The sequence below is a fragment of the Stenotrophomonas sp. A3_2 genome (assembly GCF_036624925.1).
GTDB lineage: Bacteria > Pseudomonadota > Gammaproteobacteria > Xanthomonadales > Xanthomonadaceae > Stenotrophomonas > Stenotrophomonas hibiscicola.
The window spans coordinates 395,763-445,492 of record NZ_JAZKVY010000358.1 but is presented as its reverse complement, the minus strand read 5'-3'; the positions used below and the strand labels follow the sequence as shown (position 1 = coordinate 445,492).

The following is a 49,730-nucleotide window of genomic DNA, read 5'->3' as shown; positions in this document are numbered from 1 at the left end:
CGCCAAGTACTCGCCGCACGAGCTGGCTGACTTCGTGCTGGACCGCCTGCGCAAGGTCGCGATGGCGGCGTAAGGCCGCGTCACGGGTCTCCGCCGGGGCCGGGCCCCCGCCACCCCCCCCCCCCCCCCCCCCCGGGGGGGGGCGGGGCCCGCCCCCCGGGCCCCCCGGGGGGCGGGGGGGTGGGGGTCGCCCCGGGCCAGGCCCGGCGGAGACCCGTGACGCGGCCTTACGCCGCCATCGCGACCTTGCGCAGGCGGTCCAGCACGAAGTCAGCCAGCTCGTGCGGCGAGTACTTGGCGACGAAGGCATTGGCGCCGACGCGCTCGACCATCGCGTTGTTGAATACGCCCGACAGCGAGGTATGCAGCAGCACGTACAGGCCGGCAAGGCCAGGGTGGCGCCGGATTTCCGTCGTCAGCGTATAGCCGTCCATGGCCGGCATTTCGATGTCCGAGATGACCATGGCATAGCGCTCGGCCGGGTTCTCGCCCGAGGCGTGGATCTGCAGCAGATGGTCCAGCGCCTGCTTGCCATCGGAAAGCAGGGTGGCGCCAACGCCCAGCTGGTCCAGCACGCTGCGGATCTGCTGGCGGGCCACGCGCGAATCGTCCACCACCAGCACCTGCAGCTGCGGGCCATCGGCAGGCATTGCCATTGCTGGATCGAGTACGGCATCACCGCGTACCTGGGCGATATCGGCCAGCACGCTTTCAACGTCGATCACCTGGATCAGCTCACCCTGGAAGCGGGTCACCGCCGTCAGGTAGCTCGATTCGGCACCCAGTTCCGGCGGCGGGTGGATGTCTTCCACCGCGATGTTGACGATGCGCTCCACGCCGCTGACCAGGAAGCCCTGGATCGAACGGTTGAATTCGGTGACGACCAGGTAGCCAGGCGAGGTGTCCGCGTCAGGCTCACGCTCGGGGTGGCCGATGGCCAGGCCCAGGTCGAGCACCGGCACCGAGCGGCCGCGTACGTCGGCCACGCCGGCAAACTGGCTGGGCAACCCGGGCACCTGGAACAGCTCCGGGCGCCGCAGGACTTCCTGCACCTTGAAGACATTGACGCCAAAAAGCTGACGTCCGCCGAGACGGAACAGCAGCAGCGCCAGGCGGTTGTGGCCGGCCAGTCGGGTTCGCTGGTCGATCCGGTTGAGCAGGTCATGGGACATGGCTGCTGTATCGGCGGGGTGGGCGCCAAACTTGAGGGCGCTCTGCCGCCTGCGCGGTCCGCACCGCGTTTGTAGAGTCGACTGCCAGTCGACCGCTCTTCGATGCAATCACGGGAAACCCCGCGCTTCGCGCGAAAGTCGACTGACAGTCGACTCTACCCATCCGGTCGCGTCCCCATCCCGGATCCGATCAACGGGTCCCGGCGCTCTGGCACACCCCTTGCACGCACCAGGGCCAGATTCCATCGACAGGAGGCGCCATGCGCCGGGTCACACCTCTATTCGCCATCGTGCTCGCCGCAGCCGCGCCATGGGCAGCCGCTGCAGAGTGGCAGCCGGTTGCCAGCATCCGCGCGGCGGCGTTGTCGACGCTGCCTGCCGGGAGCGAGGGGGAGGCGCAGGTGGCCGATGCGCTGCGCCTGCCCAAGTGTGGCGGCGCGCTGCAGGTGCAGCCCACCGCCAACACCACGGTGGAAGTCAGCTGTCCCGACGCCGGTGGCTGGCGCCTGTTCGTGCCAGTGAAAGTGCGGCGCAACCAGACCGTGCTGGTGCTCAACCGCGGAATCGGTACTGGAGAAACCCTTACTGCTGCCGATATCACCACTGCCCAGCGTGATGCCGCCCGGATTGCCGGTGCGGTGCTGGCCGATCCCAACGCAGCGATCGGCCGCATCGCCCGCCGTCCGTTGCAGGCCGGGGCCCTGCTGTCGAGCAACGATCTGGTGGTGCAGCGTCTCATCAAGCGAGGAGACAATGTGGCGCTGGTCTCGCGTCGCGGCTCGGTCGAGGTCCGTATTGCAGGCCGTGCGATGGGTGACGCGGGTGAGAACGAGCGGGTCTCGGTCGAGAACCTGTCCTCGCGGCGGATCGTGCAGGGCACGGTCGACGCCGCCGGTGACGTAATCGTGGCGCGTTGAATTACCGCAGAATATCCCTAAAGATCACGGCCCTGCGGCCGTTATCCCATGTGAACGGCAACTCCAGGACACCCCATGAGCCAGAAAATCGACGGCAACCTGCAGGTCCCCCAGGCCCTGCGCAGCGTGACGACCCCGGCCAACAAGCCCGGTGTAAGCACCGATGCGGCGGCACGCCCGGTCGAGGCGGCCGACAGCCTGCGCCTGACCGGCGAGGCCACCAATCTGCAGGCCATCGAGCGTGAGCTGACCACCGCCCCGGCAATCGACGCCCAGCGCGTGGCCGCCGTGCGCGAGGCGCTGCAGAACGGCACCTACAAGATCAATCCGGACGCGATCGCATCGCGCATGCTCGAGCTGGACCAGCAGCTGCACGGATGACTGCGGCGATGAGTGAGCCGCTGCAGCGTCTTGCCCAGGCCCTGGACGTTGAACGCCAGGCCCTGGTCGAGCACGACGTGCACGCCCTGATCCGGGCCACCGGCGCCAAGCTGGAAGCGCTGCGTGCGCTGGAAGGCGCGCCGCCGGTCGGGGAAGGCGAGCAGCTGCAGGAACTGGCCGAACGCAACCGCGCCAACGGCGTGCTGCTGTCGCGCCGGCGCCGCGAGGTCAACTGGGCCCTGCGCCAGCTCGGGCGCACCGAAGATGCCTCGGCCTACGATGCCAAGGGGCAGGCGCACACCGTCACAGCGCGCCGCCCACTCGCCGTCGCCTGAGGCGGCGGTCGAACAACCCCATCACGCGGGCTGAAGCCCGCTGCACGAGCGCGTATATTGGGCGTCTGTTCGAATGCCCCCGAGTCGCCGTGTCCGCTGCCAACGCCTTGGTTACCGCCCCCCTTCCGCCACAGCCGGTACTGCAGGCCCTGCTTGAGCGCCTGCGCGAAGGGCTGCTGCTGTTCACCGAAGACGGGCAGGTTGCGCTGGCCAATCCAGCCGCGCAGAACCTGTTGGCAAGCGGTGAGGATGGTGCATTGCCGCCCCCGCAGCGGCTTCGCGAGCTGCTGCCCCCCGATGCGCTGGAACACGCGCGCCAGCATGGTCACTGGAACGGCAGCCTGCCGCTGGGCGAGGGCGTGGTCATCGCCCACCTGTATCACCACGGCCCGGTGGGGCAGGGGCACTTCCTGGCCTTGTTCCGCCATATCGAAGGACAGGAAGACTACGAGCGAGAACTGCAGCAGCGCCACGCCGAGCTGCGCCAGGCCTACCTGCGGCTCAACGGTACCCAGGAGAAACTGCTGCAATCGGAGAAGATGGCCTCGATCGGCCAGCTTGCTGCCGGCGTCGCGCACGAGATCAATAATCCGATCGGCTACGTGCACTCAAACCTGGGCAGCCTGCAGGAGTACCTGCGCAGCCTGTTCACCGTGATCGAAGCCTACGAACGCGCGTTGCGTGCGCCGGACCCGAAGGCGCTGATCCCGGAGATCGATGACATCCGTGACCGCCTGGACATCGATTTCATCAGCCGCGACCTGCCGCAGCTGATGGCCGAATCGCGCGAAGGCATCGAACGGGTGACGCGCATCGTGCGTGATCTGAAAGACTTCTCGTATTCCGGGCGTGACGAGTCGTGGAAGCTGGTCGACCTGCACGCGGGCCTGGAATCCACCATCAACATCATCTGGAACGAGCTCAAGTACAAGGTCACCCTGGTACGCGAGTTCGGCCAACTGCCGCTGGTGGAATGCCTGCCATCGGAGTTGAACCAGGTCTACATGAACCTGCTGCTCAACGCGGGCCATGCCATCGCCGAGCGCGGCACGATCACCGTGCGCACCGGCGTCGATGGCGACCAGGTGTGGGTCGAATTCGAGGACACCGGCGGTGGCATCTCGCCGGAACTGCGCCAACGCATCTTCGATCCGTTCTTCACCACCAAGCCGGTGGGCAGTGGCACGGGCCTGGGCCTGTCGATCTCCTACAGCATCATCAACAAGCACCATGGCCGGATCGACCTGGACAGCACCCCGGGCGTGGGCTCGCGCTTCCGCGTGGTGCTGCCGGTGAAGCAGCCGCGCTGACCGCTTCGGGTAATGCCGGCCGCTGGCCGGCAACCTCATTAACCCCGTCACGTAGCAGCCGGCCAGCGGCCGGCTCTACCAGGCTGGATCGTTACCGCAGCGGGCGGTCCTCGCCGCCGTCTCCGCTCTCCACCGGCGCCGGTCCGGCGTTGCTGCGGCGCTGTTCCTCGTACGTGCGGAACGCCTGGTGGATATGCTTGCGCAGCTCGTCGTCGTTCCATGGCTTGGTCAGGAAGCGGTAGATCGCGCCGCGGTTGATCGCATCGGTCACCGTGTTCAGATCGGTATAGCCGGACAGCACCAACCGGATCGTGTCCGGGTACAGCATCTTCACCCGGCCGAGGAACTCGGTGCCGCTCATGTCGCTCATGCGCTGGTCGGACAGGATCACCTGCACGTCGTTGATCGCCAGCAGGTCGAACGCATCACGCACGTTGCCGGCCGCCAGGATGCGGTAGCCGTCGCGACGGAACAGCCGCACCAGCGATCGCAACACGTTCTCTTCGTCGTCCAGCAAGAGCAGCGTGCGGTCGGGACGGGTCTCGGCGAAAGCTTCCGGGCGCAGGTAGCGGCGGCGCAGGGTCATGCCTGCGGCATCGGCCGACATCGGTTCGCCGAACAGGTAGCCCTGGAACACATCACAGTCGTTGCGACGCAGGAAGCCAAGCTGCGCCTGCGATTCAACGCCGTTGGCGATCACCGTCATGCCCAGCTGATGGCCCATGGCGATGATCGCGCGGGCGATGGCCGCCTCGCGGTTGCCGGCCGGCGCGCTCTTGATGAAGCTGCGGTCGATCTTCAGCTTGTCCACCGGGTAGCGCACCAGCGCACTGAGACTGGAGTCACCGGTGCCGAAGTTGTCCAGGCTCAGGCTGATGCCCTCGTTGCGCAGGTTGGCCAGCGTCTCATGCACGAAGTTGACGTTGTTGGTCAGCGCGCTTTCGTTGATTTCCAGCGTCAGCATCTGTGCCGGTATGCCCGCGGCCTGGATCAGGCCCATCACTTCGGCGAAGAAGTTCGGCCGCAGCAGCTGCAGGGTGGAGACGTTCACCGCGATGGTGAAATCGTCGAAGCCTTGGTCGCGCCACAGGCGGGCCTGCTTGAGTGCACCTTCCAGCACCCAGGTGCCGATCTGCACGATGATGCCCAGCCGCTCGGCGGTGCGCATGAAGCGCTCCGGCACCAGCATGCCCAGCGTCGGTGACTGCCAGCGCAGCAGCGCTTCCATGCCGACCACGTGGCCATCGCGGGCGCTGACCAACGGCTGGTAGCGCAGTTTCAGTTCGCCGTTGGGAATGGCATCGACGATCTGCCGCGCGATGATGCTCTCGCTGTGCGCGCTCGGCGGCGTGTCCACGGCGTGGATGCGCACCGCGTTGCCGCCCTCGCGGGCGGCCTGATACAGCGCATCTTCGGCGTGGTCCAGCAGGCGTGAAACGTTGCTGGCATGCTCCGGGCACAGGCTCACGCCCAGCTTGCCGGTCATGAACAGCGTGTACGGCAGGACCGACAGCGGCAGTTCCATCTGCTGCCGGATTTCCTCGGCGAAATCCTCCGGCAGTGGCACCTCGGCTGTGCGTGGCACCGCGATCAGGAACTCGTCGCTGCCGTGGCGCCACAGTTTGCCGCGCCCTCGCAGGTAGGACTGCAACCGCTGCGCAACCAGCACCAGGGCCTGGTCACCTACCTCGGCGCTCATGTTTTCGTTGACAGAGGCGAAGTGGTCGATGTCCACATGCATCAGCATGAGTGCGGTACCGCCCGAGGCCGCCTCGGCGACCATCACCTGCAACTCGGGGTTGCCGGCACCGAGGCGATCAGGCGCATCATCGATGCTGACCGGGGGCTGGTTGGGATTCCACATAGGCTCAGTAGTCCGGTGACTCGGCGGCGGCCATGCTGGCTGCCTGGTAGGGGAGATGAACGTCGATCAGGGTGCCTTCACCGTGCGCGGATTCGATCCGTACATGGCCACCGACGCTCTGCGCACGCTCGCGCATCACGATCAGGCCCAGTCCGCGCGGGCCGTCGGGGTCGAAACCCTCGCCGTCGTCGCGGATCTGCAGGTGCAGGCCGCGCTGGCCGACGTCGCGCAGCTGCAGCTGTACCTGGCTGGCACGGGCGTGGCGCAGCACGTTGGTCAGGCTTTCCTGGGCAATACGGAAGCAGGCCTGCTCGATGCTGTTGTCGGGACGGTGCGGCAGCGGCTCGATCTCGGCCAGCAGCTCCACCGGCGAGGAACGGAACAGTACCCGTGCCTGCCAGCTCAGCGCCGCTTCCAGGCCCAGTGCGTCCAGCTGCGGCGGCCGCAGCAGGGTAGAGATGTCGCGCAGCTTGGCCACCGTGGTATCGGCCAGGCTGACGATCTGTGCCAGGTCCTCACCGCGGCGTTGCGGATCGTCCTCGTCCTGCGCGGCATAGGCAGACAGCTTGATCGCCGTGATCGCCTGGCCGATATCGTCGTGCAGGTCGCGCGAGATCGCGCGGCGCTCATCCTCCTGCAGCGAGAACAGGCGGCCGGCCATGGCCTGCAGTTCGCGGTTGCTGGTTTCCAGTGCGCTGCGGATGCGTTCGGAATCACTGAGATCGCGCACGATCAGCAGCTTGCAGTCGCGGCCGCCATAGCGCACCTCGCCCACTGCCAGGCCGGCATGGAAGCTGCGGCCATCTGCGCGCTGCATCGCCACCACGCTGCTGTGGCCCGGCCCCAGGTGCAGCTGGCCCGCACGCAGCTGGCTGCGCACGCGGGCCAGATCGGCGCTGTCCACCAGCGCCGAAAGCGGTTCGCCCAGCAAGGTGTGGCTGCCATAGCCGAACAGGCTGGCGGCCCAGGCGTTGGCGTACAACACGTGTTCGTCGGCGAGGATCACCACACCATCGGGCAGCACCCGCACCAGCTCGCGGAACTGTTCCTCACGCTCGCGCAGCAGGCGACGCGACTGCTCGCGCTCGGTCACGTCCTGCAGGGTGCCCAGCACGCGGCTGCGGCCAGCTTCATCGATACCGCTGGCGGCGCGCAGGTGCACCATCAACGCGCGCCCGTCCATCGACAGGACGGGCAGCAGCACGTCCACCTGCACCGGCTCGCCGGAGCATAGTTCGGCCAGCAGCTGTTCGGTCTGGGTGGCAGTGGCCGGATCGGCCGGCACCAGCAGTTCGTCGAAGCGGTGCCAGCGGCGGGCCTCGGGCGGGCGGCGGCCAAGCAGCCGGTAGACCTGGTTGGAGTAGCGACCCAGCCCGGTGGACGGGTCCAGCTCCCAGGCGCCGATACGGGCCAGCTCGTGGGCTTCCTCGACCCGGGCCAGCGCCTGGTCGCGGCGCAGCTGGGCCAGGTCTTCGGCGGTGCGGTCGATGGCAATCAGCAAGCGGGCGTTGTGGCCGTCATAGCTGATGGCGTTGGACCGCAGCTCCATCTGCCGTAGCGAGCCATCACGCAGTTGCAGCTGGGCACGCAGGATGCAGAGCTCCTGCGGCGCCTCGCGGATCGCCTCCAGCTTGGTCTGCAGTGCCTGGTCCTGGCCGGGCGGCCACAGCACGTCGATGGTCTTCTCCAGAAGGTCACCGCGCTCCCAGCCGAACGCGCTGCAGGCAGCCGGATTCGCGTCGAGGATCGCCAGCGTGTCCAGGTCGTAGACCAGGATCGGGCCGGGATTGCCCTCGAACATCTGCCGCAGGCGCAGCTCGGAGGCCTGTTGGCGCGCGTGGGTGTGCAGCACGTGCTCGGCCAGCGGGCGCAGCAGCAGATACAGCAGGCCTGCGCTGGCCAGGGCGAAGAACGAGCCCTTCAGGCCCTGCCACAGTGCCGCCTGCTGCGGATCGGGCACCAGCGCCTGCACCACGCTGTCGGTAGAGATCATCCAGGCCAGCGCCATCACCAGGTAGCTCAACACCACCCGGCGGCGGTCACGGCTCAGCGCCTGCGCCATCCGCGGGTCGGGAACAGGGGCGTTGCCGGTCGGTTCTGCAGGCATGGACGAGGCGGGTGACAGGGGCGCTGGTCATCTTACCCCGCAGCGCGCCGTGACCACTCAATTATCCGCCGCAGGCGCCGTTAACCACTGCGTGCCCCGCTGACGGGCGTGTCATCCGGAGCAAGATCGCGTGGACCAAGGGATCATCGCCAGCCTGCTGCAGCACCCGCTTGCGTCGGCGCTGGTCATCGTCGACCGTACCGGGCGTCCGCTGGCGGCCAATCCGGCCGCGCGCGAGCATGGCCTGCCAGCCACCGTGGCGGCCTATGCGCCGATGCTGGAAGATCTGCGCCTGATGGCCGCCGATGGCGGCATCGTGGCCTGCACGCTGCCGGGCGGCCCCCGCGGCCACTACGACGGCCACCTGCGTGCGGTGCACGACGGCGCCGGCAACCTGCTGGCCTTCACCCTCAGCATCCCCGAGCCGGTGCCGGTGGACGGTGGCGGGCGCTGGGAACTGGCGCTGGACAGTGCCGGCCACAGCCTGTGGGACTGGGACATCCCCAGTGACCGCGTGATGCGGACGCCGGCGCTGGGCGACGAGACCGCCACCGAGCTGCTGGCTCGGGTGCACAGCGAGGACATCGCCCTGGTGCGCGCAGCGCTCGACGAGCACCTGCATGGGCGCAGCGAGCAGTACAGTGCACAGTTCCGCTTTCGCCAGGCCGATGGCCAGTGGCGTTGGGTGCTGGATCGCGGCCGCGTGGTCGCGCGCACCGCCGATGGCCAGCCCCTGCGCATGGTCGGCACGCATACCGATATCGAGCAGCAGAAGCAGCTCGAATCGCTGCTGCAGGAACAGCAGCTGCACCTGAGCGAGGCCCAGCGCATCGCCAGCATGGGCAGCTGGTCGTTCGATCCCAACAGCGGGCATTTCTGGTGGTCGCCGGAACTGCGTTCGCTGCTGGCCCTGGAGCAGGGCGCCGTTCCGGGCCAGCGGCGTTGGCTGAAGCAGCTGCATCCACGCTCCCGCGGCGCGCTGCGCGCGGCATGGCGGCGGTTATGGCGCGATGGCCGCGCTGCCAACCTCGAGCTGGAGCTGACCCGCGGCCATGAGCCTTCGCAGCACCTGCGCCTGTGGATGCAGCCGCTGCTCGACATGGACGGGCAACCCAAGCGCCTGCTCGGCCAGGTACAGAACATCACCGAACAGCACCAGACCGATGCGCTGATCCGCTGGCGCACCGAACTGCTGAACCGGGTCTCCGCGCTGGGCCGCATCGGCGGCTGCGAGATCGAGGTGCAGACCCGCAGCATGCAATGGACCGAGGAGTGCTACCGCATCCATGGCCTGCGCAAGGAACCGATCACCCTCGACCAGGCGTTGGCGCTGTACACGGAGGACTCGCGCAACGCGTTCGAGGCGGCACTCGCCCGTATCGCCAACGGCGGCCTGCCCGAGCAGCTGGACCTGTGCTTCTACCGCCAGTCCGGCCTGCGCGTGTGGGTGCAGGTGCTGATTGAACTGGACCGCCGTGACGGCCTGCCGCCGCGGTTCGTTGTCCTGTTCCGTGACATCACCCGCGAGCGCGAAGCCAACGAACGCATCGAACTGCTGGCCCACTACGATCTGCTGACCGGCCTGCCCAATCGTGTGCTGCTCGGCGAGCAGACCGCCGAGGCCATCGAGGAAGCACGCGACCGCGGAACCTCGCTGGCGATGCTGTTCATCGACCTGGATGGCTTCAAGACCATCAACGACAGCTTCGGCCACGCCACCGGCGATGCGCTGCTGAAGGCGGCGGCCACCCGCCTGCACCAGAACCTGCGCAACAACGACCTGTTCGGCCGCTTCAGTGGCGACGAGTTCATTGTGGTGCTGCGCGACCTGGCCGAGCCGGAAGACGCCGGCCACGTGGCGCGCAAGCTGATCGCCTCGCTGGCCGAGCCGCTGCGCCGTGGCGAGACCACGTTGAAGGTCGGCGCCAGCGTCGGCATCGCGATGCTGGGCGATGCGCAGACCGACTTTGATTCCCTGCTGCGTGCTGCCGACGCCGCGATGTACGCGGCCAAGGAAGCCGGGCGCAATACCTACCAGTACTACAGCCAGGACGCATTGGCCCGCATCCAGCGCCGGCTGGACGTCGAGCATGCCCTGCATGGGGCCATCGAGCGCGACGAGTTCAGCCTGGCCTACCAGCCGTTGCTGCACGCTCACCACGGCGAGCCACCGGCGATCGAGGCACTGTTGCGGTGGCACCGGCCCGGCATCGGCTACTGCAGCCCGGCCGAGTTCATTCCCATTGCCGAAAAGTGCGGCGAGATCGTGCGCATCGGCGACTGGGTGCTGAACGAGGCCTGCCGCCAGGCCACCGCCTGGGACCGCGCCGGACTGCAGTTTGATCGCATCGCGGTCAATGTGTCGGCGGTGCAGCTGCGTGATCGTGGCTTCGCCGAACGCGTGATCGAGATCTGCCATGCCCATGGCTGGCCGCCGCAACGGCTGGAACTGGAGCTGACCGAGTCGGCGCTGATCCGTGACACCGACATCCTGCGCCATTGCTTCGACGTGCTCGAACGGCACGGCGTACCGTTGGCGGTGGACGACTTCGGCACCGGCTTCTCCAACCTCAATTATCTCAACCGCTTCCCGGTGGGGCGCCTGAAGATCGACCGCAGTTTCGTGCAGGGCATGCTGCACGACTCCGGTACGGCCGAAGTGACCCAGGCCATCGTGCACCTGGGCCATGCGCTGGGCATGAAGGTGGTGGCGGAGGGCGTGGAAACGCACCAGGAAGAAGACATGCTGCGCCGCCAGGGCTGCGACGAGATCCAGGGCTACCTGTACTCGCGCCCGCTCAGCCCGCGCGACCTGGCACAGTGGCTGCGCCAGCCGCAGCCGGTTTCGCTGCGCACCGATGCCAGCGGGGAAGTGGTGCTGGTGCGCTGACGATCTGCGCTGGCAGATGCCGGCCCGGTGTGGCCTGACTCTGGTGCGCTCAGCTCTGGTGGGTGCCGACCGTTGGTCGGCACGGATGCATGTACCTCGCGATCATCCACGCATGGCGTGGTTCTACTTGCAGCACCTGCAGTGGCGAGTGCCGGAGCCTGCCACGGTGGGTGCCGACCGTTGGTCGGCGCCGATGCCAGAGATCGCGACCAGCAATGAACGGCGCGGGTTTACCTGTCTTCAGCATCAGACCGCAAGGACCGTCTTGCTGCTGTCTGCTTGGCGAGTGACTTCAATTCAGCGAGACGGTCCCGCTTGACCAGGTGCGCTGCCTGCCAGCCACCTTCAACAACCGAGGGTGAGAAGCTGTAGATCTCGTTGGGAGCCAGGTGGCCCAGTAAATCGAGTGCGCGTGCGTACAGGGGCTGCTCGTCATCGTCGGTGGCATCGAGATCGGGCGCATCCAGGACGTGCAGCAGGAACTCCAGTTTCCAGTTGCGTTCAGTCGCGTCGGCAGTGGCTGCTACATCCGAGTCCGCCGAAACCTGTCCGCTGTGCGGGTCGATGCTGATATGCATGGAGGTGTTCTCTCCACACAAGAACATCTGGCCGAAAGGTGTCACCGCATAGGCATGGAACCGATCAGCACCCTCCATCGGAGTGCCCTGCAGGAAGGCTGCGACAACCCCTGAGTACAGGTGCGGATCGACCAAGATGAGCCTGTCGTCGCGATAGCGTGCGAACCCGTCGCGTCGCCACAGCGCCAGCAGCAGGTCGGGCAGCACGCCCTTCCATGCGGCAAGAGTCGCCTCGGAGAGCGCCTCGCCCCGGGAGCTCGCACTGAAGCTCTCCATGAACGCCCTGGTTTCAAAGCTTGATTCCTGCGCTTCGATGCCTGGTTCCACCAACGCATTCCTCCCGGCGTCGAATGGCAGATAATCCAGGAATGTCAGCATTCGCTCGGCCTGTGTGGCTTCCTTGTTCACCTCCTGAGTTGAGATGATGGCCGCTGTGTTTCCAGAGACGAGCAACAATGTTCCCGCCGAAAGGCTTTGCCAGGGCTCGTTCAGCACCAGATAACGCTCGGGTGCCTCGTCTACATCCGCGTCCAGGATGATGACCTGTGGACCATCCTTCACACACCCGGCGGAGATCTCGACAGTTGCATCGGTCACACCTGCATCAGGATCGGTCACATCTACAGGTGCGGAGTAGGGCTGTTGAAACTCGCCGAAGGACTGGAGCGCTTGGTGAAGGGCGCGCAGGGAGTCGGGATCTACGGCAAGCGGTTCTGAAGCAACCGGGAGCTGCAAAGCGAGTGAAAGGCAGAGGGCGGCGCTGGTCATCGGGCTGATCTGAACCGGAATCGGCCCTTTACGATGAAGGGCCGAGCGCTCACGATCCATGCAAACAATCCGAAAATCGTGAGTCGCGGGGCATCATCCACGCATGGCGTGGATCTACCTCGAAAATTCCGCCTTCAACTGCATGCGCAGCGCCTCGACGATGGCGGCATAGCGCCGCTTCTGGACCAGATAGCTGGCCAGGAACAGCGGCAGTACCAGCAGCATCGGCGCCACCATCGGGCGCATCGCCACCAGCGGCAACAGCAACAGCGACAGGATGGCCACGAACCAGCTGCACAGTCCGATCACTCTCACCTCGTGCCGTCGCGCGTTGAGTACGATGCGACCGCGCATCACCGGGAAGTAGCGCAGGCCGAAGCTCGGCGCAAAGCTCTCACGGAACGCCATGCTGCCGTCAGGCAGCGCATGGAAGGCCAGTTGCAGCCACTCGTCCTGCGGCAGGTCACGTTCCAGGCTTCCCAGCGATAGGCGGGCCTGCATGGCCGGTGACGCCGCAATGCGTTCGTTGAACAGGGTGATGCCCCAGCTGAAATAGCCGGCTACCCAGGCCATCAAGAGGACGGTCTCCAACAGCAGGAGTGCGATCAGGGCGATGGCCATCGGTCTTCCATGGACGGGACCGAGCAATCATGCCATGGGCAGCCGTGGCCGCCCCCGCGGGGGGCGAGTCCGTGCAGCAGGTCATGCGTTTCTCGGGATCGACTTGGGTCAATCTTCTTCGGCGAGATCGCTTAGGTCCAGGATCTGCGGATCAACGCTGCTGGCTACGATGCTCCTGATCAGCCCCGGGCGGCGGCGAAGCGAATAGGCGCGAATCGCATGGATGGGACTGAATTCACACAGGGGGTAGCGTGAGTGCCCCATGATGACGGGCCTGTTGAAGTGGATGTCCTTAGGGTCATCAAGTGGCAGGGCCCACTTCCCGCCGTGTAGCAGCCTGACGGTCTCCCCTAGATATCGGGCGAACACGACCCTCAGAGAGTCCCGCTCGTCCTCAGATAGCGTGGCTGCCATCAAGTCATGGAGGCGTTCCAGCCTGTCGAGGCTTTCGGGGCTGCCATCCAGTTCAATGCCATGCGTTTGAGCCTGCGCGACCAGCCATTCTATCTGGCCGTCCATCAGCATAAGGAATTGCTCAAAAGCCTCGCGGGCTTGTTCCAGATTGAACGTCATGCGGAGGCCAGAGAGACAGGGGGAGTGGGCAGTGTGTCCTCGTCCCGTTCCTCAGGCTATGCAACAAATCCTAAAAGGCGACAGGCAAAGCAGAGGTGCAGATATCGCGGCGGCCATCCACGCAGGACTTGGATCTACTTCAGGGCTTCGCCATCCAGCCCGAGATCCCAGGCCAGGCCCAGCAGCGCCTCGTCCACCCGCGACGGGGCCGGGCGCGCGTCCGCCAGCTGCTGCAGCTCGCGGATCTCCTCGCGTGCCACATCCTCCAGCTGTTGCAGCTGCTCACGCACGCTCGCGTTGCGCGGGCGCTCGGTGTCGGTGAGGGCGGGCAGGGCGCGGATCAGGGTCATGGTGCGCGTACAGGATGCATCCAATGGCGGGTTACAGGCAAAGGCCCCGGACGAACCGGGGCCTTGCGGGCTGCCGGCGAGGGCAGCGGACATCAGGATCAGAACAGCTCGACGGTGCCGGCGCCCATGCTCTGCTGGGCAACCGGCTTGTGCGGCGGGCGTTCCCATTCGCTGCGCAGTTCGCGCAGGCGGTTGCCGGTGCGCTGCAGGGCGGTGGCGATCTCTTCGTCGAACACGCCGCCATTGCGGTGCAGCAGCTCCTGCAGGGCCACCGCTTCGCGGTTGATCGCGGTCAGGCGGTCCAGGTGGGTGTGCACGCCGCCCAGGGCCTGGGTGGCGATGTCCTCGAACTGCAGGGCGCGCACGGCTTCAGCCACGCTGCCATCGATCGCACGGGCGCACTCGGACACTTCACGCATGCCGTCGCCCAGCGAAGCGTTGATCTGCGCGACGTTGTCGAGCATCGCCGCCGCTTCCTGGCGTGCTTCGCGGGAGCGGTCCATGTCGCGCGAGGCCATGTGCGAGACCGTCTCGCGCACCTTGGCAATGGCGTCCTTGGAGCTGTGTGCCAGCTTGCGGATCTGCTCGTTGAAGGTGGTCGAGCGCTCGGACAGGTTGCGCACTTCGTCGGCGACCACCGCGAAGCCTCGGCCGGCTTCACCGGCACGCGCGGCTTCGATGGCGGCGTTCAGCGCCAGCAGGTTGGTCTGGTCGGCGATCGACTTGACGTCTTCCAGCAGCGCGAAGATGCCATCCAGGTGCTGCGCCATCTGGTCGATGTGCTGCACGGTGGTGCTGCTCTGGCCGCTGACCTGTTCCAGTGCTTCCACCAGCTGCTCCATGCGGTGGCTGGCGTGCTGGGCGAAACGGGCAACGTCGAGGCCGGCATTGCCTTCATCACCGGCGCGGTCGACGATGCGCGACAGGGCCTGGCTCTGCTGGCGCGACTTGCGGTTCATCGCATCGAAGCTGCCACCGAGGCTGGAGACGGCCTGGCGGATCAGGTCACGGGCGCGTTCCACTTCGCCGCGCGAACCCTCAATCTCGTTGCCGACGAAGTTGCGCAGTTCGGTCAGCAGCTGGTCCTGCTCACGCAGGACACGGGCATGTTCCGGGGAACGGTGCGCCTGGGCGCGGGTGGTCCACCACGCAAAGCCGAGCCAGCTCAGCGTCATCGTGGTCAGGATCGCCCAGCGCAGGGCGGCCGGCCATTCGAAACCGATGGCGAAGGGGAGCAGCAGGGTCAGAGCCAGGGGGGCGGCCAGACGGATGAAAATGCGTGAGTACATGGACGTTCTCGGGAGGTGCACGGAGGATGTATCGGCCGTACCCCCTTTCTCTTTAACGTCGATGTGCCCCGAAGTGCATTCTGAATGCGCCGGTTTTCCGGCGCTGGCGGTGATTCGGTGTCCGATTCCCTTTTCCATGGAAAAGCGCCCGGACCCCATGCGCTTACGCCAGCTGGCGGTCCACCGCCTCGATCATCGCCTTGCGGCCGAACAGGAAGTCCCAGTAGCTGCCGCCCAGCTGCCGCCATAGCACCGCCGAGCGCACCGCTGCCAGCAGCAGGGCGCGGATCTCGGCCACCACGCCAGCCTGGCCCAGGTAGTGCGGGTTGCCCTGCACCATCACCCGCGGCTTGAGGTGGCTGATGGTGTCCGCGTACAGGCTGCCCAGGCTGGCCAGCACATCCGGGTGGCCGCTGTCGCCCAGCTCGGCGGCCTGGCGCTGGGCGCGCTCGATGCCCGAGGCGACCTTGTTCACCGTGGCGCCATCCTGAACGAAGCGGCGCTCCAGCTGCAGCACCGACAGGGCCAGCTTGGGCAGGATCGGATCCTGGCCCTGGTTGCGGAAGTAGTTGTGCAGCAGGCGCAGCCCGGCCTTCAGTGCATGGCGGTCACCGAATACCGCCTGCGGCGAGGACGCATCGACACGGAACACGCTGTCCACGGCGGTGCGCACGGCGGCGGCGTCGGAATGGCCGGTATCGGCGATGCGGCGGACCTGCTGCAGGGCCTGGGCAATGCCGGCCAGGGCCAGGACGCGGTCGTCGACAGTGAAACTCATGCAGCAGATACCTCAAAAGGGGAGGGGGTGGTGCGCAGGCGCTGTTCCAGCGGCGCATCGGTGGCGGCGATCACCGCGCCACCCAGGCACATATCACCGTCATACAGCACCAGTGATTGACCGGGGGTAACGGCACGCTGCGGGCGCGCGAAGGTGACCAGCACGCTGCCATCGTCCAGCACGTTGACCGTACACGGCTCATCGGGCTGTCGGTAGCGGGTCTGGGCGGTGCATTCGAAGCGCCGCGCGGGTGGCGAGCCGGCAATCCAGTGCGCGGTTTCCGAACGCAGGCGGTTGGAAAGCATCCACTTGCTGTCGCGGTCCTGGTCCACGTACAGCACGTTGCTGGCCACATCCTTGCCGACCACGTACCACGGTGCGGCCGGGCGGCCGCGTACGCCGCCGATGTTCAGGCCCTCGCGCTGGCCCAGGGTGAAATAGAACACGCCCGGATGTTCGGCGATCACGCTGCCGTCGGCCGGGTCAAGGATCTGGCCGGGCCTGGCCGGCAGGTAGCGGCCGAGGAATTCGCGGAAATCCCGCTCGCCGATGAAGCAGATGCCGGTGGAATCCTTCTTGGCGTGGGTCGGCAGGCCGACGTCGCGCGCAATCCGGCGCAGGTCGGTCTTTTCCAGGTCGCCGATCGGGAACAGGGTGGCCGCCAGCTGCTCCTGGCCCAGCTGGTGCAGGAAGTAGCTCTGGTCCTTGGAGCGGTCGGCACCGCGCAGCAGCAGCCACTGGTGGCCGTGCTGGGTCACCCGCGCGTAGTGGCCGGTGGCGATGCGCTCGGCGCCCAGCTCGCGGGCGGCATCCAGGAAATGCTTGAACTTCACCTCGCGGTTGCACAGCACGTCCGGGTTCGGCGTGCGGCCAGCGGCGTATTCGGCCAGGAAGTGCTCGAACACGCCCTGCCAGTACTCGCTGGAAAAGTCCCGGAAGTGGAACGGGATGCCGAGCAGGCCGCATACGGCGACCGCATCGCGGCGGTCATCCTCAGCGCGGCAGTCACCGCTGCCGTCGTCGGCCCAGTTCTGCATGAACAGGCCTGCCACGGCCTCGCCCTGCTGTACCAGGCGCCAGGCCGCGACGGAAGAGTCTACGCCACCGGAGACGCCCACCATCACGCGCGGCGTGCTCATGCGACCTCCCGGACCAGCGAAAGCGGATGGCGCTGGCCACCCAGGTAATCAGCCACCACCTGCCAGACCAGCGGGCTGCGCTGGCGCTCGCCGGCGGCCTGCAGCTCGGCCGGGGTCAGCCACAGCGCGCGGTCGATGCCGGTGTCCAGCGGCTGCGCCGGGTCGTGCGAGAGCGGGCGCGCGGCGTAGCAGAAGCGCAGGAACGCGGTGCCGTCGCCGGCAGTCCACTGGTAGCAGCCGATGAAATGGGTCAGCTGCACGGTCCAGCCGGTTTCCTCCCGGGTCTCGCGCAGGGCTGCCTCGGCCAGGCTTTCGCCTGGCTCGAGGTGGCCGGCCGGCTGGTTCAGCACCTGGCGGCCTTCAATGGTCTCTTCGACCAGCAGCACGCGGCCGCCGTCAACCACTACCGTGGCGACGGTGGCGTGCGGTGCCCAGCGCGGGTCCGGCGTGGCGTTCAACTCAGAACTCGTCCTTCTTGGTCAGCTCCAGCTCCATCGCGTCGGCGGTGCGGATGGCCGCGTCGATGGCGTCGCTGAGCTGGTCCGGGGTGGCATCGGCGTCGATCTTCACCACGAACATGGCGGTGGTGTCCTGCTTGACCCAGCCCCCCATCTTGGCGTCCTGCGAATCCTCCAGCAGGCGGTTGGCCACGGCCACCGGGAACTGCTTGGTCTTGGCGTTGTATGCCGGCGACCAGATCTCGCGGATGTTGTGGCTGCCGAAATCTTCCACCGCCGAGCGCACGTAGACCATCTGGGTGCGGTCACCCTCGACGTCGAAGACCATGCGGTAGTCGCCGTCCTCGTCGACTTCATAGGTATAGCCCAGCTTGTCCAGGTGGCGGCCCACGGACTTGTCGGCGGTGGTTGCGGCGGTGGCGGCGCCGGCAGCAGCCAGGGCGATCAACAGGGCGGTAAGAAGGGTCCTTTTCATGAAGATCCTGTGAAACAGTGTTGAGAGAAGATGCAATTGTGACGGCGGCCGTGCGTGCCGTCCAATCTGCGGCGGGCCGACGCAGGCTTCTCCGAGCCTCTATAATGGACGGATGCCCCATGAGTCCTCCCCCGATTCCCAGCACGAGCACGGCGTTGCCGTAGAACCTGCGCGCCCGGAAGTGGCGCCGCCGCCGTTCTACCAGGTGATGCTGCTCAATGACGACTACACCCCGATGGATTTCGTGGTGGACGTGCTCCAGCAGTTCTTCAACATGGACCTGGACAAGGCCACGCAGGTGATGCTCCACGTCCATACCCGCGGCCGCGGCGTGTGCGGGGTGTTCACCCGCGAAGTGGCCGAGACCAAGGTGGCCCAGGTCAACGAGTATTCGCGGATGAACCAGCATCCGCTGCTGTGCACGATGGAGAAGGCCTGACCGGCTGCCGATCCTCGTCCGGGTACATCGACTCCGGACACGGCGTGCCCACCAAGGTGGGCAGCTACCAAGGCAGAAACCTGTAGAGCTGAGCCCATGCTCGGCTGCTGTTCACCCAGGCGTCCAGATCTCTGCCAGCAACAGCCGAGCGCAGGCTCGGCTCTACAGCTGGATCAGGCCTCCGCCAACGCCTCCAGCGCCATACGTGCCACGGCCTCGTCGACCTCGGCGGGGTCGCCATCATCGCGGAACCACACCGCCGACAGCCCTGCGCTGGCAGCGACCCAACGCAGCAGGCGGGTGCGCTCGAGGCCGGCCAGCGCGGTCACCTGTTCTACGCGCGCGGCAAACCGCTCGGGCCGGGTGGCCACATGGATGCCCGGGCCGCAGAGATCCGGGTTGCTGAACAGCGTCGTGTAATCGAACGCGCGATCGCCCAGCAGCCGCTTCGGGTCGATCGCCAGCCAGCCGCGCGCGCCGAAGTCGAGCACGTTGTCGTGGTGGAGGTCGCCGTGCAGCGGCCGGATCTCCTGTTCGTCACGCAGCACCCCCTCCGCCAGTGATCTGCACTGTTCCAGCAGTGGCGGCAGCGCAGCCCTTGGCTGCAGCAGGTCGGCGAACCATCTACGCAGGCAGACCAGTTCCGCTGGGCGCGCGCTCCGTGGCCGGTGCAGCCGCTGCAGGACCTGGCACAGGACCGTGGTGCAGGCGTCATCGTCGCCCGCGATTGAACGTTGCCGCAGCGAATCGCCTTCGGCGCGCTCGATCAGGATTGCCGGCCCCTCGTGGGCCAGCAGGCGGGCGGCGCCATCGCCCTCCCACCAACGCAGCAGGCGATGGCTGTTCTGCTCTTCGGTTTCGCTGCTGATCTTCAGCATCGCCGGCGCGCCGGCAGCGGTCAGCACCGGCCAGAGCCGGGCGTGGGGCGTGCAGATGGCCGGGCCATCACGCCGCAATCGCCAGCGGCTCAGGTAGGGTTCGCTCATGCCGGTTGAGGTCTTCTGGAGTGAATGAAGATCAAGCGTTCTGCAGTGCTAACGCCATCTGAACGCAGCAATCCGCTAGGGTGATGGAAATCGCGTAGTCAGGCCGCATATTGTTCCCATCTGCCGCCGGAGTAATCCATGTTCAGCAAAGACCTCGAACACACCATCGGCCAGTGCTACAAGCGCGCCCGTGAGGCCCGGCATGAGTTCATGACGGTCGAACACCTGCTGTTGGCACTGCTCGACAACCCGTCCGCCCAGGCCGTACTGAAGGCCTGCGGTGCCGACGCCGAACGCCTGCGCCAGGAGCTGGAGCAGGCCATCGAGGCCTCGGTGTCCCGCCTGGCCGAAGATGACGGCCGTGACACCCAGCCGACCCTGGGCTTCCAGCGGGTGCTGCAGCGGGCCGTGTACCACGTGCAGTCCTCGGGCAAGAAGGAGGTCACCGGCGCCAACGTGCTGGTCGCCATCTTCGGCGAAAAGGACTCCCACGCCGTCTACTACCTCAACCAGCAGGATGTCACCCGGCTGGATGTGGTCAATTACCTGTCCCACGGCATCGCCAAGCTGGGCGAGGAGGGCGAGCAGCCGTCCTCTTCCTCCGAGGGTGAGGGCCGCATGGAAGGCGGGGATGGCGAGCCGAAGGGTGATGCCCTGACCGAATTCGCCAGCAACCTCAACGAACAGGCCCGGTCCGGCCGCATCGATCCGCTGGTCGGTCGTGGCGATGAGATCGAGCGCACCATCCAGGTCCTGTGCCGCCGCCGCAAGAACAACCCGCTGTACGTGGGCGAGGCTGGCGTGGGCAAGACCGCCATCGCCGAAGGCCTGGCCCGCCGCATCGTCGAGGGCTCGGTACCCGACGTGCTGGCCGACGCGGTGATCTACTCGCTCGACCTGGGCGCGCTGGTGGCCGGCACCAAGTACCGCGGCGACTTCGAGAAGCGGCTGAAGGGTGTGTTGACCGCGCTGAAGAAGGTGCCCAACGCGGTGCTGTTCATCGACGAGATCCACACCATCATCGGCGCCGGCTCGGCGTCGGGTGGCACCATGGATGCGTCCAACCTGATCAAGCCGGCGCTGGCCTCCGGCGAGCTGCGCTGCATCGGCTCGACCACCTTCCAGGAATATCGCGGCATCTTCGAGAAGGACCGGGCGCTGGCCCGCCGCTTCCAGAAGATTGATATCGTAGAGCCGACCGTGGGCGAGGCCTACGAGATCCTGCAGGGCCTGAAGTCCAAATACGAGCTGCACCACAGCGTGACCTATTCGGACGAAGCGCTGCAGGCGGCGGTGGACCTGTCGGTGAAGCACATCGGCGACCGCCTGCTGCCGGACAAGGCCATCGACGTGATCGACGAGGCCGGTGCCCGCCAGCGCCTGCTGCCGGAAGGCCAGCGCAAGGAGCTGATCGACGTCGAGGAAGTGGAAGCGATCGTGGCCAAGATGGCGCGTATCCCGACCAAGCAGGTCAGCGCCACCGACAAGGACGTGCTGCAGCATCTGGAGCGCAACCTGAAGATGGTGATCTTCGGGCAGGATCCGGCGATCGAGACGCTGTCCTCGGCGATCAAGCTGGCCCGCTCGGGCCTGGGCAACCCGGAGAAGCCGATCGGCAACTTCCTGTTCGCCGGCCCGACCGGCGTCGGCAAGACCGAGGTGACCAAGCAGCTGGCGCTGCAGCTGGGCATCGAGCTGGTCCGCTTCGACATGTCCGAGTACATGGAGCCGCATTCGATCAGCCGCCTGATCGGCGCCCCTCCGGGTTATGTCGGCTTCGACCAGGGCGGCCTGCTGACCGAGAAGATCGTCAAGACACCGCACTGCGTGCTGCTGCTGGACGAGATCGAGAAGGCGCACCCGGACATCTTCAACATCCTGCTGCAGGTGATGGACCGCGGCGTTCTGACCGATACCAACGGTCGTGAAGCCAACTTCAAGAACGTGGTGCTGGTGATGACCACCAATGCCGGCGCGGCACAGGCCTCGCGGCGCTCGATCGGCTTCACCAAGCAGGACCATGCCACCGATGCGATGGAGACCATCCGCCGCAGCTTCACCCCGGAGTTCCGCAACCGCCTCGATGCGGTGGTGCAGTTCCAGGCGCTGGGCTTCGAGCACATCCTGCGCGTGGTCGACAAGTTCCTGATCGAGCTGGAGATGTTGCTGCAGGACAAGCACGTGAGCCTGTCGGCCACCCCGACCGCCCGCGACTGGCTGGCCCACCACGGCTTCGACCCGCTGATGGGTGCGCGCCCGATGGCCCGCGTGATCCAGGACAAGATCAAGCGTCCGCTGGCCGACGAGCTGCTGTTCGGCAAGCTGGTCAACGGCGGCAAGGTCAGCATCGATGTCCGCGACGACGAGCTCGTGGTCGAGACCCAGGCCGAACCGGAGCGGCTGCTGCCGGTTACGGTGGAGTGAGCTGAAGGCTTGGCGTGAAAGACTGGGAATGACAAGGGCGGCTTCGGCCGCCCTTGTCCTGTCTGCTGTCACCGGCTTCGGCGGCGCGCTTCGCGCGTGAACCGCCCGGCATCGATCGGCTCGATGCGCGCGACCTCGCAGCTGCCGCGACCGGTGTCCAGTGCGCTTCGGCCCTCGCTGCACAGCTCGTCAGCCTCCTTGCCGTCGGTCTTGAAGCCGAGGCGGGTGGCCAGCACGGCAGAAGGGCAGCTGTTGCGGAAATGCACCACGTAGTGGTCTTCACCGGAGCGAAGCAGGACGTTCCTGTCAGCGCCGGCGCGAACGATCTGCTGTTCGCCGGTCAGTGGTACGCACTGCGCCGGCGGGGTGCCAGCGGCATGGGCGGGCGGCGCCACCAGGGTGATGGCAGACAAAGCCAGGGGGACCAGCAGGGAAGACAGGTTCATGGCGGGGCAGGGGCGGCGATCCGGACTGGATCGGATCCCAGGATGCCGCCGCCGCTGCAAATGCGAATCTGCCGCAAGCAGGGCTGACCGACGCCACGGTGAGATCGGTCACGATGACCTTTGGCGCATCAGGCCGCGATCGAGCGGAACCCCTGTTGCCGGCCCTGGTCGCCGCCGTCTTCGATGACAAAGGCGACCGCCTCGTGCGGAATGTGCAGGCGCTGCTTGAGCGTACTGCCCATGTGCGATATCTCGCGCTGCACGGCCAGGTACAGGGGATGCGAGGCGTCCATGCTGGTGCAGACCAGGCAGGGCTGACCGAACCAGGTGCCGTCCGGGCCCTTGCTGGCGTAGCAGCGGCTGGTGACGGACTGCGGGTCAAGTACGATCAGGTAAGTCATGCACGCAAGGCCTCGTGTGAAGAACGCGTAGAGCCTAGGGCTCCCGCGCGCTGCTGGATTTCAGACAAGGACGAAAATCGAACGACCCCGGAGACTTTGACTTTATTCCGCGCACGACAAAGGGCCAGCAGCGAGGCCGGCCCTGTCGGAGTGGCGCACTGCGCCGACCGCTTACTTCATGCGGTAGGTGATACGGCCCTTGGTCAGGTCGTACGGGGTCATTTCAACCTTGACCCGGTCACCGGTGAGGATGCGGATGTAGTTCTTGCGCATGCGGCCGGAGATGTGGGCGATGATTTCGTGCCCATTTTCCAGACGAACGCGGAAAGTGGTGTTCGGCAGCGTCTCGCTGACGGTGCCCTCGAACTCGATGGAATCGTCTTTCGACATGTAGTCCTGTGCGGTTCAGAAAACGGCCACGCTGGGCCTAAGGCGCGGTATTTTACGCGTGATGGGCCCGGCTTGCAAAGTTTGTGTTAACCCCCGGCCAAACGCCGTGCTGGCAAGCGTCCGACCGCCTGGGTCCAGGGGCCTTCACGGCCGTCACGGTGTACGGCCTGACGGACGTGCTCCAGAAAGTCCGCGCGCGGCAGATGCTCGGCGCCCATCCGCAGCAGATGCGGATTCTCCACCTGGGCATCGATCAGTTCCCAGCCCCAACCATGCAGGGTGGATGCCAGGGCGGCCAGGGCGATCTTGGAGCCGCCGCTGGCGCCACTGAACATGCTCTCGCCGAAGAACATGGCGCCGATCGCGGCGCCGTAGATGCCGCCGACCAGCGTCTGCCGATCCCAGACCTCGAAGGAATGAGCAAACCCCAGGTCGTGCAGCTGGCTGTAAGCCTCGACCATCGCCGGGCTGATCCACGTACCGTCCTGGCCCGGTCGCGGTGCTGCGGCGCAGGCACGCATCACACGACTGAAAGCGGTGTCGGCGGTGATCTCCCACGTGCTGCTGCGCAACTGGCGGCGGAAGCGGCTGGACAGGTGCACGCCGTCGGTGCGGAACACCATGCGCGGGTCCGGCGACCACCACAGGATTGGCTCGCCCTCGCTGAACCACGGGAAGATGCCGCCGGCATAGGCGTTGAGCAGTCGCACCGGATGCAGGTCGCCGCCCACCGCGAGCAGGCCGTCGGGCTGGTGCAGGGCGGTCTCGGCTGGAGGGAAGGGCGCGTCCGGCGCATCGGCCAGGCGCCAGGGCAGCTGGCGGGTCATGCCGGCATTGTATTCGCCGTGGCGATCGCTGATGTCTGGCACCATCAGCGTCCAACGGCAAGGAGCCCACGCATGAGTGACGCGATCACCGCCATCCTCGATGTGCACGATATCCCGCGCACGCGCAACGACAGCCAGGGCATGCTGCTGGCGCTGGCCACTGAACAGCCCGGCCAGCTCGGTGCGCTGATGCTGCTGGCCCTTGCCCGGCGTTCACCCAGCTCGGCCTTTCTCGACATGGCGCTGGATCTGCTGCCCGATGAAGCGATTGTGCCGGTCTGTGCCGAGGCCTGGCGGCGCTATCGTGACGGCGAGCGCGGTGAGCTGCTGACCAGCGTGCTGGAGTTCGCCAGCTACCAGGCGCCGCACACGCTGCAGGACGATTGGGAGGCGCTGCTGGCGGTCGCCAGCGAGGATGAGCTGCAGCTGGCTTCGCAGGTATGGCAGGGCCTGTCCTCCGTCATTGCCGTGCAGTGGGCGCAGATTCTGGCTGAGGCCGACGAAGATCGCGAGATGGCGCGGGCCAGGGCGCTGCTGCTGGCGGCGCAGCCCGAGCGCTATGCCGTTGCCCGCGGCTACCTCGCTGACTGGGGCGCGCTGGATGCTGAGGTCTGGGCGCACTGGGCCGGCGTCGCGGACGGACCGCAGCCGCGGCGCCTGCATGGGGAGCGGCCGCTGCACATCCGCTTCGGCCGCGAGCAGCATCGCGCGCAGCAGGCGGACGAACCGAGCTGGCGCAAGCGCATCTGGCGCCTGCACCCGACCTGGAATGGCGGGCAGGTACAGTACGCCGGGCAGATGGGAGGGCCGCTGGAATCGTTGTGTGGCAGCTGCCATGCACCGCTGCAGCGCCTGCTGCGAACCGACGCTGCCGCGCTGCAGCCGGGAGCGGCGGGTGAGATCACGCTGGGCCTGTGCCTGGACTGCAGCGGCTGGGAAGATCCGCCCGTGCGTTTCTATCGCCACGATGCCAGCGGCCTGCCCAGCTGCCACCCCAGCCAGCGTCTGGAGGTGCCGGCGACGCCGACCGACAGCGGTGACCTGATGCAGGCCGAGGTCGGCCTGGCCGCCATGGATACCTCGCGCTGGCGGCAGCAGGACTGGGGACAGTCCAATCATCGGCAGAACCTGTCGCGCGTGGGCGGCGCACCGAGCTGGGTGCAGAGTGCCTGGTATCCGGCGTGCATCGATTGCGGCGCGGAGATGCCCTTCGTGATGCAGCTGGATTCGACGCTGCCGACCACGGGTGAGGGCACGCTGCTATGGGGCAGCGGTGGCATGCTCTACACGTTCTGGTGCGCGACGTGCCGGGTAAGCGGGCACTTCTGGCAATGCACCTGAGCGCAGCGTACCCGTCATCGCTCTGGCGGGTGCCAGCCTTGGGTCTATTGCTCTAGTAGGTGCCAACCTTGGTCGGCACGATCGCGGAACGGCCCATGCCCCTGCAGCTCCTGCTGGTACCGCCGCACATCGCGCCGCTCCCGCCGGCACCAGTCCTGCAGTGCTTCTGCGAGATCCGGATCGGCTACCCAGTGCCGGCTGCGCAGCAGCGTCGGCAGGAAGCCGCGCAGGTCCGCTGATAAATCGGCCCCAGCTACGGGTCGCGTTGTGCTGGCTTGGTCATCTGTGTCGCTGAAAGATATGCAAAAAATCCTATTGAAGAGCTGAGATGAACTCGTCAGTGTGGGGATCACATCCAATCCCCAGATTATTTGATGAAGTTCTTTGTAATGTCTCACGTCAAGGAGCCGGGCTGTCCCGGGTACGTGGAAGCCTTCATCGTTGATAAGGGACACCCGCACCTCTGCGATCACTACTATGCCGACCATGCGAACTGCAAACGTCCCTTATGGCACAGGAGAAGGGAGGGGGAATACGCTCCAGTCTTTCAGCCTGAAATGATCGCGGTGAACTGGGGTCCTCGGTGGAGGTTTGACATTTGTAACGCCAGTCAAGGTGCGTACTTTGCGAGTGATCGGTTTATGGAGATCAGTCGCAACGCAGGTGCGGGATTCGTCGATCAGTCACCTCTTACAGTGCGGTCGAAGCGCGGTGTCGACTTGGTGCAGTTCAGCTATAACGCGGTGATCTTCAAGGAACTTGACGTTCTTGACGTCGCGGCGCCTGAGTCACTTCTGGTTCGTGACAGGACGTACGGCAACATCCATCGAGTGAAGAAACTTGTCGTCAGGGAGGGCTTTGTCGAGCCTATCTTTCGATTCAAGGGTATGTCGGGGAGCAGTCATACATTGATTTGCTCTGAGGAGTTCCGGCACGCTGCGGGTGAGAGGCTCAAGGGTGTGGAGTTCATCGACATCGACGGTGCCATCTGGCCGCATATCAAAATCATCTAGTCGCGCGCCACCCTTGAGTTACAAACGGGCATTGTCTTATGAGGTCTCTCCTCGGAACGGCCCATGCCCCTGCAGCTCCTGCTGGTACCGCCGCACATCCCGCCGCTCCTGCCGGCACCAGTCCTGCAGTGCTTCTGCGAAATCCGCGTCGGCCACCCAGTGCCGGCTGCGTACCAGCGTCGGCAGGAAGCCACGCGCCAGCTTGTGCTCGCCCTGAGCGCCGGGCTCGAAACGGCTCAGGCCTTCGCGCAGGCAGTACTCGATGCCCTGGTAGTAACAGGCTTCGAAATGCAGGCCGGGCAGGGTGGCGCCGCCCCAGTAGCGGCCGTACAGCGTATCGCCACCGCGCAGGCACAGCGCGCCGGCAATCGGCTCGCCGTCCTGTTCGGCCAGGAACAGCACCAGCCCGCGTCCCAATGAAATGGCCAGATGGCGCAGGAAGGCCTCGGTCAGTGCCGGGGCGTTGCCGTACTCGAGGAAGGTCTGCAGGTAGAAGCGGTACATCGCCTGCAGGTCGGCGCGGCCGGCTTCATCGCCGTGTACCACGCGGAAGCTGATGCCCTGGCGGGTGACCTTGGCCCGTTCCTGGCGGATGTTCTTCCGATGCTTGTGGTTCATCGCACCGAGGAACTGCTCGAATGTCGCCCAGTCGCCCGGGTTCTGCCACTGGAACTGCACGTCCTCGCGCAGAAGCCAGTCATCGCCGAACAGGGCCTCGTCCACTGCGGTGTGGAAGTTGATATGGGCCGAGGATACCTCCAGCGCGGGCAGGGCCTCGCGCAATGCCGAAAGCAGGGCGGCGCGCCCTGAATCGTGACGTGCCAACAATCGCGGGCCAGTGACCGGCGAGTAAGGTACTGCGCCCAGCCACTTCGGATAGTAGTCGCGGCCATGCCGCGCATACGCGTTGGCCCACGCATGGTCGAACACGAACTCGCCGTGAGAGTTGGTCTTCAGGTAGCCCGGAATGGCGCCGACCAGGGTGTTGCCTTCCCAGAGCGTGAAGTGCCGGGCCTGCCAGCCCCAGTCCTCGCGCAGGCAACCGTGCTGTTCAAGCCCGGATAGGAAGGCGTGGCTGACGAATGGGTTGCGGCCGTCGTGCAGGGCATCCCAGTCGGTCGCGGCAATGGACTGCAGGGAGTGGAGAAAGCGGGGGGAAGGCATGGGAGAAGGATAGGGCAGATGAAACAGAAAGGCCGACGCACTGGCGTCGGCCTATCATCCGGAGTCGGGCGTGGCTCGACCCTGCAGGAGCGGGTCAGCCTCTCAGCTGGCCTTGCCCTGGGCGTCCAGGTAGCGCTCGGCGTCCAAGTCAGCTGGCCTTGCCCTGGGCGTCCAGGTAGCGCTCGGCGTCCAAGGCGGCCATGCAGCCGAAGCCGGCCGAAGTGATCGCCTGGCGGTAGTGCTGGTCGGCCACGTCGCCGGCAGCAAATACGCCTTCCACCGAGGTCTGGGTGACGTTGCCGCCCAGGCCCGAGCGGATCTCCAGGTAGCCGTTGTTCATCGCCAGCTGGCCGTCGAACAGCTGGGTATTCGGATGGTGGCCGATGGCCACGAAGAAGCCGTGGGCGTCGATGTCACGGGTACTGCCGTCCAGCGTCGACTTCACGCGCACGCCGGTCACGCCGGCGTCGTTGCCCAGCACTTCCTCCACCTGGTGGTGCCAGACGGTCTCGATCTTGCCGGCAGCAACCTTGGCAAACAGCTTGTCCTGCATGATCTTTTCCGCCTTCAGGGTGTCGCGGCGGTGGACCAGATAGACCTTGCGGGCGATGTTGGACAGGTAAAGGGCCTCTTCCACGGCGGTGTTGCCACCGCCGACCACGACCACGTCCTGGTCGCGGTAGAAGAAGCCGTCACAGGTGGCGCAGGCGGACACACCGCGGCCCTTGAAGGTCTCTTCGGTCGGGATGCCCAGGTACTTGGCGGTCGCGCCGGTGGCGATGATCAGCGCATCGCAGGTGTACTCGTGGCTGTCGCCGATCAGCTTGAACGGGCGCTGCGACAGGTCGGCGGTGTGGATGTGGTCGAAGATGACCTCGGTCTCGAAGCGCTCGGCGTGCGCCTGCATGCGCGCCATCAGGTCCGGGCCCATCAGGCCGTGGGCGTCACCCGGCCAGTTGTCCACCTCGGTGGTGGTCATCAGCTGGCCACCCTGCTGCAGGCCGGTGATGACGACCGGCTTCAGGTTGGCACGGGCGGCGTAGACGGCGGCGGTCCAACCGGCCGGTCCGGAACCGAGGATGACGAGGCGCTGGTGGCGGGAGGGCAGGCTGGTGCTCATGTAGACTCGCGAAAAGGTAGATGGGACAAGGCGCTGGCGATGTTTGCGCAGCATCCGTGGCTGGTCATAGAGTGGCGGCTGGGGCAGGGCGATTCAAGCCGATGAACGGAACGCCGTCATCCAGCAGTGGTTTCGGCCCTCGGATTGCCCTGTCGGACGTCGCATAACTGAAAACTGACGCCGTCTCATTTATTATCAATCACTAACAGCGCATTCCAAAGGTATGGTCTAAGGTGGCGAAGCAGGTCCCCGAACGCTCCAAGTCCGACGACAGCAAGGCGTCACGTCGCACGGCCGCGGCGGCGACGACCGACAATCCACGCCGCCAGCGCCTCTGGCGCGACCTGGGCCTGATCGCCATCGCGCCGGCCCTGCTGTATCTGGCGGCCAGTCTTTTCACCTATTCAGCGACTGATCCGGGCTGGTCGCACACCGGCAGCGTGGTTGCGCCGGTGCACAACCTGGGCGGCCGCGCCGGCGCCTGGATCGCCGACGTGCTGCTGCAGCTGTTCGGCTACATCGCCTTCCTGCTGCCGGTGGTGCTCGGCGCGCTGGCATGGATCGCCATGTTCGGCCTCAAGCGCGAGAGCAAGGGCGAGAACGACCTGGATCCGGCACTGCGCCTGGTCGGTCTGGTCGGTTTCCTGATCGCCGGCACCGGCTTCCTGCATGTGCGCCTGTTCAGTGGCGATGTCGCCAGTGCCGGCGGCATCCTCGGCAAGCTGGTCGGCAATTCGCTCACGGTGGGCTTCGGCGCGTTGGGGGCGAACCTGTTCGTGCTGGTGCTGCTGCTGGCCTCGATCACCCTGGCCACCGGGCTGTCCTGGTTCACGGTGATGGAGAAGATCGGCCGCGGCGTGATGTCGCTGGCGCCGTTGCTGGAACGCAAGAAGGAAGAAGTCACCGAGTGGAAACAGACCCGGGTGATGCGCGAGGAACGCCAGGAAGTACGCAAGGCCGACGCCGAGGTGCGCGCCAAGCGCGAGCCGGTGAAGATCGAGCCGCGTCCGGAGCCGGTGATCGAGAAGAGTGATCGGGCCAAGCGCGATACCCAGATTCCGATGTTCCGCGGCGTCAACGGTGATGGCTCGGACCTGCCGCCGCTGGCGCTGCTGGATGATCCCAAGCCGCAGCCGAAGGGCTACGACGAAGAAACACTGGAAACCCTGTCGCGGCAGATCGAGTTCAAGCTGAAGGACTTCCGCATCGATGCGCAGGTGGTCGGCGCCAATCCCGGCCCGGTCATCACCCGCTTCGAGATCGAGCCAGCACCGGGTATCAAGGTCAGCCAGATCAGTTCGCTGGACAAGGACATCGCGCGTGGCCTGTCGGTGAAGTCGGTGCGCGTGGTCGATGTCATTCCGGGCAAGTCGGTGATCGGCCTGGAAATCCCCAATGTCACCCGCGAGATGATCTTCCTGTCCGAACTGCTGCGCTCGAAGGAATATGACAAGTCGGCCAGTGTGCTGACCCTGGCGCTGGGCAAGGACATCGCCGGTCGCCCGACCGTGGCCGACCTGGCACGCATGCCGCATCTGCTGGTGGCCGGTACCACCGGTTCGGGCAAGTCGGTGGCGGTCAATGCGATGGTGCTGAGCCTGTTGTTCAAGGCCTCGCCGAAAGACCTGCGGATGCTGATGATCGACCCGAAGATGCTCGAACTGAGCGTCTACCAGGGCATCCCGCACCTGCTGGCGCCGGTGGTCACCGACATGAAGGAGGCCGCCAACGGCCTGCGCTGGTGCGTGGCCGAGATGGAGCGCCGCTACAAGCTGATGAGCGCGGTGGGCGTGCGCAACCTGGCCGGCTTCAACAAGAAGGTGAAGGAAGCCCAGGACGCCGGCCAGCCGCTGATGGACCCGCTGTTCAAGCCGAACCCGGAGCTGGGCGAGGCACCGCGTCCGCTGGAAACGCTGCCGTTCATCGTCATCTTCATCGACGAATTCGCCGACATGATGATGATCGTCGGCAAGAAGGTGGAAGAGCTGATCGCGCGCCTGGCACAGAAGGCGCGTGCGGCCGGCATCCACCTGATCCTGGCCACGCAGCGCCCGTCGGTGGACGTGATCACCGGCCTGATCAAGGCCAACATCCCGACCCGTATCGCCTTCCAGGTCAGCTCCAAGATCGACTCGCGCACCATCCTCGACCAGTCCGGCGCGGAAACCCTTCTCGGCCATGGCGACATGCTGTACCTGCCGCCGGGCACCGCGCTGCCCGAGCGTGTGCACGGTGCGTTCGTGTCCGACGATGAAGTGCATCGCGTGGTCGAGCACCTCAAGGCGATGGGCCCGGCCGACTATGTCGACGGCGTGCTGGATGAGGTGCAGACGATGGGCGACGGCGTGGTCGTCGGTGCCACCGGCCTGCCCGAGACCAGTGCAGCCGGCGACGAGTCCGACCCGTTGTATGACGAAGCACTGCGGGTGGTCACCGAGACCCGCCGCGCCTCGATCTCCGGCGTGCAGCGCCGGCTGAAGATCGGCTACAACCGTGCAGCGCGACTGATCGAGGCCATGGAAGCGGCCGGCGTGGTCAGCCCGCCGGAGCACAACGGCGACCGCACGGTGCTGGCACCGCCGCCGCCGAAGTAAGACCCGACGTATCCCCACGACGTCCAAGGAACCGACGCATGCTTCACCCCGTACCAAGCGCGCTGGCGCTGGCGCTGGCTGCCCTGATGGCTGCCGGCCCGGCACTGGCAGAAACCGCCACCTCAGCGCCCGCCACGGCGCCGCCTTCCACCAGCGGCGATACCGAAGCCAGCAATAATTTCAGCATTGTCCGTTACCGCGCCGACTACCAGGTCCGGCCGGACGCGGGCAATGTGCAGACCGAAACCTACGAAGTCCTTCTCAAGACCAAGGCCTCCGTCGAGCAGTTCAGCCAGGTGCGGCTGAGCTACAGCGAAAAGATGGAGACGCTGGAAGTGCTCGGTGCCTACACCATCACCGCCGATGGCCAGCGCCGCGACGTGCCGGCCGACCGCATCTACACGCAGGAGAGCTACTCCAGCGCCTCGGCGGCGATGTATGCCGACCGCAAGGTGCGGGTGATCGTGTTCCCGAACCTGGCCCCGGGCACGCGCCTGTACTACCAGGTGCGCCGCACCCAGGCTACGCCGTACTTCCCGGGCTATTTCGGCCTGTGGGAGACCTTCAACGTCTTCACCGAGTACGAGGACGCCGAGGTCACCCTGAGTGCGCCGGCCAACCTGCCGATGTTCGTCGACAGCCGCGGCGTGCAGGGCAGTGACCGGCCGACGGTGAAGAACGGCCAGGCGCAATGGCGCTGGCGCTACCAGCGCCGCGAGGCGATGCCGGCGCAGAACTGGTCGGCGGCGGGCTGGGAGTTCGGCCCGAACATCATGGCCAGCACGTATCGTGACTGGTCGCAGATGGGGCGCGCCTACCAGCTCAAGGCGGGCCCGGCGGCCGAGGTGACCCCGGCGCTGCAGGCGCTGGCTGATGAGATCACCGCCGGCATCAGTGACCGCCGCGAGCAGGCTGATGCGCTGTATCGCTGGGTCGCGCAGAACATCCGCTATGTGGCGGTGTACCTGGGCAACGGCGGCCTGGAGCCGAACAGCGCGCAGAGCATCCTCGACAACCACTATGGTGACTGCAAGGACCATGTGACGATCCTGGAAGCGCTGCTGGCGGCCAAGGGCATCGCCAGTTCGCCGGTGCTGATCGGTGCCGGGGGCGGTCCGACGCTGCCGAAGATTCCGGTGCTGGGCCGCTTCAACCACGCCATCACCTACATCCCCGAGTTCGATCTGTACCTGGATTCGACCACGGCATGGGCGCGCTTCGGACAGTTGCCGGAAGGCGATCTGGGGGCGCCGGTGGTGCGCACCCGCGACGCCACGCTGGCGCGCACCCCGGCTAACACGCCCGATCGCAACGCCACGTCGATGGAAGTGCGCTTCACCTTCGACGCCAATGGCGACCTGCGCGGCGAGACGATTCCGAAGCTGGGCGAGAACGCCGAGATCGGCATGCGCGCCCAGTTCTCCCAGCTCAACGCGCAGAACCGTGCGCGCGCCGAGGAGCAAATCATGGCCGCGTCCGGTTTCGACGGGCGAGGGCAGCTGCAGATCCAGGGCGTGCCGGTCGACCTGACCCGGCCGTTTGGCTATCGCATGGCGTTCCAGGCCGAGGACTACGCCGACTTCAGCGTGGCCGGCGGCATGGCGGTGCCGGACCCGCCGGGTGGCGAGTCGGTGCGTGGCCTGTACGCCACCGCCTCGGCGCCGGCCAACGAGACGCCGTTCTACTGCAATGCCAGCCTGCGCGAGGAGACCTACCGCCTGCAGTTCCCGGCCAACGCGCCGATCATCGCCATCCCGGCCAGCCAGCGATTCGCCAACGCCGCCGGCGAGTACCGCGTGGACTGGAGCCGCGAAGGGCAGGAGGTGATCGTGCACCACCGGTTGCAGCAGAATGCGGTGCGCGGCCCGGAGGCATTGTGCCAGCCGCAGGATTATCCGGCGTTCCGCGCGCTGTACCGCGAAGTGCGTCGCGGCTTCCGCGGCCAGGTGCTTTACGGCAAGCTGCCGGCATCTGGCGGCTGAATCGCCGATGGACGTTCAGGGCGGCATAATGTCGCCCTGATCGCCCATTCATCTTTCGCCGGGCACACTGGCAACCACCTTTCCTGGCGCCCGCGCCCACAGGATTCCCGCATGAACTTCCGCTTCCGTCGTTTCCTTGCCACCACTACCCTGGCCGTGGCCTGCGCCGCCGCCGGCAGCGCCTGGGCTGGCGCCCGCGATGACCTGAAGACTTTCACCAGTGGCCTGAAGGGCCTGGATGGCCAGTTCAGCCAGCAGGTGTTCGACAGCCGCGGCAAGGTGAAGGAATCGACCAGTGGCCGCGTGGCGCTGTCGGCGCCGCGCCTATTCCGCTGGGAATACGTGCGCCCGCACGAACAGCTGATCGTGGCTGATGGCAAGAAGGTCTGGATGTACGAGCCGGACCTGGAGCAGGCCACCGTGCGCGAGCAGGGCAAAGAAGAGCAGAACAGCCCGCTGACCGCGCTGATCAACCCGGCGCTGCTGGAGCAGCAGTACGACGTCAGCGAAGAGGCCGCGCAGCGCGACGGCCTGCAGTGGCTGTCGCTGTCGCCGAAGCGCGAGACCGAGGCCAGCTTCCAGTACGCCGCGCTGGGCTTCAACGCCCAGGGCCTGGCCAAGATGGAAATCACCGATGCGGTTGGCCAGCGTACCGTGATCAGCTTCAGCGGCTGGAAGCGCAACCCGGGCTTCGCGGCTGGCACCTTCAGCTTTACGCCGCCGAAGGGCACAGACGTTATCGGTAATTGATGGCGGTCGCCGGGCATGGCCCGGCGCTACCTGCTCTGGTGGGTGTCAATCGGCACCGCGTTGGTGGGTGTCAACCTTGGTTGACACGCTTTCGGCCAGCTCATCCGTTGTCCGGATGAACGATCACCTGCCACGCGGTGCCATCAAATCGAATCAGGTCCCAGGGCGTCAGCACCCACAGCACGCTACCGACGGAACTGATATCAACAATCGTTGCATCTCTCAGTTCTTCGGGGATGCCTTCCAGCAAGGGTTCAACTAGGCCGGTTTCTAGACTGTAGACGTAGAGGCCGCCATTCTCAGAGCCGATGTAAACCTGTTGCTTGTACTGGCACACAGCGTTGAAGTTGATGCCTTCGCCGACCTCGTGGTGCAGGCACTCGAATCCAGTGGAGATGTCGCCCGTAACGATGGTGCCGTGCATTCCTACAAAGACGAGGCGGCCCTGGTCAGTCCTGCAGGCATGAAACAGCTCCGCAGGGGTGACTTGTTCGGGCAGGGTCCAGCTCGAGCCATCCCAGTGTGCAATGAGACCATGAGAGCCGATTGCGTAGAGGTCAGCAAGGCCCGTTCCGCAGAGGTCGTTCACGCTCCCCACGTGGAACTCAGCAAGTAACTGGTTGAATCCTCCATCCTCCCGTACACCGGTCATGTATGCGCGCCAATCGGCGAATCTCCTGCGGAGCTCTGCGTCGCGTTCCATCGGATCTTGAGGAAATGCGGGAATATCGCCCAGTTCGAGCAGGTGGCCGACATCGTCGAGCCAACTGTCGAAGTCATCCAGATCCGACTCGTCCTTGTCCTCCTCGCAGAAGGCAGTCGCGAATTGGGTTGGAAGCTGCTGCCATCCGCCTTCGCCCCGATGATGGATCTGCCCTCTTGTGCCCGCGCAGAAAAGGTCGTCGCCCAGCAATCTCAAACAGGTAAGACCTCCGGGGAAGTCGGCGCCTTCCGCCGAGACGTACTCGATCGTGGCCCCAGCACGGGAGTAATCTTCCAGCTGCCCATAGAAATCCAGCGCAAGCACACGACGGGGGCGACCGCCTTCTTCCTCTGGGACAAGCTCTGTGGACATGACCTGGAAGTCCTGCAGGTCATGGTAGAACCACTCCTCTTTGGGGGTGCGGCCAAAGACGAACATGCGGGTGGGTGGGCCGGGATCCGGGTCGTAGTAGTCATGCCCGGGGCCAAGGGCGGCAGCCAGATAGTAGATGTCCTCGTCGACAGCGCAGCCAGCAATGAACTCAAGGAGATTGGATTCGGGATCGCGCACGCTTGGGTCCTGAAGGGTTGAGTTCCAAATTCTCGGCTACTGACGAGGGTGCACGATCCCCGGGAAAGTACACTCCATGTGAATCAGCGGCTTACCGAAGAATTGGCTGCGGCGGCTTCGGCTCATTTCCGACACATTGCCAAGCTGCCGGCCAGCGGCCGGCACTACTGATCCCTGCGGCCTGATCCGCCGGGCACGGCCCGGCGCTACCGTTGGGCGGCGCGGTACAATGAGCGGGTGGCAAGACATCGTTCAACTTCCTTCCCCGGCCCCGATCTGCTGAGTGTTGATCGGGAACATCTGCGCCCGCTGGCCGAGCGCATGCGCCCGCGCACCCTGGACGAAATGGTCGGGCAGAAGCGCCTGCTGGCGCCGGACAGCGCACTGCGCCGCGCGGTTGAATCCGGTCGCGTGCATTCGATGATCCTGTGGGGGCCGCCCGGCTGCGGCAAGACCACGCTGGCGCTGCTGCTGGCCGAGTACTCCGACGCCGAGTTCCGTGCCATCTCCGCGGTGCTTTCCGGGTTGCCGGAAGTGCGCCAGGTGCTGGCCGAGGCCGCGCAACGCTTCGCCGAAGGCCGCCGCACCGTGCTGTTCGTGGATGAGGTACATCGCTTCAACAAGGCGCAGCAGGATGCGTTCCTGCCGCATATCGAGCGCGGCACCATCCTGTTCGTCGGTGCCACCACCGAGAATCCATCGTTCGAGCTGAATTCGGCGCTGTTGTCGCGTTGCCGCGTGCATGTGCTGGAAGCGGTATCACCAACCGACATCGTCGAAGCGCTGGAACGTGCGCTGGGGGATCGCGAGCGCGGCCTGGGCGAGGAGGGTATCGAGGTCGCTCCCGAGCTGCTGCTGGAAATCGCCACCGCTGCCGATGGTGACGTGCGCCGTGCGCTGACCCTGTTGGAAATCGCCGCAGAACTGGCGGGCGGGGAGGGTGGTCGCATCACCCCACAGACCCTGACCCAGGTGCTGGCCGACCGTACCCGCCGCTTCGACAAGGGCGGCGAGCAGTTCTACGACCAGATTTCGGCGCTGCACAAGTCCGTGCGCAGCTCCAACCCCGATGCTGCGCTGTACTGGCTGACCCGCATGCTCGATGGCGGCTGCGATCCGTCCTATCTCGCGCGCCGGCTGACCCGCATGGCCATCGAGGACATCGGCCTGGCCGATCCGCGCGCGCAGAGCATGGCGCTGGAAGCCTGGGACATCTACGAGCGGCTGGGCAGCCCGGAAGGCGAGCTCGCGTTCGCCCAGTTGGTGCTGTACCTGGCCAGCACCGCCAAGTCGAACGCCGGCTATGCGGCCTTCAACCAGGCCAAGGCCGACGTGCGCCAGAGCGGTACCGAAGAGGTGCCGCTGCACCTGCGCAATGCGCCGACCAAGCTGATGAAGGAACTGGGCTATGGCGCCGAGTACCAGTACGACCACGATGCCGAAGGCGGCATCGCGCTGGACCAGACCGGTTTTCCGGACACGATGGGCGAACGGGTGTACTACAACCCGGTGCCCCGCGGCCTGGAGATCAAGCTGAAGGAAAAGCTGGATCGGCTGCGCGCCGAGCGCGAGGCGGCGCGGGCCGCGAAGGGCCGTTGAGCTGGCTTATGTAGGATCGAGCGATGCTCGACTCCACTCTGGACCGAGCCAGCAGCACCTGCGGAAACAGCAGCCGAGCATGGCTCGGCTCTACAGGGGTAATGGCGGTCGAGTGTGGTTCGTCATCACATTGTCCTGCGGGCGTTCCTTTGGCAGACTGCGCGGCTACTTTTTCAAGGATCGATGCCGTGCAGGAAATGATTCTGCCGTTGAAGCGTTATGCCCAGTTCGAGGGCCGTGCCAACCGTCGCGAGTACTGGATGTTCCAGCTGTTCCTGTTGATCGTCTCGACCGTCCTGATGGTGCCGCTCATCGCCGGGCTGGTGATGCAGTCCGACATGCTGGGCATCGCTTCGATCATCCTGTTCGTCGTGTTCTGGCTGGCCACGTTCGTGCCGGTCATCGCCGTCACCGTGCGCCGCCTGCACGACTGCAACCAGTCGGGCTGGATGTACCTGCTGGCCTTTGTTCCGTTCGGTAGTCTGGTGATCTTCGTGTTCGCGCTGCTGCCGGGTACACCGCAGCAGAACGTCTACGGCCCGGTGCCTGCGGGGCCGTGAGATTGCGTGAGTCGAGCATGGCTCGACTTCTACAGGGCGGGAAAACGAAGCCGGCGTTTCGCCGGCTTCTTTCTTACTTGATGCTGCAATCGCCGAAGGACAGGTAATCCGTTCCCGAGCTGAACTGCAGCGTGCAGCTGGCGGTGAAGGTCGCGCCTTCTTCCAGCGCGCCCAGCTTGGCCGCCTGCTGCTCATCGTCGCTGGTCAGCCGGGCCAGGACATTGCCCTGGTCATCGCCGGCCTCGATCAGCGGTTCGCCCGCCAAGTTGCTGGAAACGCTCAGTGCCACGGCAGTGAATGTTACCGTCTGGTTGAGTTCGTCCATGCCCAGTGAAGAATTGCCGGCTTCTTCAAAGGCCTGGTAGAGCGTTGGCAGGTCCTGTGCGGCATGGGCGGCCAGCGGTGCAAGCAGGCCGAGGGAAAGGGCGATCAGGGCGGTGCGCTTCAAGATGTTCTCGCAGTCACGGGATCCATTCCCGTGGGTGGTGGTGAGCAGATCCACGCCATGCGTGGATGGGTTTGGCAAGGGACAGGGCGCGGCCGATGGCTCGATTGCCCATCCATCCGCAGCCCTGCGAGGGAAGGGCGCTCCTGCGCCCCGCTGCCCGGCAAAATAGTGGATCGGGTGTTTCCGGCGCAACCGGGAAAATGAACGCATCGCGCGCGTGATACACAGTGTGACATTTTATCGATGTGATAATCATTCGCGTTTAAGGTAGACTGCGGTCCCCTGTGAACCGGCGGCCATCGGCCGCTCGTGCCGCCGCTGATGAAGCATTTCGTCCCGCCTTTGCGCCGTGGTCCACTGGCCCGCGGCATGGCCGCCTTGATGATGGGTCTGCTCCTGGCCACCCCGTATGCCCATGCGCAGCAGCGCAATCCGCTGCAGAAGATCGGCCACACCGTGCTCGACGAGCCGGCGGCCAGCTATCGCTTCGAGCATTTCGTGTTGGACAGCCCGGACCAGCAGCGCCGTTGGCGGGTGAACCTGGCGATCCCGGTCAAGGCCAGCAAGGTGCCCTCTCCGGTGCTGTACGCGCTGGACGGCAACGCCGTCGCCATGGTCCTGGATCAGCCGTTGCTGGCCGAGCTGGCCGCGCGCAAGGCGCCGCCGGTGCTGGTGCTGATCGGCTACGACAACGACCTGCGCATCGATTCCAGGGCGCGCACCCGCGACTACACCGCGTGGATCGACCGTGCCGATGACGAGAGCGGTACGACCCAGGCAGTTGGCGGTGGTGCTGCGGTTTTCCTGGATGTGATCGAACGCCGCATCAAGCCGGAAGTCGAGCGACGCGTACGCATCGATACGCAGCAGCAAGCACTGTGGGGGCACTCGTTGGGCGGGCTGTTCGTGCTCAATGCGCTCTACACCCGCCCCGCCGCCTTCCAGTCCTATCTGGCGGCCAGTGCCTCGCTGTGGTGGAGCCAGGGCGCGGCGCTGGGTGATCCGGAACAGCAGTTCGTGCAGAACGTGCATGGCCAACCGGCAAAGCTCTGGCTGATGCTGGGCGGTGCCGAGCGTGTTGGCGATCGTGGCAAGCGCGACCTGAGCAACCCACGGGTGGTCGCGCACCTGCGCCGCATTGGCGGTGCCACGCCGGATGCGGCGATGCAGCTGTCCGAGCGGCTGGCGAAGGTGCCGGGCCTGAGCGTGCAGTACCGCGAGTTCCCGGGGCTGGGACACGGCCCGATGCTGCCGGCCTCGTTCCATGCCGCGCTGCATGAACTGTACGGCGTGACCGACCGCAGCGCCGGCGATGGCGCGCCCAGTGGCGGGGACAACGCCGCCGAATGAATGCCTTCGCACGCGATGCCGTGCGACCCCACTACCCAGGCGAGGCTGCCGGCGTGCAGCGGCCCAGGCAACCGATGACTCCCGCGCCGCGTGGCGCGGCCTACGTGTGCAAGGAGCCTTCCATGTCGTTCCGTCCGTCTTTCCGTCTCACCTCTCTCGCCGCCGGCCTCTTGCTGGCGGTGACCGCCACCGCGCAGCCGGTGTTCGACCAGCCGGCCAACGCCACCTTCAAGGGTGAAGTCGTCTCACGCGGTGAGAACGTGGTTCCCGGCAGCACTGCCGACGTGGTCGGCCGTGGGTTCTTGCCGGGCCAGAAGGTCAGCCTGCTGCGCGGTGAAAGCGTGCTCAACGCGCAGCCGCTGGTGGTCGATGCTGATGGCAACTTCAAGACCCAGTTGAGCATTCCGGCCGACGCGGTGCCGGGCACTCATCCGGTGGTGGTGCGCGCCAGCCAACCGGCTGCGGCCACCGTGCTGAAGCTGCGCGTCTCGCCGCAGCTGCCGCTGTCCGGCCAGGCGCAGTTCGCCACCCAGTCCAACAAGCTGGTGCCGGGCCTGTACCAGTCCGCCTACAGCGCCGCCAGCAACGCGGTGTTCGTGACCTCGGCGGTGGGTCGCCCGCCGGTGACCCAGTCGCAGCTGCTGAAGCTGGACCCGAAGTCGCTGAAGGTGACCAAGGCGATCACCCCGGCGCAGGTGCCGGGCAGCACCAATGGTGCGGTGTATGCGGTCTACGGCGTGGGTGTGGATGACACCAACGGCAATGTGTGGGTGACCAATACCCGCCAGAACTCGATCGCGGTCTACCGCCAGAAGGACCTGTCGCTGGTCCACCAGTTCCCGGTCGACACCGTGCCGCACGCGCGCGACGTAGTGGTCGACGGTACGCACGGCAAAGTGTTCGCTTCTGCCACCGGCGAGGACCACCTGACGGTGTTCGATGCGAAGACCCTCAAGGAACTGCCGCAGGTGACGCTGGAATCCGGCGTGGACGACGGCAAGTTCACCCCGATGAGCCTGGTGCTGGACGAGAAGGGCGGCAAGCTGTTCACCGTCAGCATCGGCACCCCGGAGGCGGCAGTGGTCGATGTGGCCAGCGGCAAGGTCGAGAAGCTCATCGATCTGGGCAATTCGATCAGTGCCTCGGGCGTGGCCTTCGACGCGGCGCGCAACCGCCTGTACGTGGCCTCGCAGGGCACCGACAACCTGCTGATCGTCGACGTGGCTGCCGGCAAGGTGCTGCATGACGTGCCGGTCGGCGCCGGTGCGCTGAACGTCGCCTTCGATGATGCCTCCGGCCTGGCCTATGTCAGCAACCGTGGCGCTGGCACGGTCACCGTGGTGAATGGTGACGGCAAGGTGGTCGCCAATCTCGATGGTGGCACGCTGCCGAACCATGTGCGCGCCGATGGCAAGGGCAACGTTTTCGCGGTGAACAAGTCGCGCGGCGCCGAAGACCCGAAGGGTGACCGCATCACCCGCATCACCCCGAAGCAGTAAGTCACACGGTGGGGCGGCGTGTGCGTCGCCATGCCAGCAAGGAGATTGTGCATGAACATCGCGTCCCGTCTGCGCCTGTGTGCGCTTCCGTTGGCTGTTTCGCTGGCGCTGGCTGCCTGTGGTGGCTCGTCGGCTCCCTCTGATGCCAATACGCCTGCCGAGTCGCCCGCAGCAACGGCGCCCGCTGCGGAAACCGCGCTGCCGGCAGGCTGGCAGCGCGTGGCAGGTGCCGAAATGCCGGCCGTGCACGGCCGGAAGGCGGTGCTCCCGGCCAAGGTGCATTCCGACGATGGCGCTGACATTGAAGTGGCCGATACCAGTCGCATCATCGCCGGTGGCGACGACGTCATCGCGGTGATCGAAGCACTGGGGCTGGGCAAGCAGGTCTTCGCCGCGCCGACCAACACCACCACCCAGGCCGGCCTGGCCGCGCCGCACCAGTTCCTGTTCAACCGGACCACTGGCGTGGAGGGCGTGCTGAGCCTGCAGGGCTCGCTGTTCCTCGGCAACAGCCTGCGCCGCCACACCGAACTGGCCAAGAAGCTGCGCGAAGTGGGCGAGCCGGCGGTGGTCATCGATGACCTGCAGCCGGCGCCGGACAAGGTGCGCAAGGTCGCCGCCGCACTAGGGCTGGCCGAGGCAGGGCAAGCACTGGCCACGCAGGTGCAGCGCCAGCTCGACGAGGCTGCAGCGATTGGCAAGGGCCTGGGCCATGCACCACGAGTGATCCACGTCTCGGCCACCGGCGCCGGCGGCTCTCCGACCGTCGCCGGTGCCGACAGTGCGTCGGCGCAGCTGATCGCACTGGCGGGCGGCATCAACATCGGCACCGAGGCGGGGGTGAAGAACTACTCGCAGCTGAGCAATGAAGGCGTGGTCGCCGCAGCGCCCGAGGTGATCCTGGTGACCGAGCATGACCTGCAGCTGTTCGGCGGTGCCGAGGGCCTGTGGAAGGCATACCCGACGCTGAAGCAGACCCCGGCCGGGCAGGCCAATCGGGTCTGGGTGATGCCGGACGTGCAGCTGAAGTACACCAGTGTCGGTTCCGGTGCTGGCGCGCTGGCGCTGGCCAAGGCCCTGGCGGCGTTGCCGAAGGCATGAGTCCGGCGGATCGGCGCCGCCGTCGCGGGCGGACGATGTTGCTGGTGGCGTTGCTGGCACTGCTGGGGGCAGTGCTGGCGTCGTTCGCCGTGGGCCCGCTGCGGCTGCCGCCGCTGGAGGTGATGCAGGCGCTGGCGGTGAAGCTGGGCCTGCTGGATCCGCAGGCAGTCAGTAGCCGCGATCTGGCCGTGGTCTGGCAACTGCGCATTCCGCGTGCCCTGCTGGGTGCGATGGTGGGCGCGTCTCTGGCGATGGCCGGTGCCAGCCTGCAGGGCCTGTTCGGTAATCCGCTGGCCGACCCCGGCATCGTCGGTGTCAGCCAGGGTGCTGCGCTGGGTGCGGTGGCTGCCATTGTTCTCGGCGCTGCAGGTGCGGCCGGCTGGCTGGTGCCGGTGGCAGCCTTCGTCGGCGGCGCGCTGGCGATCGGCCTGACGTATGCGTTGGCACGGCCCGGCAAAGGCGCGGGTAACGCCACGCTGCTGCTGGTCGGTATCGCGATGGCCGCGTTCTGCTCGGCGCTGATCGGTTTCCTCACCTACATCGCCAGCGAAAGCGAGCTGCAGTCGCTGGTGTTCTGGCAGATGGGCTCGCTGGCGCGTGCCAACTGGGCCGATGTGGCGGCGGTGGTGCCCCTGTTTGCCATCGGCGTGTTCGCGTTGCAGCGGTTGGCCACGCCGCTGGACATGCTGGCGCTGGGCGAACGCCAGGCGCAGCATCTGGGGCTGGACGTGACCCGCACGCGGCGTCGCCTGGTGGCGTTCAGTGCGCTGCTGGTGGGCGCGGCGGTGGCCTTTGCCGGCTCGATCAGCTTCGTCGGCCTGGTGGTGCCGCACGTGGCGCGCCTGTTGGTCGGCCCCGGGCATCGCTGGCTGCTGCCGTTGTCCGGCCTGCTCGGTGCGCTGCTGATCGTGGTGGCCGACACCGCCGCACGCACGCTCGATCCGCCCGCGGAGATTCCGCTGGGCTTGTTCTCGGCCGCGCTGGGCGCACCGTTCTTCCTCTGGCTGGTGCTGCAGCAGCGCCGCAAGGCGGCCCCATGAGCGTGCTGCTGAAACTGCACGAGGTGGTGGTGCGCCGCCAGCAGCGCGAGATCCTGCATGGCATCTCGCTGGCGTTCGAGCCGGGTACGGTGACCGCCCTGGTTGGACCGAATGGCGCGGGCAAATCCACGCTGTTGGCGGTGGCTGCCGGTGACCTGCGGGCCGATGCGGGCGAGGTGAGCCTGTTGGGCAAACCGCTGGCCAGCTACAAGGCCGGACCACTGGCGCGCGAGCGCGCGGTGATGCCACAGGAGCACGGCGTGCGCTTTGCCTTCAGCGTGGAAGAAGTGGTGGCGATGGGGCGTTTGCCGCATCCGCCGGATCCAGTGGTGGATGACGCCCAGGTGGAAGCGGCAATCGATGCCGCGGAACTGCAGGCGCTGCGCCTGCGCGAGGTGCAGCAGCTGTCCGGTGGTGAATCGGCCCGCACCACGTTCGCGCGCGTGCTGGCGCAGGACACGCCGCTGTTGTTGCTTGATGAGCCGACGGCCGCGCTGGATCTGCGCCACCAGGAGCGCACGCTGCGCAGTGTGCGTGCCTGTGCCGAAGCCGGTGCGTGCGTGATCGTGGTGCTGCACGATCTGAACCTGGCGGCTGGCTATGCCGACCGCATCGTGCTGCTGGAGCAGGGCAGGGTGGCCGCTGATGGTACGCCGCTGCAGGTGCTGACCGAAGATAACCTGCAGCGGGTCTACCAGCAGGATGTGGTGGTGCTGGAGCATCCGCGGCGCGGGGTGCCGCTGGTTGTGGTGACCTGAACGAAGGCCGCCGGGTTGCTCCGGGTATCATGGTTGCTTCGTTTTCTTCAATGGACTGATGCCATGTTCCGTACCGTCACGCGCAGCGTGCTGCTTGCCACGATGATTGCTTCCGTTTGCGCAGCCCATGCAGCTTCGACCTCCCAGGTTTCGCTGACCGACGCGGCCGAGAACGCCTCGCTGATAGAAACCCGGCATTCCAGTGGCGAGGGCGCCGCTGTGACGTCGATGAAGACGCAGTACTTCGCCAACGAGGAAATGTCGGTGAGTTGGGACGACCAGCAGGTGCTGGTGCTGTGCAGGGAGACGGCGTATCTGAAGATTCCTGCGGCCAAGCTCAAGGCCGGAGCGTTGACCACCGAGCAGCGGCAGATGATCGTCTATCAGGCATTGATGTCCGGCCTGGCGGCTGTCGCGGGCGTTGTCGGGCCGGCAGGGGAGAGGGTGACCGTGGCTGATGATGGCAGCGAGACCCGCAGCGTTGGCGAAAATAACTGGGCATATGGTGTTGAGCGATACGAAGTGATCACCCAGCGGCTGCCGGACGGTGCACTTCGGGTCCGGACCCGCAAGACGGAAACCGTGAATGCCACGCCGCCGGCGGGTCCGGACGACATGTTCAGCACCGAGGACGACCAGGCGGCGCGCTTGTCCGAACTGGCGCCGGTGGGCAGCTGGACCGAAGTGGTGGTCCACGGTGGCGCACGGCAGCCGCATGTGGATCCGGCGATGTCGCTGCAGGGCTGGATCTCGATGGGCGATGACCGGGCTGCGACGGTGGCCGAGGCGCGTAAGCTGCACGGCTGCAAGTAAAGGCCGCCAGGGGTCAGATTCCTTTGCCAGGGGCAAAGGGATCTGACCCCCATCCGTTGCCGGCCTCATCGTTCCATTCATGTGCTCAATATTCACTTGCGCGCCAGATTGGCAGGTCTAGAATGCGCCCCATGAACCGGATGCCGCTCCTGAAGTTTTTCACCCTGACCCGCGCAAGCGCGGAACGGGCGTGTCTGCCTGGAGCCCCACGAGGCCGTTGAGACGGCCATCGCTGGACCTTCGACAGAGCGCCCTTCGGGGCGCTCTTTTCGTTTCCGCAGTTCCATTTCCCGTAACCCGATGTACCGCAAGGAGAACGTGCCATGCACCAGATCGCCGAGACCGAACGCTAGCCGCGCACCCTGTCGCCAACCGGGGTGCGCGGCCCCCGAAGTTGGCTTTGCAGGAACCTTTCCCATGAACACCCAAGTCCTTTCCCGTCGTCGCAACCTTGGCATCATTGCCCACATCGACGCCGGCAAAACCACGTTGACCGAACGCCTGCTGTGGAAAAGCGGCGAAATCCATCGCGTCGGCGAAGTGCACGACGGCAATGCGACCACCGATTTCTCGGCAATCGAGCGCGAACGGGGCATCACCATCGGCGCGGCCGCCGTCCAGGCGCAGTGGGCACCGCGTGACTTGCCGCCGCATCGGCTGACCCTGATCGATACCCCTGGCCACATCGACTTCGCCATCGAAGTCGAACGTTCGCTGCGCGTGCTCGACGGCGCCGTGGCCGTGTTCTCGGCCGTGGATGGCGTGCAGCCGCAGTCCGAGACGGTGTGGCGCCAGGCGCGCCGTCATCGCGTGCCGCTGATCGCCTTCGTCAACAAGATGGACCGCGTCGGCGCGTCGTTCGAGCGCGTACTGGAGCAGCTTCAGGACAAGCTTCAGGCGCGACCGTGGGCGCTGGGCGTGCCGTTGGGCAGCGAGAGCGACTTCAACGGCTGGGTCGACCTGGTCGATGAGCGCGTGCTGCAGTGGCGCGACGGCGCGACGACCATCAGCCCGTGGGACGACGCGGCACGTATCCAGTGGCGAGCCCAGCGCGATGCTCTGGTCGAAGCCGTGGCCGATCATGACGAAGAACTGGCCGATGCCTGGCTGGAAGGTCGGGTGATCGATGCCGGGGCGCTGCGCGCGGCGATCCGCCGGGCGACGCTGGCGGGTGCGGGCGTGCCCGTGCTGGCCGGTGCTGCGTTCAAGGACAAGGGCATCGAGACGCTGCTGGATGCCGTGGTCGATTACCTGCCGTCGCCGCTGGATCGCCCTGCCGTCAGCGCCGAAAGCGATGAGGGCGAGGTGGTCTTGCCGCCCGATCCTGATGGCCCGCTGGCGGGGCTGCTGTTCAAGATTACCCACCAGCAGCACGGTGCACTGAGCTTCGTGCGGCTGTACTCGGGCACCTTGAAGGTGGGCGACGCGGTGGCCAGTTCGCAGCATCCGCAGGGACGGCGGGTCAGCCGGCTGGTGCGGGTGCAGGCCGACCAGACCCACGACATTGAACAGGCCGTGGCCGGTGACATCGTCGCGGTGCTGGGCTGGAAGGATGCGGTCAGCGGTGAAACGCTGAGCGGCCGTGCGCTGCCGTTGCGCCTGGAGAACATCCAGGCACAGGCGCCGGTGCTGGCCTGGCGGTTGGAACCGGCGCGTGCGGCCGACCTGATCCGGATGGCGCAGGGACTGGCGAGCCTGGCCCAGGAAGATCCGTCGTTCCGCGTTGAAACCGATCGCGATACGGCGGAGACCCTGGTCTGGGGTATGGGCGAGCTGCACCTGGAAGTGATGGTCGAGCGCCTGCGCAGCGAGTGGAACGTCGACGTGGGCGTAGGTGCGCCGCGCGTGGCCTACCAGGAGACGCCGATGCGCGCGATGACGGGTGTCGTTGGGCGGCTGGTCAAGCAGACCGGTGGCCAGGGCCAGTTCGCGCACGTGGTGCTGGACGTGGCGCCGCGTGAGGACGACCAGGTGGTGTTCAACGACCGCATCGTCGGTGGCGTGGTGCCGCGCAGCTTCATCGCGGCGGTGGAGAGGGGCGTGCGTGCCGCACTGTCGGAAGGGCCGCAGGGTCATCCGGTGGTCGGTATCGAGGTCAGTCTTGTCGATGGCCAGACCCATGCCAAGGACTCGTCGGAGATGGCGTTCCATCGCGCAGGCGCCGAGGCGATCAAGGCGGCGCTGGCCGAGGGTAGCACGCAGCTGCTGGAGCCGGTGATGGCGGTGACGGTGCATTCGCCGTCGACATCGGTGGGTGATGTGGTGGGCGACCTCAACCGGCGCCATGGCCGCATCGCCCGCATCGACGACCAGGACGGTCGTGCCGAGGTCAGTGGCTTCGCGCCACTGGCGCAGCTGGTGGGGTACACCACTGCGCTGCGGTCGCTCAGCCAGGGACGGGCCAGCAGCGAAGCGCACCTGCACGGCTATGAACCGGTACGCGCTGCATGAGGAAGACGAGGGGAGCCCGTTCGCGGGCTCCCACTTTTTTGTTCCGGTTTCCGCATCCACGCATGGCGTGGATCTAGTGGGTGACCGGGTCGCGAGCTCTGCAGTAGATCCACGCCATGCGTGGATGGATCCGTACCGACACGGCAACATTGGCGCTGCATCGCAACAAAAGTGCAGAAAAAGCTGGATTAAAGTGATGCCTCACGATAAATTGCGCCCCCCGTTGCTCGCCGCCGCCCGCACCCCTCTCATGCGTGATGACAAAGACCCCGGAACCCTGGAGCTGACCCTGCCGCGCAAGCGCGGCCGTCCGCCCAAGTTCGGGTACGCGATGAGCGATGCGCAGCGCGCCGCGCGTTATCGCGCGCGCCGGGCAGGGCAGGCCAACCATGCCGACGTGCGTTCCTGCAGCGATATGGTGCTGCTGGACAAGATTCGTGCCGCGGTGAGCGCGCGCGACACCGAGCTTGCCGGGTTCCTTGTGCACGTGCTCTGGCAGCGCTACCCCTTGCAGCTGAAATAGGCCGTCGGTGGGGTGGCCGTTGTCATCGAGCTTGTTGATAATGCGGGATTCAGGTTGTTCCCGCTGGCGCGCCCGGGATGGCAGGCGCGCATGATTGAACGGTTCCCAAGATGACCACCACCAGCGACACCACCACCGAAGCGGCGCCGAGCGGCGCTCCCCTGTTCTATACCCGTCCGGTGCCGCTGCAGGCCGATGTGCACGCCGATCTGCGCATCCTGCCGGGCAGGCTCGAGTTTGCGGCCGGCAACAACGCCATTCCGCTGGTGCTGGGCGAGTTCTCGCTGGCCCTGCACCACTTCCCGATTCTGTTCGCTGGCCCGACCGCCGTGCCGATGGCGGCCGTCGGTGTGTCCGACCAGAACCTGTTCATCAAGGACGGCCTGTGGGAAGACGAGGCCTACATTCCGGCCTACCTGCGTCGCCACCCCTTCATTTTCATCGACACCGGTGCGGACAACGACTTCCTGCTGGGCATCGACGAAGAGAGCTCGCGCGTGGTCAAGGGGGGTGACGAAGGCCAGCCGCTGTTCGTGGACGGCAAGGCCACCGACATGGTGCAGCAGGCGCTGGAGTTCTGCGGCCAGTACACCCGCGAGCACGAACAGACCCAGGCCTTCTCCAAGGCCCTGATCGACAACGGCCTGCTGGTCGAGCGCAACGCCACCGTGCGCACTCCGGATGGCCGCGAGTTCAACCTCAATGGCTTCCTGGTGGTGGACGTTGAGAAGTTCGTGGCGTTGCCGGAAGCGACCGTGGTCGAGTGGCACCGCAGCGGCTGGTTGGCGCTGATCCATCAGCACCTGATGTCGCTGGGGCGATTCAACGACCTGACCCGTCGCCAGGTCGAGCGCCTGGCGGCCTGATCAGCTTGAAGGCACGGCTTCCGCCTTGCGGGAGCCGTGCCACTGCTGCAATCCCTGCAGCAGTCGCCATGCCTCGACCCAGTCGGGCGTGGCCTGCTGCCCCAACTCCCACAGGGCGGCCGCGGTGCCGGCCTGGTCGATTGCCCGGCACATCTGCAACGTGCCCTGCAGGCGGTGCGCATGATGGCGCAATGTCGCGGCATCGGCGTCCTGCAGGGACTGTTCGATCCCGGCCAGCTCATGGGCGATATCCGCAGCGAAATCCGGGTCGGCGCCGCGCGCGCTACAAGGCGCGGCAGCGTGCGCCGAAGGCGGAAGGCCCAGCGCCTGCAGCAAGTCTGCCACCTGCAGCGGCTTGACCAGGACGGCGTCGAATCCGGCCCGGCGACAGCGCGCCACGTGCCGGCGCCCCATGCGGGCGGACAGGGCAATCACTCGCAGGGGCGCCTTTGCCCGCGCGCGCAGCTGCTGTGCCAAGCCGTAGCCGTCCCGGCCGTGGAGCCCGATATCCAGCACCACCGTGCCGCGCGGTCGCAGCGCCTGTTCGGCCAACGCGGTTTCCGCATCGGCAACCGCGCACACATCGGCACCCAGCCGACGCAGTTGCTCTGCCACGACGCACCGGCTGAGTGCATGGTCCTCGACCAGGAGCAGCTCTGTGCCCGTCAACGGCGCCTGCTGCGGGCGCTCGATGGTGGGCGGATCGCGAGGGACAGCGCGGACCGGCAGTCGCAGGGTGAAGCGACTGCCGCGCCCATGTACGCTGTACGCGGCCAGGTTGCCGCCCATGGCAATGGCCAGCTCGCGCGCAATCGTCAGGCCCAGGCCAGTGCCGCCGCGCTTCTGGCCATCCTCTCCCTGCTGGAACGGGCGGAACAGTAGCGGCAGTTGCGCGGGGGCGATACCGATGCCGCTGTCGATCACATCCAGCAACAGCTCCCTGGCAGACGGGATGGGTGACAGCTGCAGGCGCACTTCGATGCCACCGGCATCAGTGAACTTCAACGCGTTGCCCAGCAGGTTGTCGACAATCTGGCGCAGCCCGTCAGCATCGAGTGCGACCGTCGGCGCGGGGTCGGGCGTGCAATCAAGCTTGAGGGACAATCCCCTGCGCAGTGCCTCCGGCCGGATCGCGTCCAGTGCATGGGCACAGAGCTGGCCGACGTCGCAAGGTACGACGTGGGGCCTGAAGCTGCCGCTGGCCAGACGCGAGAACGCGAGCGAGCGGTCGAGCAGCCTGCGCAGCGCGTGGCCGGCGGCACGCGCGGCCGCGAGCAGGTCGTGCTCTCTCCTGGACAGGCGCGACTGGCTCAGCAGGTCGATCGAAGCCAGTATCGTCTGCGCGGAATTGCGCACTTCGTGGCTGATCATTCCTGCCGCGCGCCCAAGGCGTTGTTCCGTGCGACCGATTCGCCAACGTAGTGCCTGCCAGAACATGGTCAGGCCGATGAGTATTGCGGCCACATACAGCAGCCAGGGCAGGTGCAGGGCGCGCACCCGGTCAAGCGCGTTCTCGACGGGGGCGGGCAGCATCTGCTGCGCCCACAATGCCAGCAGGCCCGCGTGC

General features: G+C 66.4%; 45 protein-coding genes and 1 pseudogene (1 of these 46 only partly in view). 23 read left to right on the top strand and 23 right to left on the bottom strand.

Features of this window, described 5'->3' with window-relative positions; all coding sequences use genetic code 11:
* Positions 1–227: 227 nt before the first annotated feature.
* Positions 228–1,172, bottom strand: coding sequence for a chemotaxis protein (locus R5H29_RS21215; RefSeq protein WP_019659622.1), 945 nt, complete (start codon positions 1,170–1,172; stop codon positions 228–230).
* Positions 1,173–1,432: 260 nt separating this feature from the next.
* Here R5H29_RS21215 and flgA point away from each other — a divergent pair, with 260 nt between their 5' ends.
* From flgA to R5H29_RS21195, 4 genes are all read left to right on the top strand, one after another.
* On the top strand, positions 1,433–2,089 hold the full coding sequence (flgA, locus tag R5H29_RS21210) for a flagellar basal body P-ring formation chaperone FlgA (RefSeq protein WP_019659623.1): 657 nt from the start codon (positions 1,433–1,435) through the stop codon (positions 2,087–2,089).
* A gap of 75 nt (positions 2,090–2,164) precedes the next feature.
* Complete coding sequence (gene flgM / locus R5H29_RS21205; protein ID WP_019659624.1) at positions 2,165–2,470, top strand: flagellar biosynthesis anti-sigma factor FlgM; 306 nt, start codon at positions 2,165–2,167, stop codon at positions 2,468–2,470.
* Complete coding sequence (locus R5H29_RS21200) at positions 2,467–2,805, top strand: flagella protein (protein ID WP_010485882.1); 339 nt, start codon at positions 2,467–2,469, stop codon at positions 2,803–2,805. Before flgM ends, R5H29_RS21200 begins: the two co-directional genes overlap by 4 nt.
* 89 nt (positions 2,806–2,894) lie before the next feature.
* Positions 2,895–4,115: an ATP-binding protein gene (locus tag R5H29_RS21195; RefSeq protein ID WP_019659625.1), complete on the top strand. Its 1,221-nt coding sequence runs from the start codon at positions 2,895–2,897 to the stop codon at positions 4,113–4,115.
* Positions 4,116–4,206: 91 nt separating this feature from the next.
* Here the strand turns inward: R5H29_RS21195 and R5H29_RS21190 are convergent, their stop codons facing one another.
* Both R5H29_RS21190 and R5H29_RS21185 read right to left on the bottom strand, forming a co-directional pair.
* A complete protein-coding gene (locus tag R5H29_RS21190) occupies positions 4,207–5,979 on the bottom strand; it encodes an EAL domain-containing protein (RefSeq protein ID WP_019659626.1) in 1,773 nt (590 codons plus the stop codon).
* A 4-nt stretch (positions 5,980–5,983) separates the two neighbouring features.
* The gene (locus R5H29_RS21185) at positions 5,984–8,086 is read right to left on the bottom strand and encodes a PAS domain-containing sensor histidine kinase (protein WP_058980052.1); all 2,103 of its coding nucleotides are present in this window, start codon (positions 8,084–8,086) and stop codon (positions 5,984–5,986) included.
* A gap of 130 nt (positions 8,087–8,216) precedes the next feature.
* Between R5H29_RS21185 and R5H29_RS21180 the strand changes: the two genes are divergently transcribed.
* Entirely contained in the window at positions 8,217–10,976 is a 2,760-nt protein-coding gene (locus tag R5H29_RS21180) for a GGDEF domain-containing phosphodiesterase (protein WP_111098328.1), read from the top strand.
* A gap of 230 nt (positions 10,977–11,206) precedes the next feature.
* Here R5H29_RS21180 and R5H29_RS21175 read toward each other — a convergent pair whose 3' ends face one another.
* The 9 genes from R5H29_RS21175 to R5H29_RS21135 form a co-directional block, all read right to left on the bottom strand.
* On the bottom strand, positions 11,207–12,382 hold the full coding sequence (locus R5H29_RS21175; protein WP_332329774.1) for a GAD-like domain-containing protein: 1,176 nt from the start codon (positions 12,380–12,382) through the stop codon (positions 11,207–11,209).
* A gap of 54 nt (positions 12,383–12,436) precedes the next feature.
* A complete protein-coding gene (locus R5H29_RS21170; RefSeq protein ID WP_332329773.1) occupies positions 12,437–12,943 on the bottom strand; it encodes a hypothetical protein in 507 nt (168 codons plus the stop codon).
* 108 nt (positions 12,944–13,051) lie between these two features.
* Positions 13,052–13,516 (bottom strand): hypothetical protein, encoded by a 465-nt coding sequence (locus tag R5H29_RS21165; protein ID WP_332329772.1) that lies wholly within the window; start codon positions 13,514–13,516, stop codon positions 13,052–13,054.
* Positions 13,517–13,650: 134 nt separating this feature from the next.
* Positions 13,651–13,866, bottom strand: a complete 216-nt coding sequence (locus tag R5H29_RS21160; RefSeq protein WP_332329771.1) for a hypothetical protein — start codon at positions 13,864–13,866, stop codon at positions 13,651–13,653.
* Between the two features lie 98 nt (positions 13,867–13,964).
* Complete coding sequence (locus tag R5H29_RS21155; protein ID WP_033835503.1) at positions 13,965–15,155, bottom strand: methyl-accepting chemotaxis protein; 1,191 nt, start codon at positions 15,153–15,155, stop codon at positions 13,965–13,967.
* Positions 15,156–15,318: 163 nt separating this feature from the next.
* Positions 15,319–15,933 carry a high frequency lysogenization protein HflD gene (hflD, locus tag R5H29_RS21150; RefSeq protein ID WP_021201771.1) on the bottom strand — a complete coding sequence of 205 codons (615 nt, stop codon included), beginning with the start codon at positions 15,931–15,933 and terminating at the stop codon, positions 15,319–15,321.
* Positions 15,930–17,072 (bottom strand): tRNA 2-thiouridine(34) synthase MnmA, encoded by a 1,143-nt coding sequence (gene mnmA / locus R5H29_RS21145; protein ID WP_332329770.1) that lies wholly within the window; start codon positions 17,070–17,072, stop codon positions 15,930–15,932. The genes hflD and mnmA overlap by 4 nt, the downstream gene beginning before the upstream one ends.
* A complete protein-coding gene (locus tag R5H29_RS21140) occupies positions 17,069–17,530 on the bottom strand; it encodes an NUDIX hydrolase (protein ID WP_332329769.1) in 462 nt (153 codons plus the stop codon). Before R5H29_RS21140 ends, mnmA begins: the two co-directional genes overlap by 4 nt.
* 1 nt (position 17,531) lies before the next feature.
* Positions 17,532–18,005 carry a hypothetical protein gene (locus tag R5H29_RS21135; protein WP_019659636.1) on the bottom strand — a complete coding sequence of 158 codons (474 nt, stop codon included), beginning with the start codon at positions 18,003–18,005 and terminating at the stop codon, positions 17,532–17,534.
* A gap of 112 nt (positions 18,006–18,117) precedes the next feature.
* Between R5H29_RS21135 and clpS the strand changes: the two genes are divergently transcribed.
* Positions 18,118–18,444, top strand: coding sequence for an ATP-dependent Clp protease adapter ClpS (clpS, locus tag R5H29_RS21130; protein WP_019659637.1), 327 nt, complete (start codon positions 18,118–18,120; stop codon positions 18,442–18,444).
* Between the two features lie 173 nt (positions 18,445–18,617).
* On the opposite strand, the gene R5H29_RS21125 is transcribed toward clpS, so the two are convergent.
* Positions 18,618–19,430, bottom strand: a complete 813-nt coding sequence (locus R5H29_RS21125; protein ID WP_180877460.1) for an APH(6) family putative aminoglycoside O-phosphotransferase — start codon at positions 19,428–19,430, stop codon at positions 18,618–18,620.
* Between the two features lie 138 nt (positions 19,431–19,568).
* Between R5H29_RS21125 and clpA the strand changes: the two genes are divergently transcribed.
* Positions 19,569–21,854 (top strand): ATP-dependent Clp protease ATP-binding subunit ClpA, encoded by a 2,286-nt coding sequence (gene clpA / locus R5H29_RS21120; RefSeq protein ID WP_021201776.1) that lies wholly within the window; start codon positions 19,569–19,571, stop codon positions 21,852–21,854.
* A 68-nt stretch (positions 21,855–21,922) separates the two neighbouring features.
* On the opposite strand, the gene R5H29_RS21115 is transcribed toward clpA, so the two are convergent.
* From R5H29_RS21115 to aat, 4 genes are all read right to left on the bottom strand, one after another.
* A complete protein-coding gene (locus tag R5H29_RS21115) occupies positions 21,923–22,300 on the bottom strand; it encodes a hypothetical protein (RefSeq protein WP_227844940.1) in 378 nt (125 codons plus the stop codon).
* Positions 22,301–22,428: 128 nt separating this feature from the next.
* A complete protein-coding gene (locus R5H29_RS21110) occupies positions 22,429–22,701 on the bottom strand; it encodes a hypothetical protein (RefSeq protein ID WP_058980068.1) in 273 nt (90 codons plus the stop codon).
* Between the two features lie 171 nt (positions 22,702–22,872).
* Positions 22,873–23,091, bottom strand: a complete 219-nt coding sequence (gene infA / locus R5H29_RS21105) for a translation initiation factor IF-1 (protein ID WP_005409596.1) — start codon at positions 23,089–23,091, stop codon at positions 22,873–22,875.
* Positions 23,092–23,177: 86 nt separating this feature from the next.
* Positions 23,178–23,918, bottom strand: coding sequence for a leucyl/phenylalanyl-tRNA--protein transferase (aat, locus tag R5H29_RS21100; protein WP_332329777.1), 741 nt, complete (start codon positions 23,916–23,918; stop codon positions 23,178–23,180).
* Between the two features lie 72 nt (positions 23,919–23,990).
* Between aat and R5H29_RS21095 the strand changes: the two genes are divergently transcribed.
* The gene (locus R5H29_RS21095; RefSeq protein WP_332329768.1) at positions 23,991–25,259 is read left to right on the top strand and encodes a hypothetical protein; all 1,269 of its coding nucleotides are present in this window, start codon (positions 23,991–23,993) and stop codon (positions 25,257–25,259) included.
* A gap of 44 nt (positions 25,260–25,303) precedes the next feature.
* Here R5H29_RS21095 and R5H29_RS21090 read toward each other — a convergent pair.
* A pseudogene (locus tag R5H29_RS21090) lies at positions 25,304–25,486 on the bottom strand (peptidogalycan biosysnthesis protein); the annotation flags it as partial.
* A 147-nt stretch (positions 25,487–25,633) separates the two neighbouring features.
* Here R5H29_RS21090 and R5H29_RS21085 point away from each other — a divergent pair.
* A complete protein-coding gene (locus R5H29_RS21085) occupies positions 25,634–26,272 on the top strand; it encodes a hypothetical protein (RefSeq protein ID WP_332329778.1) in 639 nt (212 codons plus the stop codon).
* Positions 26,273–26,308: 36 nt separating this feature from the next.
* Here the strand turns inward: R5H29_RS21085 and R5H29_RS21080 are convergent, their stop codons facing one another.
* Both R5H29_RS21080 and trxB read right to left on the bottom strand, forming a co-directional pair.
* Positions 26,309–27,436, bottom strand: coding sequence for a GNAT family N-acetyltransferase (locus tag R5H29_RS21080; protein ID WP_134734879.1), 1,128 nt, complete (start codon positions 27,434–27,436; stop codon positions 26,309–26,311).
* Between the two features lie 148 nt (positions 27,437–27,584).
* Positions 27,585–28,556: a thioredoxin-disulfide reductase gene (gene trxB / locus R5H29_RS21075; RefSeq protein ID WP_332329767.1), complete on the bottom strand. Its 972-nt coding sequence runs from the start codon at positions 28,554–28,556 to the stop codon at positions 27,585–27,587.
* Positions 28,557–28,789: 233 nt separating this feature from the next.
* Between trxB and R5H29_RS21070 the strand changes: the two genes are divergently transcribed.
* The 3 genes from R5H29_RS21070 (at position 28,790) to lolA (ending at position 33,882) form a co-directional block, all read left to right on the top strand.
* Positions 28,790–31,150 (top strand): DNA translocase FtsK, encoded by a 2,361-nt coding sequence (locus R5H29_RS21070; protein ID WP_019659648.1) that lies wholly within the window; start codon positions 28,790–28,792, stop codon positions 31,148–31,150.
* Between the two features lie 38 nt (positions 31,151–31,188).
* Positions 31,189–33,132, top strand: a complete 1,944-nt coding sequence (locus R5H29_RS21065) for a DUF3857 domain-containing protein (RefSeq protein ID WP_332329766.1) — start codon at positions 31,189–31,191, stop codon at positions 33,130–33,132.
* 111 nt (positions 33,133–33,243) lie between these two features.
* Positions 33,244–33,882, top strand: a complete 639-nt coding sequence (gene lolA / locus R5H29_RS21060) for an outer membrane lipoprotein chaperone LolA (RefSeq protein WP_005413289.1) — start codon at positions 33,244–33,246, stop codon at positions 33,880–33,882.
* Positions 33,883–33,982: 100 nt separating this feature from the next.
* Here the strand turns inward: lolA and R5H29_RS21055 are convergent, their stop codons facing one another.
* Positions 33,983–35,155: a hypothetical protein gene (locus R5H29_RS21055; protein ID WP_332329765.1), complete on the bottom strand. Its 1,173-nt coding sequence runs from the start codon at positions 35,153–35,155 to the stop codon at positions 33,983–33,985.
* A 321-nt stretch (positions 35,156–35,476) separates the two neighbouring features.
* Between R5H29_RS21055 and R5H29_RS21050 the strand changes: the two genes are divergently transcribed.
* Both R5H29_RS21050 and R5H29_RS21045 read left to right on the top strand, forming a co-directional pair.
* Positions 35,477–36,754 carry a replication-associated recombination protein A gene (locus R5H29_RS21050; protein WP_332329764.1) on the top strand — a complete coding sequence of 426 codons (1,278 nt, stop codon included), beginning with the start codon at positions 35,477–35,479 and terminating at the stop codon, positions 36,752–36,754.
* A gap of 188 nt (positions 36,755–36,942) precedes the next feature.
* Positions 36,943–37,314 (top strand): DUF805 domain-containing protein, encoded by a 372-nt coding sequence (locus tag R5H29_RS21045; RefSeq protein WP_332329763.1) that lies wholly within the window; start codon positions 36,943–36,945, stop codon positions 37,312–37,314.
* A 73-nt stretch (positions 37,315–37,387) separates the two neighbouring features.
* Here the strand turns inward: R5H29_RS21045 and R5H29_RS21040 are convergent, their stop codons facing one another.
* The gene (locus R5H29_RS21040) at positions 37,388–37,762 is read right to left on the bottom strand and encodes a hypothetical protein (protein WP_021201787.1); all 375 of its coding nucleotides are present in this window, start codon (positions 37,760–37,762) and stop codon (positions 37,388–37,390) included.
* A gap of 321 nt (positions 37,763–38,083) precedes the next feature.
* Here R5H29_RS21040 and R5H29_RS21035 point away from each other — a divergent pair, with 321 nt between their 5' ends.
* The 9 genes from R5H29_RS21035 (at position 38,084) to R5H29_RS20995 (ending at position 48,163) form a co-directional block, all read left to right on the top strand.
* Positions 38,084–39,112: an alpha/beta hydrolase-fold protein gene (locus R5H29_RS21035; RefSeq protein WP_332329762.1), complete on the top strand. Its 1,029-nt coding sequence runs from the start codon at positions 38,084–38,086 to the stop codon at positions 39,110–39,112.
* Between the two features lie 122 nt (positions 39,113–39,234).
* Positions 39,235–40,611, top strand: coding sequence for a YncE family protein (locus R5H29_RS21030; protein ID WP_332329761.1), 1,377 nt, complete (start codon positions 39,235–39,237; stop codon positions 40,609–40,611).
* 51 nt (positions 40,612–40,662) lie between these two features.
* Positions 40,663–41,712, top strand: coding sequence for a hemin ABC transporter substrate-binding protein (locus R5H29_RS21025; RefSeq protein ID WP_180877451.1), 1,050 nt, complete (start codon positions 40,663–40,665; stop codon positions 41,710–41,712).
* Positions 41,709–42,752, top strand: coding sequence for an iron ABC transporter permease (locus tag R5H29_RS21020; protein ID WP_111098315.1), 1,044 nt, complete (start codon positions 41,709–41,711; stop codon positions 42,750–42,752). Before R5H29_RS21025 ends, R5H29_RS21020 begins: the two co-directional genes overlap by 4 nt.
* A complete protein-coding gene (locus tag R5H29_RS21015) occupies positions 42,749–43,510 on the top strand; it encodes a heme ABC transporter ATP-binding protein (RefSeq protein WP_021201792.1) in 762 nt (253 codons plus the stop codon). Before R5H29_RS21020 ends, R5H29_RS21015 begins: the two co-directional genes overlap by 4 nt.
* A 63-nt stretch (positions 43,511–43,573) precedes the next feature.
* Positions 43,574–44,323 (top strand): hypothetical protein, encoded by a 750-nt coding sequence (locus R5H29_RS21010; protein WP_332329760.1) that lies wholly within the window; start codon positions 43,574–43,576, stop codon positions 44,321–44,323.
* Positions 44,324–44,740: 417 nt separating this feature from the next.
* Positions 44,741–46,774 carry an elongation factor G gene (fusA, locus tag R5H29_RS21005; protein WP_332329759.1) on the top strand — a complete coding sequence of 678 codons (2,034 nt, stop codon included), beginning with the start codon at positions 44,741–44,743 and terminating at the stop codon, positions 46,772–46,774.
* 250 nt (positions 46,775–47,024) lie between these two features.
* Complete coding sequence (locus R5H29_RS21000; RefSeq protein WP_005409616.1) at positions 47,025–47,297, top strand: hypothetical protein; 273 nt, start codon at positions 47,025–47,027, stop codon at positions 47,295–47,297.
* 110 nt (positions 47,298–47,407) lie between these two features.
* Positions 47,408–48,163 carry a SapC family protein gene (locus tag R5H29_RS20995; RefSeq protein WP_019659662.1) on the top strand — a complete coding sequence of 252 codons (756 nt, stop codon included), beginning with the start codon at positions 47,408–47,410 and terminating at the stop codon, positions 48,161–48,163.
* Here the strand turns inward: R5H29_RS20995 and R5H29_RS20990 are convergent, their stop codons facing one another.
* Positions 48,164–49,730, bottom strand: partial view of an ATP-binding protein gene (locus tag R5H29_RS20990; RefSeq protein WP_332329758.1) — the 3' portion only. It continues 758 nt past the right edge of the window; only the last 1,567 of its 2,325 coding nucleotides appear in the window; the start codon falls outside the window, past its right edge; it ends in the stop codon at positions 48,164–48,166.

Coding starts and splice junctions, on each gene's coding strand:
- R5H29_RS21065 (WP_332329766.1), top strand. CDS start 31,189: ATGCTTCACCCCGTACCAAGCGCGCTGGCGCTGGCGCTGGCTGCCCTG.
- R5H29_RS21215 (WP_019659622.1), bottom strand. CDS start 1,172: ATGTCCCATGACCTGCTCAACCGGATCGACCAGCGAACCCGACTGGCC.
- R5H29_RS21110 (WP_058980068.1), bottom strand. CDS start 22,701: ATGACTTACCTGATCGTACTTGACCCGCAGTCCGTCACCAGCCGCTGC.
- R5H29_RS21135 (WP_019659636.1), bottom strand. CDS start 18,005: ATGAAAAGGACCCTTCTTACCGCCCTGTTGATCGCCCTGGCTGCTGCC.
- fusA (WP_332329759.1), top strand. CDS start 44,741: ATGAACACCCAAGTCCTTTCCCGTCGTCGCAACCTTGGCATCATTGCC.
- R5H29_RS21025 (WP_180877451.1), top strand. CDS start 40,663: ATGAACATCGCGTCCCGTCTGCGCCTGTGTGCGCTTCCGTTGGCTGTT.
- flgA (WP_019659623.1), top strand. CDS start 1,433: ATGCGCCGGGTCACACCTCTATTCGCCATCGTGCTCGCCGCAGCCGCG.
- aat (WP_332329777.1), bottom strand. CDS start 23,918: ATGACCCGCCAGCTGCCCTGGCGCCTGGCCGATGCGCCGGACGCGCCC.
- R5H29_RS21185 (WP_058980052.1), bottom strand. CDS start 8,086: ATGCCTGCAGAACCGACCGGCAACGCCCCTGTTCCCGACCCGCGGATG.
- lolA (WP_005413289.1), top strand. CDS start 33,244: ATGAACTTCCGCTTCCGTCGTTTCCTTGCCACCACTACCCTGGCCGTG.
- R5H29_RS21165 (WP_332329772.1), bottom strand. CDS start 13,516: ATGACGTTCAATCTGGAACAAGCCCGCGAGGCTTTTGAGCAATTCCTT.
- flgM (WP_019659624.1), top strand. CDS start 2,165: ATGAGCCAGAAAATCGACGGCAACCTGCAGGTCCCCCAGGCCCTGCGC.
- R5H29_RS21000 (WP_005409616.1), top strand. CDS start 47,025: ATGCGTGATGACAAAGACCCCGGAACCCTGGAGCTGACCCTGCCGCGC.
- clpS (WP_019659637.1), top strand. CDS start 18,118: ATGCCCCATGAGTCCTCCCCCGATTCCCAGCACGAGCACGGCGTTGCC.
- R5H29_RS21155 (WP_033835503.1), bottom strand. CDS start 15,155: ATGTACTCACGCATTTTCATCCGTCTGGCCGCCCCCCTGGCTCTGACC.
- R5H29_RS21095 (WP_332329768.1), top strand. CDS start 23,991: ATGAGTGACGCGATCACCGCCATCCTCGATGTGCACGATATCCCGCGC.
- R5H29_RS21200 (WP_010485882.1), top strand. CDS start 2,467: ATGACTGCGGCGATGAGTGAGCCGCTGCAGCGTCTTGCCCAGGCCCTG.
- R5H29_RS21030 (WP_332329761.1), top strand. CDS start 39,235: ATGTCGTTCCGTCCGTCTTTCCGTCTCACCTCTCTCGCCGCCGGCCTC.
- R5H29_RS21115 (WP_227844940.1), bottom strand. CDS start 22,300: ATGAACCTGTCTTCCCTGCTGGTCCCCCTGGCTTTGTCTGCCATCACC.
- R5H29_RS21085 (WP_332329778.1), top strand. CDS start 25,634: ATGAAGTTCTTTGTAATGTCTCACGTCAAGGAGCCGGGCTGTCCCGGG.
- R5H29_RS21035 (WP_332329762.1), top strand. CDS start 38,084: ATGAAGCATTTCGTCCCGCCTTTGCGCCGTGGTCCACTGGCCCGCGGC.
- R5H29_RS21125 (WP_180877460.1), bottom strand. CDS start 19,430: ATGAGCGAACCCTACCTGAGCCGCTGGCGATTGCGGCGTGATGGCCCG.
- R5H29_RS21010 (WP_332329760.1), top strand. CDS start 43,574: ATGTTCCGTACCGTCACGCGCAGCGTGCTGCTTGCCACGATGATTGCT.
- R5H29_RS21015 (WP_021201792.1), top strand. CDS start 42,749: ATGAGCGTGCTGCTGAAACTGCACGAGGTGGTGGTGCGCCGCCAGCAG.
- R5H29_RS21190 (WP_019659626.1), bottom strand. CDS start 5,979: ATGTGGAATCCCAACCAGCCCCCGGTCAGCATCGATGATGCGCCTGAT.
- R5H29_RS21080 (WP_134734879.1), bottom strand. CDS start 27,436: ATGCCTTCCCCCCGCTTTCTCCACTCCCTGCAGTCCATTGCCGCGACC.
- R5H29_RS21175 (WP_332329774.1), bottom strand. CDS start 12,382: ATGGATCGTGAGCGCTCGGCCCTTCATCGTAAAGGGCCGATTCCGGTT.
- mnmA (WP_332329770.1), bottom strand. CDS start 17,072: ATGAGCACGCCGCGCGTGATGGTGGGCGTCTCCGGTGGCGTAGACTCT.
- R5H29_RS21020 (WP_111098315.1), top strand. CDS start 41,709: ATGAGTCCGGCGGATCGGCGCCGCCGTCGCGGGCGGACGATGTTGCTG.
- hflD (WP_021201771.1), bottom strand. CDS start 15,933: ATGAGTTTCACTGTCGACGACCGCGTCCTGGCCCTGGCCGGCATTGCC.
- infA (WP_005409596.1), bottom strand. CDS start 23,091: ATGTCGAAAGACGATTCCATCGAGTTCGAGGGCACCGTCAGCGAGACG.
- trxB (WP_332329767.1), bottom strand. CDS start 28,556: ATGAGCACCAGCCTGCCCTCCCGCCACCAGCGCCTCGTCATCCTCGGT.
- clpA (WP_021201776.1), top strand. CDS start 19,569: ATGTTCAGCAAAGACCTCGAACACACCATCGGCCAGTGCTACAAGCGC.
- R5H29_RS20995 (WP_019659662.1), top strand. CDS start 47,408: ATGACCACCACCAGCGACACCACCACCGAAGCGGCGCCGAGCGGCGCT.
- R5H29_RS21160 (WP_332329771.1), bottom strand. CDS start 13,866: ATGACCCTGATCCGCGCCCTGCCCGCCCTCACCGACACCGAGCGCCCG.
- R5H29_RS21170 (WP_332329773.1), bottom strand. CDS start 12,943: ATGGCCATCGCCCTGATCGCACTCCTGCTGTTGGAGACCGTCCTCTTG.
- R5H29_RS21050 (WP_332329764.1), top strand. CDS start 35,477: ATGCGCCCGCGCACCCTGGACGAAATGGTCGGGCAGAAGCGCCTGCTG.